Below are 56701 nucleotides of genomic sequence, written 5' to 3'. Positions count from 1 at the left end.
TGCCGGCCCACCGGGTGAACGCCGCCGCCCATCCGGCCCGGCACGGGCCGGGCACCGCCCGCCCACGGTCGTGACCACGAGTCACGATCGCTCGTCCGGTGGCGACCTCCGGGTGCGCCTTCGAGAGTGGGACGACAGCCGCGACGCCTCGCCCTCCGGCACCGAAAACGGAGTGCGTCCCGGCCCGCTGGTGGGGGAGATTCGTCGCCGTGCGACCCACCACCGAACCGGCCGCCACACCTGCGGCGCCGGCACTCACCCCCGCCCAGCGCGCCGCCCTCGCGCACGTACGCGAGGCGGCGCTGCGCGAGCGCCCCGCCGCCCTGGCCGCCATCGCCCGGGCGCTCGCCGGCTCGGGCGTCGCCCACGGACCGGAGCACCTGATCGCGGCGGTCGGCGCGAACGGGCGGCTCACCCTGAACTTCCACCCGGACCGGCTGCTCGCCGACGGGCGTACGGTCGTCGACGCCCTCACCGCCGAGGGCGTCTACCGCAGCCAGTTCGAGACCGGCATCTCCAACGGCGGCCTGACGGCCTTCCCCGGCGGCGACCGGGACCGCTGGGAGGAGTCGCTCTTCGGCGGCGCCTACCAGACGGCCGGCGTACGCCCCGCCGACCGGCCGAAGTACGGCGGCCTGAACCTGCTCGACCACCCGGACGGCGCGTGCCCCCGGTTCGGCTCCTGCCACCTGCGGCTGCGCCCGCAGGTGCTGGCGCGGGCCACGTTCTGCTTCGGCGACAGCCACCTCGGACCCCGCGACCTGGGCACCGTGGACGTCTTCGAACCGGTGCTGGCGGCCCTGCTGGCCGCGACCGACGGCACGGGAATCAGCCTCGGCGTGCCGGGCGACGTGGTGACCCTGACCCGGGCGCTGCTGCGCCGACGCGAGGACGCCGCGTGGGCCCCCGGCGCGGCGGGTCGCGCGCTCGACGACTACATCGAGGCGCAGGTCCACGGCGAGCTGAGCCTCGCCCGGGACGTGGAGGCGATGGTCGTCGACCCGTCCTTCCGGGGCACCGGGACCGGGGCGACCCTCGCCGTGCTCGCCCGGCGGCACGGCTTCGCCCTGCGCTGGCACGCCGGGTTCGCGCTGCCCGTCGACCGGATCGACGCGGAGTTCCGGGGGCCGGCCATCCCGCCGCTGGCCGCCCGGGTGCACGCCGAGTTCGCCCGGCCGGGCGAACTGGTCGACGCCGCCCTGATCGGCCGCGCGGCGGTCTCGGTGGTCACGGAGCCGGCCCGCTGGGCCGACCGTGGGCCGACGGAGGTCACCCTCCAACACCTCAAGCAGCTCTGGCACGTCCTCGTGCGCTTCGGCGCCCCCGCGCCGCCTAGGACGACCGACCCCCCAGATCCTGCGGGCCCGTTGCCGGGGCGCGGACGGGCCGGTCGGCCAGCCGCTCGTCGGTCCCTGCCGTCGGGTGAGCCGCCGCCTCGACCGGGTGGATCGTCCCCGGCCGTCCGGTTGCGCCGCCAACCTCCCGGGCGCCACTGTCCGTGACTGCCCGTCACGAGTGTCGAGTGACCCGGGTCGCAGCCGACCGGCACCCGCTCATATCCGGAATGACCGACAGGGCGGGCTGGTTGTGTCCCCCGTACCGCCGGAACCGAAACCCCGTCCGGCGCGGAAGTTTCCCCCGAAGGAGTGCTCATCCAGGGAGCGCTTCGCCTGACCGAAAGGGCAACCATCGTGAAGTACGACTTCACTCGATGGCTCCCGGCCATCGCGAAGGACTCGAAGGACTCGAACCGCAGGATCGCGCTGAGCGTGGTGGGTGTCGCCGCCCTCGGCGGCCTGGCCCTCGGGCCGACGGCCGTGGCTGCCCCGGTCACCACCGCACCCCACGAGGGCGCCGTGGCGGCGATCGAACAGGCCACCGGCAAGGGCAGGCCGGGCGCGGCCGACGAGTCGGCCCTGACCACGGGCGGTACCACCACCAAGCCGTCCGCCGACAAGCCCAGCCGCGAGGAGCTGGTCCCGCACGGCGTGCAGGGCGCCCAGTCGCGCATCCCGCTCGACGACGCGCAGCTCGCCAACGCCAAGGCCATCATCGAGGAGGCCAAGGAGACCGGCGTGGGGGAGCGGGGCGCCGTCATCGGGATCGCCACCTCGTTGCAGGAGTCGAAGCTCTACAACCTCGGCCACCTGGGCGCGTACAACGACCACGACTCGCAGGGCCTGTTCCAGCAGCGTCCGTCGTCGGGTTGGGGCTCGCCCGACCAGATCACCGACCCCGAGTACGCCTCGCAGGCGTTCTTCAGCGCGCTCAAGAACGTGGGCGGCTGGCAGGACCTGCCGCTGACCTCCGCCGCGCAGACGGTGCAGGTCTCGGCCTACCCCTTCGCGTACGCGCAGTGGGAGGAGCAGGCGGCGGACATCGTCTCCCAGCTCTGGTGACATCCGCGTGACACCGGCCGGCCCCCGCCTCGGGGGCCGGCCGGTCGCGTCCCCGCCGACAACGCCCCGTATCTGGACCGCTGTCCGGTCGCAGGCGGCGCGGCGTCTCGTCGTGGTGGATCAGCTGTCGAGCTGCCCCGTTCACGAGACCACCTCCCAGCCCGGGCTCGCGCCGCCGTCCCGGGGTCACCGGTGGAACACCACGGGTGTCACCGGCGGCGGGAGACACCCATGGTGTTCCACCGGTGACCGTCGCGGGCGTCCCTGCTCTCGAATACGTCCGCTGCGCCCCCAGCCGGCCACTCGCCGATCTTGGAAGGAATGGGCCTCGCCAGGGGCCCGCATCTGCCAAGGTCGCCCACATCGCTACGCAGTGTCCGACCCGTCCGAGGGAGCCGCCGATGAGGGGGCCGCGCGCGGCGTCCGGTTCAAGCCCCGGCGTTCGGATGGGGCTCCGTTGCCGGGTGCGTGCCCGTCGGCACGTTCGCTGCGGCCCCGGTCCGCGGTCGTCGGGGTCGCCCGGGTGCTGAGGTGTCCGGTTTGGGGGTGTGACCGGGGGCATCGTGGGGGCGGAATCGTGGCGGGGGCGGGGTCGTTACACCCTGCGTACGACCGAGCAAGGCCACGCTGCCGAGGTCACGTCGCCCCGATGGGTTGGCGGGTCCGGGGCCCCCGGAATGATGGCGGGCCGGCGGTGGTTACACATGGTCCGGCCGACGCGAGGGCGCCCCCCGGCCCCGCGCACGCAAGGGCAACCCCCGCCCAGCGCGCAACAGCCCGGCCCCCTTGCCGGCCCGCACGGGTCAGGCATCCGGCCGGCACGGCCGATCTTCCTCTGATCTTTGCTCCGGCTTGATCGTCGGAGATCCTCTCCAGGTTTCGCTGGAGACCCCGCTTGAGTTCGCATGAGTTCCCGTGAGTTCGTTTGAGCGCCTGACGGTGCTTGCATCCGCGTGTAGCCGATCCCCCTTCGGCGTGGGTGCCAACCCCCGAATGGAGCGTTTCTGATGAACACGATCATTCGTAAGAGCGTTCTCGGTGTTGCTGGTCTCGCGTTCGCCGGTGGCGTGTTCGCCGGTCCCGCGACCGCGCACGCGGCCCCGTCGGTGCAGTCGACGCCGGTGGCAGTGGCCGTGCAGGCCGACAAGCCCGACACGGGCAAGCTGATCCCGCAGGGCGTGCAGGGCGCCCAGTCGCGTATCGACCTGTCGGATGAGCAGGTCGCCAACGTCAAGGCCATCATCGCGGCGACGAAGAAGGCCGGCATGGACGAGCGCGCCGCCGTCGTGTCGATCGCCACCGCGTTGCAGGAGTCGAAGCTGGAGAACCTGGGTCATCTGGGTGACCGCAACGACCACGACTCGCAGGGCCTGTTCCAGCAGCGCCCCTCCAGTGGTTGGGGCACGGTGGAGCAGATCACCGACCCGGAGTACTCCACCACCGCGTTCCTGAAGGGCCTCAAGCAGGTCGACGGGTGGCAGGACATGCCCCTGACGAAGGCCGCGCAGACGGTGCAGGTGTCGGCGTACCCCGACCACTACGCCCAGTGGGAGCAGCAGGCCGCCGACCTCGTCACCGCGCACTGGAACAGCTGACAGCAGTAGCCGAAATCGCCGCTGGCCGGCACCCCCGCCCGGGGTGCCGGCCAGACGCATGTCGGGCCACGATGACGGGTGGCAGAGCAAGGCGAGCGCGGCGACCTGGCGTCCCACCGGCGGGTGCTGGCCGGGGGGCGTCGGCCGTCGTGGCAGCTGGCCCAGGCCTGGCCCGACGCCCGGCTGGAACTGCTGGAGACCGTCGTCACCGGCGGTGGCCGAAGGCGACGTCGACCAGGGCTGCGACCAGCGCGAGTGCGATCACCCCGGCGGCCAGCAGCAGCGAGTGCCGGAACGCGAGTGAGAAGTCCCCGCCGCTGGCGGCCAGCGAGGAGAAGAAGACCGAGCCGACGGCGGCGATCCCGGCGGCGGAACCGATCCGCTGGCCGGTCTGGAGCATGCCTGCCCCGCTGCCCGCCTGCCGTACCGGCACCTGGGACAGGGTCAGCGTCTGGTTGGGCGCGATCACCAGACCGCTCCCCAGCCCGGCCACCAGCAGGGGGGCCGCCGTCAGCCACGGCACGGCGGCGCCCTTCGGGGCCAGGTTCAGCACGACGACCACCGCGACGAGTCCCACCACCACGGTGAGCAGCCCGACCGCGACCAGGGGACGCCCGAAGCGGTCGACGATCCGGCCGCCGAGCGCGGACGCCGCGGCCGAGCCCAGCGCGAACGGGGTGATGGCCAGGCCGGCGACCAGCGCGCTGTAGCCGAGGCCGTTCTGCAGGTAGAGCGTGAAGATGAAGAAGATCGCCGTGAACCCGCCGAAGTAGGCAAGCGCGATGAGCGATCCCAGGGCGTACGACCGGAAGCCGAACAGCCCCAGGTCGAACAGCGGTTCCTGGCGGCGGCCGTACCACCGTTCCCACGCCCCGAAGCCGGCCAGGGCGAGCAGCCCTGCCGGAACGAGCAGCCACTTCGCCGGGCTCCGCCATTCCTGCTGCACCAGCGGCAACAGCACGGCCAGCACCCCCACGCCGAGCAGCAGCACCCCGACGGGGTCCAGCCGCCGGTGGTCCCGTGGGCCGGCGGGTCGGCCGGGGAGCAGCCGCCAGCCGAGGACCACCGCGAGGACGCCTACCGGCACGTTGACGAAGAACACCCACCGCCAGCCGTGCGCCTCGCCACCGACGGCGATCAGCAGGCCGCCGAGCAGCGGGCCGACGGCCGTGGAGATGCCGATGGTGGCACCGAGCAGCCCGAACGGGCGACCCCGCTCCGGCCCCTGGAAGAGCTCCTGGATGAGCCCGGTGACCTGCGGGTTCACCACCCCGGCGGCGGCACCCTGGATCAGCCGGGCCGCGATCAGCCACCCGGGCGAGGCAGCCAGCCCGGCCAGCGCGCTGGCCAGGGTGAACAGGGCGATCCCGAAGACGAACGCGCTTCGCCGGCCGCGTGCGTCGCCGAAGCGGCCGGCGGAGACCAGCACCAGCCCGAACGTCAGGGCGTACCCGGAGAGCACCCACTGCAGGTCGCTGGGGGAGGCCCCGAGGGCGCGGTCGATGGACGGGACGGCGACGTTGACGATGCTCACGTCGAGCAGCGTCATGAAGGCGGCGACCAGCCCGACCCCGAGGGCCTGCCAGCGGCGCCGGTCGTCCGGCGGTGCGGTCGTGTCGGTCGGACTCACCGTGCCTCCCGTGGACCGGTCTTCGGGCATCGTCGAGCGCTACCCCGGTCCCCGGGAGGCGAACCATCGCGAGGCGCTCGGCGGCTCACGCCATCTGGCGGGCGCAGAACCGGGGACCGAAGTCCAGCCCGGCCATCGGCGAGTCCTCCCGGTGCAACAGGTTCTTTTCGGTGAGCTGGTGCAGCGGCGCCCGCAACTGCTCCTCGGTGAGACCGGCCTCCTCGGCGATCAGGTCCGGGTACGGCACCTGCCCCCGGGCCTCCAGCGCGGCGACCGCGTCGTACACCCGCTCCTCGACATCCGACAGCTGCACCTGCCGCATCGCCTTCCTCCTTCGCCTGTCCCGCCCCTGCGCGGGCGGTCACGCCGCGCGATTACCCGGTGGACGGGCGAAGATGCCCACCCGATCGGGCGGTGCCGGTGGCCGCGCTCTGGCCGAAGGCACCCCGGGGCAGGCGCTGGCCAGGCTGCACGTGCTCGCCGCGCCGTCGGCGCCGCGGGCCGTGGCTTGCCCTAGGCTGCACCAGTGATCGTCTGGGATCTCGCCGTCGTCGGCGCCGGCCCCGCCGGGCTCTCCGCCGCCCACGCCGCCGCCCGAGCGGGCGTGCGCACACTGGTGGTGGAGCGCGCCGCGCACCCGCGCTACAAGACCTGCGGGGGCGGGCTGATCGGCACCTCGCTCGCGGCGGTTGCCGACCGGATCGAGGTGCCCGCGCACGACCGGGTCGACCGGGTGACGTTCACCCGGGACGGGCGTCGTGGGTTCACCCGCCGCCATCCCGGCGGTCCGCTGGTGAGCATGGTGCGCCGGGAGGAGTTCGACGACCGGCTGCGGGCCGCCGCGGTCGCCGCCGGTGCCGAGGTGCGCGAGCGCGTCGCGGTCCGCGCGGTCGAGCAGGACCCCGACGTCGTACGCCTGAGGCTGGCAGACGGGGACACGGTCCACGCGCGGGCGGTGGTCGGGGCGGACGGCTCCTCGGGGGTGACCGCCCGGCACGTGGGGGTCCGCCACCGGCAGGTGGACCTGGGGCTGGAGCTGGAGTTGCCCGTGCCGCCGGAGGAGCAGGCCCGCTGGCGGGGCCGTCTCCTGCTGGACTGGGGGCCGCTGCCCGGCTCGTACGCCTGGGTCTTCCCGAAGGGCGACCGGCTGACGGTCGGGGTGATCGCCGCCCGGGGCGAGGGGGAGCGGACCAGGGCCTACCTGCGCGGCTTCGTGGACCGGCTGGGCCTGTCCGGGGTGGAGCCGGCGCACGACTCCGGCCACCTGACCCGCTGCCGGGCCGAGGACTCGCCGCTGCGTCGGGGCCGGGTGCTGGTCGCGGGCGACGCTGCGGGGCTGCTGGAGCCGTGGAGCCGGGAGGGGATCAGCTACGCGCTGCGTTCCGGCGAACTGGCCGGCGCGGCGGTCGCCGCCGGTGACCTGGCGGGCTACGACCGCGCGGTCACCCGGGACCTGGTGCCGTCGATGCGCGCCGGACACCGGCTGCTCGACGTGTTCGCCCGGCGGCCGGGGGTCTTCCACGCGTTGCTGGCCACGCCGCCGGGCTGGCGGATGTTCGTGCGGTTCTGCCAGGGCCGGGCGAGCTTTGACGAGACGTTGCGTCGTGCCCCGGTCCGGGCGGCGCTGGCGCTACTGGACCGGCCGCAGGCCGGCTGAACCCGGCCACGGAGGCGCACGTCCTGGCCGCACTTTTCTGGCGCGCACGCCTGGTCTGCACGCCGTGGCGCGCGCCTGATCGCACGCCGCCGGTGTGGCGCGCCGACTACACGGGACACCGGCCCCCGCTTTCGCCCAGGATCCTAGGACGCCTTAGCGGTAATGTCCGACGTCACCACCGCACACAATGATGACGTCGAGGGAGAGAAGTCATGGCAGGAGACCACTCAGGACCGGCGTTCACCGACGAGGAGTACAGCTTCCTGCGGCACGTGCGTTTCGGCGAGCTGCCGCCCGCGGTCCGCCCGACGGGGTGAAATCCGGACGAGCGGGCGCGCCCGCGCTGCTAGCCTGGCCGTCATGGCACGAGGTATCTGGTCGCAGAAGGTCCGCTCCGCCCGCTGACGGCGGCGCCTGCTCTCTGCTGAATCCGCGCTCGCCGTCCCGGTTCCCGCCGGGCGGCCGCTTGCTGCTGCCCGGCTCCACCATGAGCTGCGGAGCACCCTTGAACCTCGCCCCGACCCCCGAACCCCTGTCCCTGCCCGTCACGGCGGGCGGCGTCGCGCACGTCCGCGCCAACGGCGTCGCCGTCGTCCGCGGCTCCCGACGGGTCCTCGACGACGTGTCGGTTACTGTCTCCGCCCGGTCCCGGATCGCCGTCGTCGGCGAGAACGGCCGCGGCAAGACGACGCTGCTGCACGTTCTCGCCGGCCTCATCCCGCCCGACGAGGGCACCGTGCACCGGGCGGGCACGATCGGCCTGGCCCGGCAGGAGCTGTCCGCGCGTGACGGCGAGACCGTCGGCACCCTGACGTCCGAGGCGCTGGCCGCGTCGTTGGCGGCCCTCGCCGCGCTGGACGAGGCGTCGCTCGCCGTGGCGGCGGGCGATCCCGGCGCCGGGGACCGCTACGCCGTCGCGCTGGAGGCCGCCACGGGGCTCGACGCGTGGGACGCCGAGCGCCGCATCGATGTGGCCCTGGAGGCCCTGGGCGCGTGCACGGACCGCGACCGGGCGTTGTCGGAGCTCTCCGTCGGGCAGCGCTACCGGGTACGGCTGGCGTGCCTGCTCGGCGCGCGGCACGACGTGCTGCTGCTCGACGAGCCGACCAACCACCTCGACGCGGACGGGCTGGACTTCCTGACCCGCAGGCTGCGCGAGCACGACGGCGGCCTCGCCGTCGTCAGCCACGACCGGGCGCTGCTGCGCGACGTCGCGGACCGGTTCCTCGACCTCGACCCGACGCGCGACGGGACGCCGCGCCTGTACGCCGGCGGCTACGACGCCTGGCAGGACGCCCGGCGCCGCGAACGTGAGTCCTGGGAGCAGGACCACGAGGAGCAGCAGGCCGAGCACCAGCGGCTGCAGAACGCGGTGTCCAGGGCCCGCGACCGGCTCTCCACCGGCTGGCGGCCGGACAAGGGGACCGGTAAGCACCAGCGCCAGTCCCGCGCGCCGGGCGTCGTGCAGGCGCTGCACCGCCAGCAGGATGCCCTCCAGGCGCACCGGATCGACGTGCCGGAGCCGCCGCCGACCCTGCGGTGGCCCGACCTGAGCGTCCGGCGGGGTGCGCCACAGTTGCGGGCGTACGGCCTCGCCGTCGACGGGCGCCTGGCCGGTCCGGTCGACCTCACCCTCGACGGCGGCGACCGGCTGCTGGTCACCGGGGCGAACGGTGCCGGGAAGTCCACGCTGCTCGCGGTGCTGGCCGGCGCGCTCCGGCCCACGGACGGCCGCGTCTGGACGGCGAAGGAGGCACGGATCGCCCTGATCGACCAGGAGACCGCCGCGCACGATCCCGGCCTCACCGCCCGCGAGGTCCACGCCCGCCACGTGGGGCGGCTGGTGGCCCGCGGGGCGCTCCGCGACGCCGAGGCCGTCCCGCTCGGGGCGCTCGGGCTGCTGGACTCCGATGCGTTGCGCACCCCGGTCGGGCGGATGTCGCAGGGGCAGCAGCGGCGCCTCGACTTGGCGTTGGCGCTGGCCGGGCGGCCCGGGCTGATCCTGCTCGACGAACCGACCAACCACCTGTCGTCGGCGCTTGTCGACGAGTTGACCGAGGCGATCCGCGACACGAGCGCCGCCGTCGTGGTCGCCACGCACGACCGGCAGTTGCTGCGGGACCTCGCCGACTGGCCGCGCCTGGAGATCGGCGGTCGGGTCACCGGCCGCGATCGACGCTGACCCGGCCCGGTGTCACGTCGCTTACGTGGCACCGGGCCGGTCGTGCCGCCGGACGCCGGACGGGCCGCAGGCGATCAGCCCACGGCCCGTCCGGTGGTGCGGGGATCAGAAGACCGGCACGCCCTCGCGCACCAGCCGCCAGTTCGGCTGGTAGAAGTCCGCCGGGTCGATGGTGCCCTTGGCCTGCGCCCAGTCGATCAGCAGCTGCCGAATCTCCTGCTGCTCGTTGTAGACCTGGGTCTTCACGATGCCGGGGAAGTTGCCGCCGCCGCTGCGCCGGTAGTTGTTGACCGCCACCACGAACTGCGCGTTGTCCGCCACCGGCGTGTCGGTGCCGGGCAGCACCAGGCGGGTGACGCGCTGCCCCACCGGCCTGGAGATGTCGATGTCGTAGTCCAGGCCGGAGAAGACGTCGTAGTTGTAGTCCGGCACGGCCGGGTCGCTGATCGTCGCCGGGTCGACCGGGGCGCCGGGGGCGAGGGTCCGGAAGTACTTGGCCGAGTACTCCAGGTAGGCGCGCACCTCGGCGCCGCTGAGCACGACCGCCTCGAGGGTGTTGTCGAAGACGTACAGCCCGGCCACGTCGCGGATCTTCACGTCGCCGGCGGGGAAGACCGCGGTCCGGCTGAACGGTGCCGCGATCGACAGCACCGGCAGGTCCGCGTACGCCGTGCCGGCCAGCGCCTGACCGACGACCTCGGTCTGCACGTGGTTGATGAAGTCCAGGATGGGGGTGTCCTTGTAGCGGCTCTCCGCCGCCGACAGCTCCACGGTGGAGCGGGCCACGACCTGGTTGACGTACGCGACGGTCTTCTGGTGCTGCGCCCGTACGGCGGCGAGGACCTTCGGGTCCTCGACCACCGTGTTGGTGTTCAGCAGGGCGGCGGCCTTCTTGGTGATCGTCCAGCGGCCCCGCTCGCGGGTCAGGGTGAAGTCCATCCGGCTCAGCCGCTGGCCCCACTTCGACGGCTCGGTGAGCAGCACCTGCTCGCCTGTCTGCTCGTTGGCCACGAACTTCTCGGCGACCTCGGCGTGGGCGTGGCCGAACAGGATCGCGTCGATGCCGGGGACCTGCTGGGCGATCAGCGCCGTCGGGTTCTCGATCGGCAGCTCCGGACCGTAGCTGGAGGTGCCGCTGTCGCCGCCGTGGGCGGAGATCAGCACGATGTCGGCGCCGCGCGCCCGCATGATCGGCACGTACTTCGCGGCGGTGGCGATCATGTCGTCGAACCGCAGCTTGCCCTCGACGTTGGCCCGGTCCCAGATCGCGCTGCCCGGATTGGTCAGGCCGAGGATGCCGACGCGCAGCGGCGGTGCGGCGAAGCCGACGGAGACCTTCTTGATGACGTACGGCAGGAAGGCCGGCTTGCCGGTGGCGACGTTGACGGCGTTGGCGGCCAGCGCCGGGAAGCCCAGCTGCGAGATCCACTTCGCCAGCAGCGGCAGGCCGTAGTTGAACTCGTGGTTGCCCAGCGTCACGGCGTCGTAGCCGAGCACGTTCATGGCGTTGGCCATCGGGTGCGTCGCACCGGTGGTGGTGATCGGCTCCTGCTTGGCGTAGAAGGTGGCCAGCGGGGTGCCCTGGATGGTGTCTCCGGCGTCGAGCACCAGCGTCGCCTTGCCGCGCCGCTCGGCGCGGATCTGCTTGACGAGAGCGGCCAGCTTGGCGACGCCCACGTCGTTGTGCTTGCTGTCGTCGTACTCGGCGTCGGAGTAGTAGTCCCAGTTGTAGACGTTGCCGTGGGTGTCCGAGGTGCCGAGGATCGTCAGGTCCCAGGTCCGCGACCGGGCCGGACCGGCCGCCTGGGCGGGGGTGGCGGCGATCAGCGGGACGCTCGCCGCCGCGGCCGCGGCGGCGAGCACCGTACGACGCGACGGGCCGGAGGGAGAGGTCATGAGGTGCCCTTCCATGGGGGTTCGGGACGCCCGGTGAGCGCCGAGCGCACCATAAACGAGCGGCGGTCACTCCTGCCACAGCGGCCCGAGGTGTTTCATCACACCGGCGCGCAGGGGCCTGGTCATGTAACACGGCGACTGCCGTTTCCGCTTGCCGCCGCAGGGTAGGGCGTGGGAGACCCCCAGACCCGACCGGTGCGCGAGGAGACGTCGGTGAGCGAGGACCAGCACACCCAGCAGGACCCCACCAGCCAGTACGGCCAGCAGGAGGGACAACCGAAGCAGCAGCAGACGCCGCCCGGTTCGACGGAGGAGATGACCCCGAAGCCGGACCACGGCGAGGAGTCGTACCGCGGCAGCGGCAAGCTCGACGGCCGGCGGGCGTTGATCACCGGTGGCGACTCCGGCATCGGCCGCGCGATCGCCATCGCGTACGCCCGGGAGGGTGCCGACGTGCTCATCTCCTACCTCAGCGAGGAGGAGGACGCCGACGCCCGGGAGACCGTCCGGCTGGTCGAGGAGGCCGGCCGCAAGGGCATCGCGGTGCGCGGCGACATCACCGACGAGGGGCACTGCCAGGAGCTGGTCGAGCGGGCCCTGCGCGACCTCGGCGGGATCGACATCCTGGTCAACAACGCGGCCTACCAGATGGCACAGGACAAGGGCATCCTCGGCATCAGCGGCGAGCAGTTCGACCGGGTGCTGAAGACCAACCTGTACGCCATGTTCTGGCTCTGCCGGGCTGCCGTGCCGCACATGTCCGAGGGCTCGGCGATCATCAACACCTCGTCGATCCAGGCGTTCGACCCCTCGCCGCAGCTGCTGGACTACGCCACCACCAAGGCGGGGATCGCCAACTTCACCAAGGCGCTCGCCGCGGACCTGGCCGAGCGGGGGATCCGGGTGAACGCGGTGGCGCCGGGCCCGATCTGGACGCCACTGATCCCGGCGACGATGCCGAACGAGAAGGTCGAGAAGTTCGGCCAGGACACCCCGGAGGGACGCCCCGGCCAGCCGGCCGAGCTGGCCCCCGCGTACGTCTTCTTCGCCTCCCAGGAATCCAGCTACGTCACGGGCGAGATCCTCGGCGTAACGGGCGGCCGCCCCACGAAGTGACCCGCCCTGCCCCTGCTGCCCCGCCCGCGTGCCCGCTGTCCCGCCCTCGCTGCCCGCGCCCGCCGGCCCGCGCCCCCTGACCCGCGTCGATCATGCATTTGTGGTGCCCCGCAAAAGGGAAGGATCAGCACTCTCTGCCCGCCAGAAGTGCATGATCGACGGCGAGAGGTGCGGGGCGCGGGGCGCGCGGAGGGGCGGGGGGCGCGGGTGGGTGGTCAGCGGGGCCAGGGGGCCAGGCGGGTACGGACCTGGGCGACGGCGGCGGGGTCCAGGCCGTAGCGGGCGAACCGGCGGTCGGGCAGGCGGTCCAGGTAGCGGCCGGCGGCCCGGACGTCGTCCTCGTCGAGGGCCGGGTCGAGCTGGCGGGCCAGGTCCAGCAGCTCCGCCACGTCGTGGTGCTCCAGGGCTGCCGCGACGTCGATGTAGTCCCGGACCTCCCGCCGGTTGACCAGGGCGGCGGTCTTGTTCGCCATCAGGTCCCGTACGTCCATCACCGGGCCGAGGTCCATCACCACCGGGCTACGGTGCCGGTCGAGGCGGGCCAGGCTGAGCCGGATGAGCCGCCCGTCCCGGCTCACCACGAAGTCCCTCAGGTCCCGGTCGAAGCCGTCGAACAACTCGGCCAGCTCGCTGTCGGGGTCCGCGTCGGTCACCTCGAACCCCGCCTGCTCCAGTGCCGTCCGCACCCCGTCCGCCGCCGCCGCGGCGGCCCCCTCCACGTCCGCGAACAGGTCCACGTCCTCCGTCGGGCGGGTCACCAGCCCGTGCGCGGCCCAGGCCACCCCGCCGCCGAGCACGAACCGGTACGGCCCGGCAGCGGACAGGGCCACCCGGGCCACCTCGCGGTAGAACTCGTGCGGGTGGGCGGTGTTCACGCCGTCCGCAGCCCCCGGTGGTGGCTCTCCCACGCCTGGCGTACGCCCCGGGGCAGGTTGAGCAGCCGCCACACCCGGCGCAGCGTGCGCCCGTTGATGAGCAGCCGGAGATCCTCCGCGCGGGTGGTCTCGCGCAGCACGTTCTCGTACATCCAGAGCAGTTCGTCCGGATCGCCCAGGTCGAAGGTGCGGTCGGAGTTCCACATCAGCCGCACCGGCAGCTCCACCACGCCACGGGTGGGGCCGGCCAGCTCGGTGAGGGTGCGGGCCACCACGGCGGGCCGGCCCGGACGGGCCAGATGGGCCGCGCGGGTCGGAGCGGGGGAGAGGGCCTGCATGCTGTCAGGGTAACCCCAGGTCGGGCCGCTGGGGATCGTGGTTTCGCCGGTGTCGTGGCTGGCGGGGCGTGGTCGGGATGGTTTTCGTGCTCCTGGCCGGGGTGAGCGCGGGTCGCCGGGGCTGGGTTCTGCCGTTCTCGGCGTGGTGGTTACTGCCAGCGTCGGATGGTTCCGTGGCGTGCGGTGCGTCGTGGTGGGGGTGTGGCCCGCCGTGCCCGGCTCCGGGCGGTCAGGCTTGATCCCTGCGCCGGGCACGGCGGGCCACACCCCGTCGGTGCCTACTCTCGCGTCCGCCCGCCGGGCTTCCGCCGGAGATCTTGGCGAGAAACCGCCCCTCCAGGGGCCCTCTCGTACCAAGATCTCCAGCGGCGCCCGAGCCCTTGGCGAGCCGGGTGAGCTAGGTGAGGCAGGAGTCGGTAATCCGTGGACCCGGGTGTGACCGGTGTCCGGTTACGTGGTGGCTGTCCAGAGGGCTTGAGCCGGTGATTTCGTCAGCGGGTTGCCTGACGGTGCCGGGTGTGCGGTTTGAGGGTGTGACCGGGGGCATCGTGGGGGCGGAATCGTGGCGGGGGCGGGGTCGTTACACCCTGCGTACGGCCGAGCAAGGCCACGCTGCCGAGGTCACGTCGCCCCGATGGGTTGGCGGGTCCGGGGCCCCCGGAATGATGGCGGGCCGGCGGTGGTTACACATGGTCCGGGCCGACGCGAGGGCAACCCCCGCCCAGCGCAACGGCCCGGCCCCTTGCCGGCCTACACGGGTCAGGCATCCGGCCGGCACGGCCGATCTGATCTTGCCTCTGATCTTTGCTCCGGCTTGATCGTCGGAGATCCTCTCCGCGTTTCGCTGGAGATCCCCCGTGAGTTCGCATGAGCGCCGGACGGTGCTTGCACCCGCGTGAAGCCGATCCCCCTCGGTGTGGGTGCCGACCCCCGAATGGAGCGTTTCTGATGAACACGATCATTCGTAAGAGCGTTCTGGGTGTTGCTGGTCTCGCGTTCGCCGGTGGTGTGTTCGCCGGTCCCGCGACCGCGCACGCGGCCCCGTCGGTGCAGTCGACGCCGGTGGCAGTGGCCGTGCAGGCCGACAAGCCCGACACGGGCAAGCTGATCCCGCAGGGCGTGCAGGGCGCCCAGTCGCACATCGACCTGTCCGACGAGCAGGTCGCCAACGTCAAGGCCATCATCGCCGCGACGAAGAAGGCCGGCATGGACGAGCGCGCCGCCGTCGTGTCCATCGCCACCGCGTTGCAGGAGTCGAAGCTGGAGAACCTGGGTCACCTGGGTGACCGCAACGACCACGACTCGCAGGGCCTGTTCCAGCAGCGTCCGTCCAGTGGTTGGGGCACGGTGGAGCAGATCACCGACCCGGAGTACTCGACGACGGCGTTCCTGAAGGGTCTGAAGCAGGTCGACGGGTGGCAGGACATGCCCCTGACGAAGGCCGCGCAGACGGTGCAGGTGTCGGCGTACCCCGACCACTACGCCCAGTGGGAGCAGCAGGCCGCCGACCTCGTGACCGCGCACTGGAACAGCTGACACAGACTTTCCACCACAAGGGGGATCGCTGGCCGGCACCCGAACACGGGGTGCCGGCCAGCGGCACATCCACCGCAGGTGGAACATCGCAGGCCGTCGGCTGGTTGAATGAGGTGTCGGTGTGTCCAGTGTCCCCGGGCCTCACCTAAATTGCCTTCGCGGAATACCGTCCGGCTGGAGCCGCGTCGCGCCACTCGCCGAGAGGCGACCTGCACACCGACACCGGCGCCGCCCCCGAGCCTCCGGGCCCGGGGCGGCGCTGTCTTCGCCGCCCCGCAGCCGGCATCGAGCGGACCACCGCGCCGGGACACCGGAGCAGCCGACACCGCGCCGAGCGCCGCCCGGACACAGGTGCAGCCGGCATCGAGCGGGCCACCGCGCCGGGACACACGTGCAGCCGACATCGCGCCGAGCGCCGCCGGGACACCGCTCGCGAGCGGCCATGCCTCCAAGCCAGCATCCCGCCGCCCGCGCCGCCCGCCGCCCGCGCCGCCCGGGTGCCGCGTGCGACGTCCCGCCCGCCGTCCGCGTACCGCAAGCGACGTCCCGGTCGGCGAGCCCGCAGGCAGGGTCAGTCCCGAGCCGGTCGCGTACGGCCAGGGGCGACGCCGTGGGAAGCGGGCGGTGACCGTCGGGGTGGTGATCCGGCGGCACGGGTCGCGGTCCCGGGCGGCCTGGCCTATGTTCATGTTGGCTGTGACGGACAGGTCGGGAGAGGGGGTGTCGCGCGTGGGCCTGCGGACCTTCATCCAGGGCTGGCCGGTATACCGGCAGCTCACCGGCACCGACCCGCTGGGCCGGGGCGCCGCGGCGCAGTCGGGCCGCTCGGCGGAGCTGACCGCCCGCACCGAGACCGCCGACAGCGTGGCGCGGTCGGTCTGTCCCTACTGCGCGGTCGGCTGCGGCCAGCGCGTCTTCGTCACCGATGGCGCGGTCACCCAGATCGAGGGCGACCCGGACAGCCCGATCTCGCGGGGCAGGCTGTGCCCGAAGGGGTCGGCCAGCAAGAGCCTCGTGACCAGTCCCCTGCGGCAGACGAAGGTCCGCTACCGGCGGCCCTACGCCACCGAGTGGGAGGATCTGGAGCTCGACGTCGCGCTCGACATGATCGCCGACCGGATCCTCGCCGCGCGGGCGGAGACCTGGGAGGACGTCGACTCGCAGGGCCGGCCGCTCAACCGCACGCTGGGCATCTCCAGCCTGGGTGGGGCGACGCTGGACAACGAGGAAAATTACCTCATCAAGAAGCTTTTCACGGCGATGGGGGCGCTCCAGATCGAGAACCAGGCGCGCATTTGACACTCCGCCACCGTCCCCGGTCTGGGGGCCAGCTTCGGTCGCGGTGGCGCGACGGACTTCCAGCAGGACGTCGCCAACGCTGACGTCATCGTCATCCAGGGCTCGAACATGGCCGAGGCCCATCCGGTGGGCTTCCAGTGGGTGATGGAGGCCAAGCGGCGCGGCGCAAAGGTGTTCCACGTCGATCCGCGGTTCACCCGCACCAGCGCGGTGGCCGACACGTACCTGCCGATCCGCGCGGGCTCCGACATCGCGCTGCTCGGTGGCGTGGTGCGCCACATCCTGGAGAACGAGCTGGACTTCCGGGAGTACGTGCTGGCGTACACCAACGCCGCGACGATCGTCAGCGAGCGCTTCGTCGACACCGAGGACGGCGACGGTTTCTTCTCCGGCTTCGACCCGGAGACGGGCAGCTACGTCCAGGACTCCTGGCAGTACGCGGGCCACGAGTCCGACTCCGGCAGCGGGCACACCGCGAAGGAGCGGGACACCGCCGCCGGGCTGCGCCACGAGTCGCACGGCGCCGAGGTGGGCGGTCAGGTGGAGCGGGACGAGACGTTGCAGCATCCGCGCTGCGTCTACCAGATCCTCAGGCGGCACTTCGCCCGCTACACCCCGGAGATGGTGGAGCGGGTCTGCGGCATCCCCCGGGAGAAGTTCCTGGAGTTGGCGCAGGCGTGGACGGCCAACTCGGGCCGGGAGCGTACCGGCGTGCTGATCTACTCGGTGGGGTGGACGCAGCACAGCGTCGGCGTGCAGTACATCCGTACCGGCGCGATCATCCAGCTGTTGCTGGGCAACATGGGCCGCCCCGGCGGGGGCATCCTGGCCCTGCGCGGGCACGCCAGCATCCAGGGCTCCACGGACATCCCGACGCTGTTCAACCTGCTTCCCGGCTACCTGCCGATGCCGCACCACGCCGACCACCCCACCTTCGACGAGTGGGTGGACAGCATCCGCCACCCGGGCCAGAAGGGCTTCTGGGGCAACGCCCGCGCCTACGCGGCGAGCCTGCTCAAGGCGTACTGGGGGGACGCGGCGACGCCGGAGAACGACTTCTGCTACGGGTACATGCCCCGGATGACCGGCGACCACGGGACGTACCAGCAGGTGCTGAACATGATCGACGGGAAGGTGCGGGGCTACTTCCTGCTCGGCCAGAACCCGGCGGTCGGCTCGGCGCACGGCCGGGCGCAGCGCCTCGGCATGGCGAACCTGGACTGGCTGGTCGTCCGCGACCTCTTCATGATCGAGAGCGCGACGTTCTGGCGCAACAGCCCCGAGGTCGCCACCGGCGAGATCGTGCCGGAGCAGTGCAGGACGGAGGTGTTCTTCCTGCCAGCCGCCTCGCACGTGGAGAAGGAGGGCACCTTCACCCAGACCCAGCGGCTGCTCCAGTGGCGGGAGAAGGCCGTCGAACCGCCGGGCGACGCCCGCTCCGAGCTGTGGTTCTTCTACCACCTCGGGCTCCGGCTGCGGGAGAAGCTGGCCGGCTCCGACCTGCCGCGCGACCGGGCGCTGCTCGACCTGGCCTGGGACTATCCCACGCCCGGTCCGCACGCCGAGCCGAGCGCCGAGGCGGTGCTGCGCGAGATCAACGGGTACGAGGTGGCGACCGGCCGCCCGCTGTCCACGTTCGCCGAGGCCCGCGACGACGGTTCCACCGCGGTGGGCTGCTGGATCTACTCCGGGGTGTACGCCGACGGCGTCAACCAGGCGGCGCGGCGCAGGTCGCGCCACGAGCAGGACTGGGTGGCCGCCGAGTGGGGCTGGGCGTGGCCGGCGAACCGGCGCACCCTCTACAACCGGGCCTCGGCGGACCCGCAGGGCCGGCCGTGGAGCGAACGCAAGCGCTACGTCTGGTGGGACCCGGACGCCGGGGAGTGGACCGGCTACGACGTGCCGGACTTCGAGCGGACCAAGCCGCCGACGTACCGGCCGCCGGAGGGCGCGTCCGGCCCGGAGGGGATCGCCGGCGACGACCCGTTCGTCATGCAGGGCGACGGCAAGGGCTGGCTGTACGCGCCCAGCGGCGTGCTGGACGGCCCGCTGCCGACGCACTACGAGCCGGCCGAGTCGCCGGTGCGCAACCCGTTCTACCGGCAGCAGGCCAACCCCACCCGCAAGGTGTACGCGCACCCGGTGAACTCGGTGAATCCGAGCCCGCCGCAGGAGCACAGTCAGGTCTTCCCGTACGTGTTCACGGTCAGCCGGCTCACCGAGCACCACACGGCGGGCGGGATGAGCCGTACGGTGCGGCCCCTGGCGGAGCTGCAACCGGAGATGTTCGTCGAGGTGTCCCCGGAGTTGGCCGCGGAGGTGGGCCTGGCGCACCTGGACTGGGCGCACCTGGTCAGCGGGCGGGCGGTCATCGAGGCGAAGGTGCTGGTCACCGACCGGCTCAGCCCCCTGCGCGTGGACGGCCGGGTGATCCACCAGGTGTGGCTGCCGTACCACTTCGGGTTCGAGGGCCTGGTGACGGGCGACTCGGCCAACGACCTGTTCGGGATCACCCTGGACCCGAACGTGCTGATCCAGGAGAGCAAGATCGGTACCTGTGACGTGCGGCCCGGTCGGCGGCCCACCGGCCCGGCCCTGCTGGACCTGGTGGCCGAATACCAGCGGCGGGCGGGCATCGTCCCCGGCCAGCCGGCCCCGACGCTCACCCCGGGGGCGCTCGCCCCGCCGGAGCCCGCCGACGGCGCCGGGGAGGGCCGCGATGCTTCCTGACCCGCACAGCCTGTCCGGGCCGCTGGATCCCGCCCCGGAGGCCGGCTGGACCGACGCCCCGCCCCGGATGGGCTTCTTCACCGACACCAGCGTCTGCATCGGCTGCAAGGCGTGCGAGGTGGCGTGCAAGGAGTGGAACGACGTCCCCGGCTCGGGGCTGGACCTGCTCGGCATGTCGTACGACAACACCGGCGCGCTGACCGCGAACTCGTGGCGGCACGTCGCGTTCGTCGAGCAGCCCCGCCCGGCGGGGCACCGCAGCCCGCCGTTCGCCGGCACGCCGACGGGCGGCTCGGTCAGCGCCTCGTCGGCGGCCGTGGCGGCCGGCGTCGGCAACCCGACCGGCACGGAGCCGGGGGTGCCGCCGGGCGCGGCGGACGCGGCCGCGCGGATGGCCGCCGGCACCGGCACGAGCACGGGCCCCGCCGGCACGAGCACGGCCGGCCGGACCGACGGGCCGGAGTTCCTGGGGATGCCCGGGGCGCAGCCGCCGGGGCGCGCCGGGGGCGCGGAGGGGCGCACCGACTTCCGCTGGCTGATGATGTCCGACGTCTGCAAGCACTGCACCCACGCGGCCTGCCTCGACGTCTGCCCCACCGGCTCGCTGTTCCGCACCGAGTTCGGCACGGTGGTGGTGCAGGAGGACATCTGCAACGGCTGCGGCTACTGCATCTCCGCCTGCCCCTACGGCGTCATCGACCAGCGCAAGGGCGACGGCCGGGCGTGGAAGTGCACGCTGTGCTACGACCGGATCGGCGCGGGCAACACTCCGGCCTGCGCGCAGGCGTGCCCGACCGAGTCCATCCAGTACGGCCCCCTCGACGAGCTGCGGGAGCGGGCCGCGGCCCGGGTGGCGACGCTGCACGAGCGGGGCGTGCCCGAGGCGCGGCTCTACGGGCACGACCCGGGCGACGGGGTCGGCGGCGACGGCGCGTTCTTCCTGCTGCTCGACGAGCCCGAGGTGTACGGGCTGCCGCCGGACCCGGTGGTCACCACCCGGGACCTGCCGAAGATGTGGAAGCGGGCCGGCCTGGCCGCGCTGGCGATGGCGGCGGCGGCCGTGGCCGCGTTCGTGGGAGGTTCCTCATGAGTGCGGAGCGCGGTGGGCGCAGGCGGCGCGGCGGCGAGGAGCTGAGGGTCCCGGAGGCCGAGTTCACCTCCTACTACGGCCGGCCGATCCTCAAGGCGCCGGTCTGGAAGTGGGACATCGCCGCGTACCTGTTCACCGGCGGGCTGGCGGCCGGCTCGTCGCTGCTCGCGGCGGGCGGGCAGCTCACCGGGCGTCCCGCGCTGCGCCGCGCCGGCCGGGTCGCCTCGCTGGCGGCGGTCACCGCCAGCACCGTCTTCCTGATCAAGGACCTGGGGCGGCCCGCCCGGTTCCACCACATGCTGCGGGTGGCCAAGCCCACCTCGCCCATGTCCGTGGGCACCTGGATCCTCGGCGCGTTCGGCCCGGCCGCCGGGCTCGCGGCGGTCGCCGAGGGCGCGGCGTGGCTGCCGGAGCGGGGGCTGTCCGGCCTCGCCCGCCGGGTGCTGCCGCCGGTGGGGCACGCCGCCGGGCTGGCCGCCGCGGCGACCGCGCCGGCGCTGGCGACGTACACGGGGGTGCTGCTGGCCGACACGGCCGTGCCGTCGTGGCACGAGGCGTACCCGGAACTGCCGATCATCTTCGCGGGCAGCGCCCTGGCCAGCGGCGCCGGCGTCGGGCTGATCGCCGCGCCCTGCGCGCAGGCCGGGCCCGCCCGGCGGATGGCGGTGGCGGGCGCGGCCCTGGAGCTGTACGGCGCGCACCGGGTGGAGACCCGGCTCGGGCTGCTCAGCGAGCCCTACCGCACCGGCCGACCCGGCCGCCTGCTGCGCGCGGGGCGGCTCCTGACCGCCGCGGGGGTGGCCGGCGCCCTGCTGGGTCGGCGCAGCCGCACGCTCTCCGCGCTGTCCGGGGCGGCGCTGCTGGGCGCCTCGGTGGCGACCCGGTTCGGCATCTTCCAGGGCGGCGTGGCCTCGGCGAAGGATCCGAAGTACACGGTGGTGCCGCAGCGGGAGCGCCTCGCGCGGCGGCGCGCCGCCGAAGGCTGACGCCTCCCCGCGCCCGCTCGCCGGGCCTGTGGTTCACTGCTGCGTGGAGGCGTTCAGGCGGCTGGTGCCCCTCCCGGTCTTCAAAACCGGTGTGGTCCGGGATCCGGGCCAGGCGGGTTCGATTCCCGTCCGTCTCCGCCATGCTGCGGAAGTGGGGATCATGGGGGACGTCGCGGCCGATCCGCGCCGGCGGGTGCCGCGCACCGACGCGCTGCTCGCCGACCCCCGGCTGACCGCCGCGGCGGCCACCCTGGGCCGGGAGCGGGTCAAGGCCGCCGTCCACCGCGCCCAGGAGCGCGCCCGCCGGGGCGAGATCACCCCCGAGGCGGTACGCGACGCCGCGCTGGCCGCCCTGCCGGCGCCGGCGCCCCGGGCGGTGCTCAACGCCACAGGCGTGGTGCTGCACACCAACCTGGGTCGCGCCGCGCTCTCGCCCGCCGCCGTGGCGGCGGTCGCCGCCGCCAGCGGGCACACCGACGTCGAGTTGGACCTGCGCACCGGGCGGCGGGCCCGGCGCGGACGCGACGCCCTCGACGCCCTCGCGGCGGCGGTGCCCGACGCGGGCGCGGTGCACGTGGTGAACAACGGCGCCGCCGCGCTGGTGCTCGCCGCGACCGCGCTGGCCGCCGACGCCGAGATCGTCGTCAGCCGGGGCGAGCTGGTGGAGATCGGCGACGGGTTCCGCCTGCCCGACCTGCTGGAGAGCACCGGCGCACGGCTGCGCGAGGTCGGCACCACCAACCGCAGCACGCTCGACGACTACGCCGCCGCCATCGGTCCCCGTACCGGCTTCGTGCTCAAGGTGCACCCGTCGAACTTCCAGGTCACCGGCTTCACCTCCGCCGTGCCGGTGCGGCGGCTGGCGACCCTCGGCGTGCCCGTGGTCGCCGACATCGGCTCCGGGCTGCTCGCGCCCGACCCCCTGCTGCCCGCCGAGCCGGACGCCGCCAGCACCCTGCGGGCCGGGGCGGCGCTGGTCACCGCCAGCGGCGACAAGCTGCTCGGCGGTCCGCAGGCCGGGCTGCTGCTCGGTGCCGCCGACCTCGTCGAGCGGCTGCGCCGGCACCCTCTCGCCCGGGCGCTGCGGGTGGACAAGCTGACCCTCGCCGCGCTCGCCGCCACCCTCGCCGATCCGGCGACCCCCACCCGGTCCGCGCTGCACGCCGACCCGGACGCCCTGCGCGGGCGCACCGAGCGGCTGTGCGAGGCGCTCGCCGCCGACGGGTGCGAGGTGCAGGTGGTGCCCGCCGGGGCGGTCGTCGGCGGCGGTGGCGCCCCCGGCGTCGAGCTGCCCTCGTGGGCGCTCGCCCTGCCCGAGCGGTACGCGTCTCCGCTGCGCCTCGGCGACCCGCCGGTGCTGGGCCGGGTGGTACGCGGGCGGCTGCTGCTGGACCTGCGCTGCGTGCCCGCCGACGCCGACGCGGCGCTGCGCGCCGCCGTGCTGCGCGTGCCCGGGGAGGGCTGAGGCGTGTTCGTGGTGGCCACCGCCGGGCACGTCGACCACGGCAAGTCGACACTGGTGCGGGCGCTGACCGGGATGGAACCCGACCGGTGGGCCGAGGAACGCCGCCGGGGCATGACCATCGACCTCGGCTTCGCCTGGAGCACGCTGCCCTCGGGCGCGACGGTGGCGTTCGTCGACGTGCCGGGACACGAGCGGTTCGTGCCGAACATGCTCGCCGGCGTCGGCCCGGTGCCCGCCGCGCTGGTCGTCGTCGCCGCCGACGAGGGCTGGATGCCGCAGTCGGCCGAGCACCTGGCGGCACTGGACGCGCTCGGCGTGGCGTACGGCCTGCTGGTGGTGACCCGCGCGGACCTGGCGGATCCGGGGCCGGCGACGGCCCGCGCCCGGGCGGAGCTGGCCGCCACCTCCCTCGGCGCGGTGGACGCGGTGGCGGTGAGCGCGGTGACCGGCGCCGGCCTGCCGCAGCTGCGCGCGGCGCTGGACCGGCTCGCCGCCCGGCTGCCCGCCCCGCGGGCCGACGCCCCGGTGCGGCTGTGGGTGGACCGCGCCTTCACCGTCCGCGGCGCCGGCACGGTGGTGACCGGCACGCTCGGCGCCGGTCGGCTGCGGGTGAGCGACGAGCTGGAGCTGGCCGGCAGCGCGGAGCCGGTGCGGGTACGCGGCCTGCACTCCCTCGGCGTGGCCCGGCCCGAGGTCGGCCCGGTCGCCCGGGTGGCGGTGAACCTGCGCGGCACGCCCCGGGACAGGCTGGGGCGCGGCGACGCGCTGCTCACCCCCGGCCGGTTCCACCGCACGGACCTGCTGGACGTGCGGCTGGCCGGCGACCCGAGCGGGGAGCTGCCGGCCACCCTGACCCTGCACATCGGCGCGGCGGCGGTGCCGGCCCGGGTCCGGCCGCTCGGCCCGGACACGGCCCGGCTGCGGTTGGCCCGGCCGATGCCGCTGCTGGTCGGGGACCGGGCGCTGCTGCGCGACCCGGGCCGGCACCACGTCGCGGGCGGGGTGACCGTGCTGGACGTGGCTCCGCCGCCGCTGACCCGTCGGGGCGCGGCGGTCGCCCGCGCGGCGGTGCTGGCGACGGTGGACGGCCGCCCCGAGCTGACCGGCGAGCTGCGCCGGCGGCGGCTGGCCCGGGCCGCCGACCTGATCCGCATGGGCGTCGAGGTCACCGGGCGGCCGGTCGCCGGCGACTGGCTGGCCGACCCGGAGCACTGGCGGGGCCTCGGCGCCCGGCTGGTCGAGGAGGTCGCCCGGCACTCGCGGGAGCACCCGCTGGAGGCGGGCGCGCCGGTCGAGCTGCTGCGCCAGCGCCTGGACCTGCCCGAGCGGGCGCTGGTCGAGGCGCTGGTCCGGCCGCCGCTGCGGCTGCGCGCCGGCCGGGTCACCGCGTCGGCGGTCGACGCGCTGCCGGAACCGGTGGCCCGGGCCGTGGCCCGGGTCCGCGCCGAGTACGCCGACCGCCCGTTCCGCGCCCCCGAGGCCGAGCACCTCGCCGACCTGGGGCTGGGGCCCCGGGAGATCGGCGCGGCCGTCCGTGCGGGGGCGCTGCTGCGCCTCGCGGAGAACGTGGTGCTGCTGCCCGGCGCGGCCGACGACGCCGTGCGGGTGCTGGCCGGGCTGCCCCAGCCGTTCACGCTCAGCGCCGCGCGGCGGGCGCTGGACACCACCCGCCGGGTCGCGGTGCCGCTGCTGGAGCTGCTGGACCGTCGCGGCGCCACCCGCCGGCTGCCCGACGACGCGCGGGTCGTGGTGACGGCCCGCTCCTGAAGCCGCCCCGGCGGGGCCGGTGGTCGCCTAGCGTGGCGCCATGGACCCTTCCGCGGTCTGGCGGGACCGGCAGCACAAGTGGCGGATCGAGGCGTACCGGGCGCCGGACCTGCGTTTCGCGATCTTCGCCACCAACGGCACCACCGAGTCCGCGCCGCTGTGGCTGTTCGGGATGTCGGCGCTGGCCCGGTGGCTGATGACGCACAAGATCTCCCTCGACGACCTGGAGGTCGACTGACATGGGGGCGCAGTTCGGTCAGCTCGCGCTGGTGGCGGTGCTGGTGCTGGTCAACGCGGCCCTGTCGGGCAGCGAGATGGCGCTGGTGACGCTGCGCGAGGGGCAGGTGCGGCAGTTGGGCCGGCGCAGCCGGTCCGGTGAGCGGCTGGCCCGGCTGGTCCGCGACCCCAACCGGTACCTGGCGACCATCCAGCTGGGCATCACCCTGGCCGGGTTCCTCGCCTCCGCCGCCGCCGCGATCTCCCTGTCCGAGCCCCTGGTGGGGCCGCTGGGCTTCCTGGGCGGGGCCGCGCGCGGCGTGGCGGTCGTCCTGGTCACCGTGCTGCTGACGTTCGTCACCCTGGTCGTCGGCGAACTGGCCCCCAAGCGGCTGGCGATGCAGCGCGCGGAACGCTGGGGGCTGGTCAGCGCCGGTCCGCTGGACCTGCTGGCCCGGCTGTCGCGGCCGGCGGTCTGGCTGCTCAGCAAGGCCACCGACGTGGTGGTGCGGCTCGCCGGCGGGGACCCGCGCGCCAGCCGTACGGAGATGACCGAGGACGAGCTGCGGGAGATCCTGGTCAGCCAGCGGGGCCTGTCCGCACAGCAGCGGGAGATCCTCACCGGCGCGTTCGACATCGCCGGCCGGACGCTGCGGGACATCCTGGTGCCCCGGCTGGCCGTCACGGTGCTCCCCGCGACGATGCCCGCGGCCGACGGGCTGCGCCGGCTCGCCGCCGCCGGCCGCTCCCGCGCCCCGGTCGTGGGGCCGGGTGGGCTCGACGCGGTGCGGGGCGTGGTGCACATCCGCGAACTCGTCGGGGCGGACGCGGCGACGGTCGCCGACCGGGCCCGTCCGCCGCTGCTGCTGCCCGGCACCCTGCCCGTCTCCGACGCGCTGCGCGAGCTGCGGCTCTGCCATCAGCAGCTCGCCCTCGTCGTCGACGAGCACGGCGGGGTCGACGGCCTGATCACCATGGAGGACCTGCTGGCGGAGGTCGTCGGGGAGCTGTACGACGAGACCGACCGGGACGTGACCGGGGTGACCCGGGAACCGGACGGCTCGCTGCTGATGCCCGGCGACTTCCCGCTGCACGACCTGGCCGACGTCGGCGTGCGCCTGCACTTCCGGCCGTCGCGGGAGTACACGACGGTGGCCGGGCTGGTGCTGGCCGGGCTGGGGCACCTGCCGACCGGACCGGGGGAGACGGTGCACCTACCGGGGCTGACCGTCGAGGTGGTGGAGGTGGCCGGCCGCACCATCCGCCGGGTCCGGCTGCGCGGCTTCTCCACCGGCCCCGACCCGGTCGGGTGACGGCGGCGGAAACGCCACGAACGGCGTGGATCAGGACGTACCGTCCGGTACGTGAAGGACCGAGGGATGCGGACGTTCGTCACCGTGCTGGCCGGGCTCGCGGTGATCTACTTCGGCACCACCGGCCGCAGCGAGGAGGACGGCCGGGGCGTCTCCGGCGGCCTCGTCGTGCTCGCGCTGCTGGCGGCGCTGCTGGTGTGGCACCTGACGAAACCGGGCGACAAGACGGCGAAGTAGCCCGCTCACGCGGCGGCGGCGCGGGTGACCTCACCGGCGGACTCCTCGCCGAGGGCCACCCGGACCAGCGCCGAGGCGAGCCGGCCGAAGTCGCCCGGGGCGACCAGCCCGGCCAGCCGGTCCGCCGAGCCGGGCAGGCCGAGGCGTTTCGCGCCGGCCAGGGCCCGCCGGTCGGCGTACGGGCGCAGGTCGGCCCAGGCCACCTGCGCCTCGCGCAGGAAGATGTCGGCGCCGGTGGGGCCGATGCCGGGGAACTCGGTCAGCAGGCGGCGCAGCCCGGCCGGTTCACCGCCGCCGTCGCGGTGCAGCCGGCGCAGGTCGCCCCGCCAGCGGTCCAGGCAGAGCCGGGCGCCGGTGCCGAGCATCGTCGAGGTCCGCTCGTCGTAGCGGCGGTAGTGGCCCCGGCCCAGCGCGTCGACCCGGTCCTGCCAGCTCGCCGCCTCCATCGCCTGCGGGGTCCGGTAGCCGGCGGCGAAGAGTTCCCGGGCGGCCGCCACGGCCACCCGGGCCCGGATCCGGGTGCTCAGCAGCGTGGCGAGCACCAGCAGCTGGTAGAGCGGGGCGGGCCGGTCGGCGAGCGTGATGCCCGCCTCCTCGGCGTACGTGCGGCCGCGCCGCTCCAGCAGGACCCGCGCCACCTTCCGGTCGTCGCCCATCCTCGGGGTGTACCCGCCCTGCGCCCGGCCACCCCTGCGACCGTCCGCCCCGGCGGGTATGCGGCCGGGGCGGACGGGTAACCGACGTCGGACACGGCCGGACCCCGGAAGGAGAAACCCGTGGTGAACCCGCAGCAGGAGGAGTTCCGCCGCAACAACAAGGGCGCCACCAGCCAGGACAGCAAGGGCCCCAACCCCGCGGGGCACCCGCGCAACCGCGGCTCGTCGCACGGCGACGAGGGGCGCCCGGTGCCCCGGGGGCAGGTGTCGCCGTACGGCCCGGCCACGGAGCCGGTCGCCGACGACGAGAGCGCCCGGGGCTAGCAGCTCCGGCCCGCGACGGGCGGCCGCAGCCGGTTCCAGGTGGCTGCGGCCGCCACGCCGTACGCGAGGTGCGGCACGATGTCGGCCAGCCAGTCCGACCGGCGCCACGTGCGCGGATCGGTCACGCCCAGCACGGTCATCGACCCGTCGGACATCGTCATGACGGTGCCGCCGAGCACCCCGGCGGCCAGCGGCAGCGGCATCCGGTGGCCCCGGGCGAGCAGGGCGTACCCGACGCCCGCCGCCACGCCGATGCCGTAGCCGAGCAGGGGCCCGAGGCCCGAGCGGCGGTTGGCCGCCCGGTCCTCGGGTCCCAGGCCGACGTGTGCCACCTGGGCCACCCGCCCGGCGGTCTCCTCCGGGGTGCTGCTCGCCGGCCGCGCCCTCAGCACCATGTCGAGGTAGCTGACCATGTTCAGGGCGGCGCTGCCGACCGCGCCGGCGATCGCCCCGTCGGCCAGGTTCGTCGCCCTCACCTCGGGTCGCCCGGTTCGCGCTCGCCCTTGGGGCCGTAGACCCGCTCGCCGCGCACGACCCCCCGCTGTCCCCGGTCGGACTGCAGGATCCGGTTGGCCACGTCGTTGGCCTTGTCGTCCGGCACCCGTCGTCCCGAATCGTCGATCGCGTTCCGGATGCGCGCCCGCTGCTTGTCGTACGCGTTGCTGCCCGGCCGTGGTCCTGGCATCACTGCCTCCTCCGGTCGTCGTCGCCGTTGGCGTACCGCGCTCGTCTACCCGCCTGCGCGGGGGCCAACCCCGCGACCGGTCCGGCGCGGTGCCCGCTCAGCGCGGCGCGCGGACCACCGCGACCGGGCAGTCGGCGTGGTGCAGCAGCGACTGGCTCACCGAGCCCAGCAGCAGCCCCGTCAGCTCGCCGCGTCCCTGCCGGCCGACCACCAGCAGCTGGGCCCGCCGGGACGCCTCGGCGAGCACGGTGGTGGGGCGGCCCCGCGTCGTCTCCCGGGTGACGGGCACGTCCGGCCACCGTTCGGTGAGCCCCGCCAGCGACTCGGCGACCACCCGCTCCTCCTCGGAACGCAGCTCGGCGTCGTCGTACACCAGTGGTCGCATGTCCCCGGGGCCGGTGGAGGTCGGATGCCGGTAGGCGTGCAACGCGACGACCGCCGCGCCGCGTACCGACGCCTCCTCCATGGCGAACTCCGCGGCGAGCCGGGCCGTCTCGGAGCCGTCCACGCCGACGACGACGGCCCCGTCGGGGTGGTCGGTGCCCCGGGCGACCAGCACGGGACAGTCGGCGTACGCGGCGACCTGCACCGCGACGGACCCCACGACCAGGGCGGAGAAGCCGCCGAGCCCCCGGTCGCCGAGCACGATCATCGCGGCGGCCGGCGACTCCCCGAGCAGCACCGCGGCGGCCTCGCCGTCGATGATCTCGCCGGAGATCCGCAAGCCGGGCACCGTCGCCTCGGCCTCGTCGGTGGCGGCGGCGACGACCTGCTCCGCCTGGTGCCGCAGGCCGGCGCCGGGCGGGCCGGCGGCGGGGGCGTCGACCGGCACGCGCAGCAGGGGCCAGATGAAGGCGTGCACGATCCGCAGTGGCCGGTGCCGGCGGGCCGCCTCGACGGCGGCGAGCCGCACGGCGCGCAGCGACGAGTCCGAGCCGTCCGCGCCGACGACCACCGCCGCGCCGTTCGCCGAGTTCACCGCCCACCTCCCGCCGCTTTCCGGCCAGTATCGCGGCCGGGAACCCGTCGGCGGGCCGATACCGCGCAGGCCGACCGGTGGGTACGCTGTCCACGCCCACCGGGGAGGGAGCGTCGTCGATGGTTGAGCCGGACCAGCCGAGCACCGCGCGGATGATCGACTTCTGGCTCGGCGGGGAGCACCACTTCCCGGTCGACGTGGCGGCCGCCCGCGACTTCGAGCAGGCGTACGGGCCGTGCGAGCCGGTTTTCCGCGAGCTGCGCGCGTTTCTCGGCCGGGCGGTCCGGGCGATGGCCGCGCGGGGGGTCGACAGCTTCCTCGTCTTCGGCGCCGGGGTGCCCACCATGGGCAACGTGCACGAGGTCGCCCCGGACGCCACCGTCCTCTACACCGACGTCGACCCGGTCACCATCCGCCTCGGCCAGCGCCTGCTGGCCGGCAGCGACCGGGCCGGCTACGGCTACGGCGACGCCACCGACATCGGCACGGTCGACCGCGCCCAGCTGCACCGGTTCGTGCCGGGGTGGGGGAGGAGACCGGTCGGCGTGGTCTTCCTCGGTCTGGCCGCGTTCCTCGACGACGAGACGCTGGCCCGCACCCTCGACGAGCTCTACGAGGCCAATGCGCCGGGCAGCCTGCTCGCCGTCGACTTCGACACGGAGGAACTGGCCGGCTACCCGGCGGCCCTCGCGATGATGGGTCCGGCGTTCCGGATGCGCCCGCCGGCCGCGTTCGTGCCGCTGCTGGGCCGCTGGACGCCCACCGAGGACGGCATCGTCCCGATCACCCGGTGGCGGCCGGACGGCCCGCCCGCGCAGGTGCCCGACGCCTTCCACGGTGGGATCGCCGTCCACTCCCCGGCGTGCTGACGCCTTCGGACGGCGAGGTACGCGTGTGCGGTCTCCCGTCCTGACCGGCCGTCATCGCGGCACCCGGGTGGCCGCCTGGACACCGGTCGCCTGAACACGGGTCGCCGCCCGCCGCCTGAGAGCCACAGCAACCTGGCCGTCGTCAGTGCGTGCGGCTGCCCCCGCAGCACCCGGCTGCCGTCGGCGCCGCCTGAGGCGACGTGGGCTCCGGGCTCCGTGCCCCGAGCCGGGTGCGGGGGCACGGCGGCTGGCACCCGCCCGCCCGGAGGGCGGGGGAGAGGGCTCCGTATGATGCTTGCCCTACGGCAAGCTTCCGGAGGATGATCATGTTGGAGGCACCGGGCCAGGTCTCGCGTGCGCTTCGTGCGGCCCCGCCCGACCAGGTGGTGGAGGCGGCGGACCAGGTTATCCGGTCCGCCCTGGGCGCCTCGCGAACGGACGTGTTCATCGCCGACTACCGGATCACCGGGCTCTGGCCGGTGCTCGACGTGGACCTCTCCGGCGGCGGCTTCCTCGCCTGCCACGACGTGGCGCAGCGCTGCTTCAGCAGCCAGCAGCCGGTCACCGACACCGACGAGGGCCGGTGCCGTCTCTACCTGCCGCTGTCGGTGTGGGGGGAGCGGCTGGGTGTGCTCCTGGTCGAGCTGCCCGGCCCGCCCGACCCGGACGTCGTCGAGCGGGCCGCGGACATCGCCGGCGAGCTGGCCGTCGTGCTGCGCGCGGCGGACCGGGAGACCGACCGGTACCGTCGGGTCCGCCGGCGGGAGCGACTCAGCATGGCCGCCGAGATGCAGTGGGAGCTGCTGCCGGGGCGCGGCGTGAGCCACGCGGCGTTCGAACTCGCCGGCCAGTTGGAACCGGCGTACACGGTCGGCGGGGACCACTTCGACTGGTCCGTGGACGACGACCGGCTCACCGTGACGGTGCTCAACGGCGCCGGCATCGGGCTGTCGGCGTCGCTGCTGACCGCCGTCACCGTGAACGCGCTGCGCAACGCCCGGCGCTCCGGAGGCAGCCTCGTCGAGCAGGCCGAGTTGGCCTCCGACACGGTCTTCTACCAGCACCGTGGTCGCCGGTACGTGGCCACGCTGCTCCTCGAACTGGACACCGTCACCGGCCGGGTGCGGGCGGTGGACGCCGGCTCCCCGCACCTGCTGCGGGTGCGCGGCGGCACGGTGACGCCCATCGACCTGGAGCAGCAGCTGCCGCTGGGCATGTTCGCCGAGGCCCGCTACGACGTCCAGGAGTTCGCGTTGGAACCGGGGGACCGGCTGTTCGTGGTCAGCGACGGGGTGTGGGCCGCCGACCCCGGTGACCGCGGGGCGTACGGCGAGCGGACGATGGCGCGGGCGATGCGGTCCACGCGGCTGCAACCGCCGGCGGAGGCAGTTGGTACGGTGATGCGCGAACTGCACGCCTGGCACGCGGACGCCGACTTGCGCGACGACGCCGTCGTCGTCTGCCTGGACTGGCGTGGTTCCGCCGGGCGGGGCGACGGGTGAGAGCCGTCGTCGCACCGGCAGGGCACGAGCGGGACGATCGCAGGGGACACCGGGTGGAGCGACCTCCGAATCTCGCCGCGGCGATCGACGCCGCCGCCGAGGCGCTCGTCGGTGTGCTCGACTCGGCGGTGCCCCGGCACCAGATGGCCGTCTCCCCGACGCAGCTGCGCGTGCTGTCGCTGATCAGCGGCCGGCCGGAGACCAACGTCAACGGCCTGGCCGAGTTGCTGGACGTGGTGCCGTCCTCGGCGAGCCGGCTCTGTGACCGGTTGGAGGCCACCGGGCTGCTGCGCCGGGTGCCCGATCCCCGGGACCGGCGGGAGGTGCGGCTGATGCCGACGGCCGCCGCCGAGGCGCTGCTGCGCGAGCTGCAGGAGCGCCGGCACCGGGCGGTGCAGGCCGTGCTGGACCGGATGCCCGGTCGCGCGCAGCACGAGCTGCTGCTGGCGTTGACGGCGTTCGAGCGCGCGGCCACCGCCGCCCCGACCGAGTCGCCGGCGAACTCCCAGGCCCGCACCGCCTGACGGGTCGCCTCCCTGGGCACACGCCGTCCCACCTGCTCCACTAGTGTCCTAGGATGCCTTACGGGTGGTGACGCACCACACCCGACGACACCGCCGTCGAGGAACCCGGACGCCTGAGGCCGGAGGAGGCGCCGAGGGCCCGATATAGTGGCAGCGCAGCCGGCCCGTGATCGTCACGATCGCGGGCCGATGTCAGGCGAAGGTCCCGTACACGGGGGACCGCAGGGGACGCCGGCGGCAGCCGGCCCGACAGCGCCCACGTTCTCCGCGCCGCCGGTCCTCGGCCGGGCGGCGGAGCGTGTCGCGGAGGAGGTTCGGTGTCGCGTCCGCCGGCTCGGGAAGAGCACCCGGGGGCTACCGCCGGCACGAGCGGATCGGCCGGCGACCGGATCCTCACGTTGCCGAACGTCATCAGCTTCGTCCGGTTGCTCGGCGTGCCGCTCTTCCTCTACCTGCTGCTCGTCGCGCACGCCGACGTGGCCGCGCTCGTGGTGCTGGCCATCGGCGGCACCACGGACTGGGTGGACGGCTGGGTCGCGCGCCGGATGCGCCAGGTCAGCCGGCTGGGGGAGCTGCTCGACCCGCTCGCCGACCGGCTCTACATCCTCGCCACCCTGCTCGGGTTCACGGCCCGCGACGTGGTGCCCTGGCAGTTCACCGCGGCGCTGCTGGCCCGGGAGTTGCTCCTGCTCGGTTCGCTGGCGGTGCTGCGCCGGCACGGGTACGGCCCGCCGCCGGTGCACTACGTGGGCAAGACCGCGACCTTCCTGTTGCTGGCCGCCTTCCCGGTCCTGCTGCTCGCCGCGGCGGTGCCTGGTGCGGCGACCGTCGCCGGGGCGATCGGCTGGGGCCTGGCCTGGTGGGGCCTGGTGCTCTACTGGGTGGCCGGTGCGCTCTACGTCGTGCAGGCCGGCCGGCTGGTCAGGGCGGTCCGGGCCGGGGGAGCGCCGGCATGACGGGCACGCCGGGCGACGGCCGGGGCCGCGGCGACCGGGTGTACGCCCCGGACTTCCTCACCGAGCTGTTCCGTAATCCGCTGGACCCCGGCTACGCTGACGCGGCGGCCCGGCGCCGGGAGCGGCAGACGCCGTCGCCGAGGTGGCGGCGGTGGTCGGCGCGTTCCGTCACCGTGCTGGTGGCGCTGCTGCTGGGTTTCCTGTTCGCGGTGGCGTACCGGCAGACGCTGGAGGCCGAGCCGGGGCGCAGCCAGGCCCGGTCCGGCCTGGTCGAGCAGATCAAGCAGCGGGAGACCGAGACGGACCGGTTGTCGGTGCGGGCCGACGAACTGCGGGCGGAGGTGGCACGGCAGCGGGCGGCGGCGCTGGGTGGCTCCGAGGCGGCGCGGTTGCGCAACCTGGAGGCGGGCACCGGCCTGGGGCGGGTGCGCGGTGACGGCGTGGTGGTGCGCCTGGCGGACGCGCCGCAGAACCAGGACGTGGTGACGGGCGCGGACGTGGGGCCGTCGCGGGTGATCTACAGCGATCTGCAGGGTGTGGCAAACGACCTGTGGGCGGCGGGGGCTGAGGCGATCGCGATCAACGGTCAGCGGTTGACGGCGATGTCGACGATCCGTTCGGCGGGGCAGGCGATCCTGGTGGACTTCCGGCCGGTGACGGGCCCGTACGAGGTGTCGGCGATCGGTCCGGGGTCGATGCGGGACCGGTACGAGGACAGCCGCAGCGCGTTGACGATGCGGAAGGTGGCGGAGGACACCGGGTTGTCGTTCGGGGTGCGGGAGGCGGAGGACCTCACCCTGCCGGCCGCTCCGGACCCGCGGCTACGCTACGCGCAGCCCTCGGTGAGTCCGACGCCGTCGCCGTCGGGGGCCGACCGTTCCGTCAGTCCTGGGCCGACCGGTTCGAGGACGTCTCCCAGCCCCTCCGGAGGTGGTCGATGATCGCGGTGCTGGCGTTGCTCGCCGGTGTGGTCCTCGGGGTGTGGCTCGACCCCACGGTTCCCACGGCGTTGCAGCCGTACCTGCCGATCGCGGTGGTGGCCGCGTTGGACGCGGTGTTCGGCGGGGTGCGGGCGAAGCTCGACCGGATCTTCGACGACAAGCAGTTCGTGGTGTCGTTCATTTCGAACGTGCTGGTGGCGGGTCTGATCGTGTATCTGGGTGACCAGCTGGGGGTGGGCGGTCAGCTCTCCACCGGCGTGGTGGTCGTGCTCGGGGTGCGCATCTTCGGGAATGTGGCGGCGATCCGTCGGCACCTGTTCCGGGCGTAGGTTGGTGGCGATGAGCAGCGACGAGCACACCGAGACGGGCACGGGTTGGCCGCAGCCGGCGGGTCCGGGGCGGCCGTCGGGTCCGGCGGGGGAGCCCGATCCGCGGCCGGACGCGCCGGATCCGGACGAGTTGAGCCCGTTGGCGCCGGAGCGGTCCGCGCCGCCGGTGGAGCCGCCCGTGCAGGAGCCGGCGGTGGTGGAGCCTGACGACGGCGCGACGGTGGAGTTGAGCCGGGCCGCCGCCGGCGCCACCCCGTCCGCGCCGGCGGCGGCGGTCGGGGATGGTGGGACGCCGCGGCGGCGGGTGAGTTCGGCCGGGGTGATGATCGCGGCGCTGTTGGCGTTGCTGGGGTTCACCCTGGTGGTGCAGTTCAAGTCGACGTCGACGGATCCGACGGTGGCGGCGACGCGGCAGGAGGATCTGGTGCGGATCCTGTACGACCTGAACTCGCGGGAGGTCCGGCTGCGGCAGGACATCGCGACGCTGGAGGAGAGCCAGCGGCAGTTGCGTTCGGGTCAGCAGGGGCGGCAGGCGGCGTTGGAGGAGGCGACGCGGCGGGCCGACGAGTTGGGGATCCTGGCGGGGACGTTGCCGGCGACGGGGCCGGGGTTGTCGGTGCGGTTCGAGGCGGGTGAGAAGCCGATCTCGGCGTCGCGGGTGTTGGACGCGGTGCAGGAGTTGCGGGGCGCGGGCGCGGAGGCGATGCAGATCTCCGGTGGTGACCGGGCGACGGTGCGGATCATCGCGTCGACGTTCTTCCTGGACGGGGAGGGCGGGTCGTTGGTGGTGGACGGGCGTCGGTTGACGGGTCCGTTCACGATCACGGTGATCGGTGATCCGGCGACGATGCGTACGGCCTTGAACATTCCTGGCGGGGTGGTGGCGTCGGTGACGGGTGACGGCGGTAAGTTGATCGTCGAGGATCGTGAGGCTGCCGAGGTTTCGGCGCTGCACGCGCCGATCAAGCTGGAACACGCCCGTCCGGTCTCCTGACCGGCGCGGCCCGCACCGGGTTTCCGGTGCGCCGATGGATGAAGGACGCGTCTGGTGATTCCTGAGGATCTGCGGTATACCGCCGAGCACGAGTGGGTGGCGGGTGACGGCGGCGGCACTGTCCGGGTCGGCATCACGCACTTCGCGCAGGACGCCCTGGGTGACATCGTGTATGTCCAGCTGCCCGATGCGGGTGTGGTGGTGGCGGCCGGTGAGTCGTTGGGTGAGATCGAGTCGACGAAGAGCGTGTCGGAGATCTACGCCCCGCTCAGCGGTACGGTGGCGGCGCGCAACGAGGCGCTCGGCGACACCCCTGAGGTGATCAACACTGATCCGTACGGTGCGGGTTGGTTGCTGGAGATCACCCCGGACGATCCGGCGGCGGTCGATGGTCTGCTGTCCGCGGACGCGTATCGTGAGCTCACCGAGAGCTGAGTGCGTCCCCTTCGGGCGTGGCGGGTGTTCCGCGCGTCCGGTTGCCCTGCATTTCGGCGCTGGCTAGGCTCGCCCAGTCGACCGAGAACCAATAGTTCAGCGTTGCGGAATTGCCTTTCCGGGCACGGGGAGCCAGCCGCCGGGTGTGCACTGCCCGGCGGCCAGACCCGCCATTACCCGACGCCGACCGAACAGATCCGTGAGGTGGTCCCATGACGCGCCCAGACGACGAGTTCCCCCCACTCGACGTCACTTCGACGCTCAATCTCGGTTCGCTCGACGAAGTGCTGGAGGGGCCGGACACCGATGTGGTGCCGAGCCGGATGTCCGGTTCGTTGCCGCCGGGTATGGCGCTGCTGGTGGTTCGCCGGGGTCCGAATGCGGGTGCCCGGTTCCTGTTGGATCACGATGTGACGACCAGTGGCCGTCACCCGGACAGTGACATCTTCCTCGACGACGTGACGGTGTCGCGGCGGCACGCCGAGTTCCACCGTGACGGTGGGACGTTCACGGTGCGGGACGTGGGGAGCCTGAACGGCACGTACGTGAACCGGGAGCGGGTCGAGGCGGCCACGTTGAGCAATGGTGACGAGGTGCAGATCGGCAAGTTCCGGGTGGTGTTCATCGCCGGTCCGCGTCCCGAGGAGGGGGCCGGCCGGGGGTGAACGAGCCTGCGGCCTCCACGCCGCCCGAGGCGGCCCGTGCGCGCCCGCTGATGAGTATCGGTGAGGTGCTGGGTCAGCTGCGTGTCGATTTCCCGGACGTGACCATCTCGAAGTTGCGGTTCCTCGAGGCCGAGGGCCTGGTGGAGCCGCAGCGGACGGCGGCGGGTTACCGGAAGTACAGCTGGGACGATGTGGCGCGGTTGCGGTTCGTGCTGACCGCGCAGCGGGACCAGTATCTGCCGTTGCGGGTGATCCGTGATCAGTTGGCGCAGTGGGACGCGTCCGGGGAGTCGCCGGGTCGGCAGCGGCCGACGTTGGTGGCGGTGGGTCCGGACGGTGAGGTTCCGGGGCGGGTGCCGGAGGAGCCGGTCGGGTCGCCGCAGGTGCGGCTCGGCCGGTTGGACCTGGTGGCGCGCAGCGGGATCGACGAGTCGACGCTGGGCGAGTTGGAGCGCCTCGGTGTGGTGGTGTCGGATCCGCCGGGTTGGTACGACGACGATGCGTTGATCATCGCGAGTGCGGTGGCGGGTCTGGCGGCGTACGGGTTGGAGCCGCGGCATCTGCGGGCGTTCCGTACGGCGGCGGATCGGGAGGCTGGTCTGTTCGCGCAGTTGTTGACGCCGTTGGCGCGGCAGAGTGATCCGGCGGCGCGGGCGCGGGCGGCGGAGACGGCGCGGGAGTTGGTGGCGCTGTCGCAGCAGTTGCATGCGGCGTTGGTGCGGGTGGGGTTGCGGTCGACGTTGGGTCGGTGATCCGGCGGGGGCCGTGTGGAAAGATCTTCCCCGGGAAGCGTGTCGTAGGCTTGCCGGGGTAACCCCTTTCTGGCGCGGGCGTGTGCGGGTAGCGCATGGGACGGCCGTGTCGCGGTCCGTGTACCGTGCAGGGAAGGGCGCGGTGCGGCGTAGGTGACAACGACACGGAGGCGGCGGTGCGCGAGCTGAGCGTGGTCGGAGTTCGGGTGGAGCTGCCCAGCAACCAGCCGATCGTCCTGCTCAGGGAGGTCGAGGGGGACCGCTATCTGCCGATCTGGATCGGTGCGGTCGAGGCGACGGCGATCGCCTACGAGCAGCAGGGGGTCAAGCCGGCCCGGCCGCTGACCCACGATCTTCTGCGGGACGTGTTGGCGGCGTTGAAGGCGCCGTTGCAGGCGGTGGAGATCACCGAGTTGAAGGAGAACGTCTTCTACGCCGATCTGTTGCTCGGGGACGGGGTGCGGGTGTCGGCCCGGCCGAGTGATTCCATCGCCCTGGCGTTGCGGGTCGGTGCGCCGATTCGTTGTGCGGAGGAGGTCCTCAGCGAGGCGGGGATCGTGATCCCGGACGAGCAGGAGGACGAGGTGGAGAAGTTCCGCGAGTTCCTGGACCAGGTGCGTCCGGAGGACTTCGCCGGCTGAGTTCCGGCCTTCTTCGGGATGTCACGTTCGGTGACGTTCCGGTGCTGTGAGTGATCTTCGTTGTCGTGTCGCGGCGTGTCGCGGCGGCTTCTGCGGGGCAATTCCTGAAGGCGGCTATAGGGTTGCCGTGTCGAGGGGTGCACGTCCCGGAAACGACGTGTCACCGCACTGGCGGGGAGGTTGTCCGGATGCACGAGCCGCGAGATCCCGATCCGGGTACGGAGCTGGACGAGCCGGGTGTGGCGCCGCCGGGGTGGGCGACCGAGGGTGACGGTGCCGTGGGCTACCGGGGTGTGACGGCCTGCCATGCGGTGGGGATCAGCTACCGGCAGTTGGACTACTGGGCCCGTACCGGGTTGGTGGTGCCGAGTGTGCGCGACGCTTCGGGTTCGGGCACGCAGCGGTTGTATTCGTTCCGGGACCTGGTGGTCCTGAAGGTGGTGAAGCGGCTGCTGGACGCCGGGGTGTCGTTGCAGAACATCCGGAAGGCGATCGAGGCGCTGCGTTCCCGTGGGGTGGCGGACCTGGCGGGCATCACGTTGATCTCCGACGGCACGACCGTGTATGAGTGCCGGTCGCCGGAGGAGGTGGTCGACCTGTTGCAGGGGGGCCAGGGCGTGTTCGGTATCGCGATCGGTGGGGCGTTCAAGGAGATCCAGGGGTCGCTGTCGCACCTGCCGTCTGAGCCTGCGACGTCGGTGGAGCCGCAGGTGGCGGCGGAGCCGGTGGGTGACGAGTTGGCGGCGCGTCGGGCGCGGCGCCGGGCCGGCTGAGGGGGCGCTCGGCCTGATCCGCCCGTCGCCCGACGTGGCTGGTCGTGCCCGCGCCACCAGCGGCGTTGCGCATCCAGTCGTCCACGACCGGGCCGTCCGGTCGGTTGTCGGGTGGGGGCCTGCGGCGGTGTGGCGTGCGCCACGTCCTGACCTGTCGGCTTGTTGACACTTCAGACGATCATGGCAATCCTGTCTGCGTCGTTGCGCCTGTTTCGCACGTGGGTCGCTGTCCGTCGGGTGTGGGCAGTTGCGGGCCCGGTGTGCGCGACGACACAGGCAGCGGGCGGCGACGCTTGCCCGACGATCGGATTGAGTGCGAAGTGCAGACCGACGTGGATGCCGGCGCGATGGCGGCGGGCGCCGACGTGCGGGCCGGGGACGCGGAGCGCTGTCCCGTGTCGCACGCGTCCGACTCGCCGGCGGACGTGACGGCGGAGGCGGTGGAGTTCCTGCACCTGTACCACGAGGAGCGTCGGCTGCCGGGGGTGGCGGACCGGATCGCGCGGGTGCGGGAGGAGATCGCGGTGACCGGCACGTACCGGCACACCGGCGACGAGTTGGCGCACGGCGCGAAGGTGGCGTGGCGGCAGTCGGCGCGCTGCGTGGGGCGGGTCCGGTGGGCGGGGTTGCGGGTCCGTGACCGCCGTGGGGTGACGACGGTGGCGGGCATCGCGGAGGAGCTGGCGCGGCATCTGGCGGTGGCGGACAACGGCGGGCGGATCCAGTCGGTGATGACGGTGTTCGCGCCGGACCGGCCGGGGGTGGGTCCGCGGGCGCGGCTCTGGAACGACCAGCTGATCCGCTACTGCGGGCACCAGATGGACGACGGGTCGATCCTGGGTGATCCGGCGCAGGTGGCGATGACGGACGCGGTGCGGGCGTTGGGGTGGCATCCTCCGCCGGTGCCGGGCCGGTTCGATCTGCTGCCGTGGGTGCTCGAGACGGCGTACGAGGATCCGACGTTGGTGGAGGCGCCGCGGGAGCTCGTGCGCGAGGTCGCCCTGACACATCCGGCGTATTCGTGGTTCGAGGAGTTGAGGTTGCGCTGGCACGCGTTGCCGGTGATCAGCAACATGCGGTTGCGGGTGGGTGGGGTGGACTACAGCTGCGCCCCGTTCAACGGGCACTACCTGGGCGACGAGGTCGGCACCCGGAACATGGGTGACGGGGACCGGTACGACCAGTTGCTGCCGGTGGCGCGGGGGTTGGGGTTGGACACCTCGCGGGAGGACACCCTGTGGCGGGAGCACGCGGCTCTGGTGATCAACCAGGCGGTGCTGCACTCGTTCCGTGCGGCGGGGGTGCGGGTGTCGGATCCGCACACGGAGTCGGAGCTGTTCATGCGGTTCTGCGCGCAGGAGGAGCGGGCGGGTCGGCCGGTGCACGGCGACTGGTCGTGGCTCAACGGCAGTGTGGGGTGGGCGGCGTTGCACGCGGTGCACCACCGCTACTACGACACCCGGGTGCCGAATCCGAACCTGTGGCAGACCGACCGTGCGTACGGTTCGGCGGGCGTCGGGGCGCTGTCGCTGCGGCAGCGGCACGACGTGGCCCGTCGGCGGGAGGGCTGAGGCATGGACGTGGTGGCGCTGCGTCAGAGTTGGGCCCAGCTCTCGGTGGCCGGGCCGGAGGCGGCGAAGTACTTCTACGCGACGTTGTTCCTGATCGCGCCGGAGACGCGTGCGATGTTCCCGACGAACATGCAGTACCAGCAGGACAAGTTGCTGGCGGCGTTGGGGCACATCGTCACCCACGTCGACGACGAGCGGGAGGTGACGGCGTTCGCGCAGCGGTTGGGTGCCGATCACCGGCGGTTCCAGGGCGAGGACGGGCAGGGCCGGCCGGTGCCGTTGGCGGAGTGGCACTACATCCGGGTCGGGCAGGCGTTGCTGGCGACGTTGGAGCGGTTCCTGGGTCCACGGTGGACTCCGCAGCTGCAGGCCGAGTGGGCTGCGGCGTACGAGTTGGTGGCGCGGTTGATGCTGGCCGGGGCGGTGGAGGCGGAGCGGACGTCGCCGCCGTACTGGGAGGCGGAGGTCCTGGCGGTGCAGCGGCGGCGGGCCGACGTGTGTGTGTTCACGGTGCGTCCGAACTACCTGTGTGAGTACCTGCCGGGGCAGTCACTGCCGGTGCAGGTGCCGCAGTTGCGGACGTGGCGGTATCTGTCGCCGGCGAACGCGCCGCGTCCGGACGGGACGATCGAGTTCCATGTGCGGGCGGCGGGCCGGTTCTCCACGCATCTGGTGCGCAGGCTGCGGGAGGGGGACCGGGTGCTGTTGGGCTCGCCGGTGGGGACGGCCTTGTCGTCGTACGACCGGTCGCCGGGCCTGCCGTTGCTGCTGGTGGCGGGGGGCACGGGGGTGGCGCCGCTGCGGGCGGTGGTGGAGGCGTTGCGGCTGGGGCCGGGGCGCTCGACGACGCTGGTGGTGGGGGGACGGGCCCCCGACGACCTGTACGACGACGTGGCGTTGCGGGAGTTGGCGGCGGGCGCGTCGGGGCAGTCGTGGCAGTCCGGGTGGCTGCGGTACGTGCCGACGGTGGAGTCCGGTTGGCAGTGGCAGGGGGCGGTGGGCACGGCCGGTGAGACCGCGGTGCGGTTGGGTCCGTGGCACGACACCGAGGTGCTGGTGTGTGGCAGTCCGGAGATGACCGGGGCGACGGTCGCCGCGTTGACGGCGTCGGGGGTGCCGCGGGAGCGGATCCTGGTGGAGAGTTACGACCATTGCCTGTATCCGCCGCTGGCGGGCGCTGCCGCCGCCGCGCCGGACGACTTCAGTTGGACGGGTGTGCGATGAGCGTCGACCACGGTGACCGGGTGGTCGCCGATGCGCACGGTGAGCTGACCCGGGCCGTTAGCGCGTTGGAGGCGCGCCGGTTCCGGGGTGGCCGGTGGCTGTCCGCCGACGAGGTGGCGGGCCTGGCCCGGTCGGCCGACGAGCGGGTGGCGTTGCTGGGTGGTGAGGTGGACCGGTTGCGGCGGGAGAACGAGGGCCTGGCGCGGCAGGTGGAGATGTTGCGGCACGGCGCGTTGCCCAGCACCGGCGCGCAGGGCCCGGATCCGATGGTGATCGAGTTGGCGGTGCGGGCGCAGGACGAGGCGAACCGGACGATCGGTGAGGCCAGCGCGGAGGGCGCGGAGATCATCGCGGAGGCGCGGCGGCAGGCCGACGAGATCATCGCCGAGGCGCACGTGCTGGCCGGAGGTGTCGCCGGGCCGTCGGGGGGCGAGGAGTTGCGGCGGCAGGTGCGGGAGCTGGAGGGCCGGCAGGCGGCGTTGGTGGCGGCGGTGGCGACGGCGCAGCAGCACCTGGGCCGGTGGCAGGCGTACCTGTCGGAGCAGTCGGAGCAGTTGCGCTCCGACGCGCAGGCGGCCGGGGCGCTCGGCGCGCAGCTGCGTGCCGTGCTCGGCGAGTAGCGGCGTCGGCTGCCCGCCGGGAGGCGGGTCAGTGCTGGTCGGCGGCGGCGACGGCGTCGGCGATGGGGGTGTTGCCGCCGACGAGTTCCAGGATCGCGCCGGCGCTGTGCGGGTGGTGGAGCAGGGCGACGAGGACGCGGGCGACGTCGGTGCGGGTCACGGCGCCCGCGGGGGCGTGTCGGGTGAGGGTGATCCGCCCGGTGGGCGCGTCGTCGGTGAGCCGGCCGGGTCGCAGGATCGTCCAGTCGAGGTCGCGGCCGGTCAGGTCGTCCTCGGCGGCCTTCTTGGCGCGCAGGTATGCCGCGAACACCTCGTCGGTGCCGGCGGGTGGTTCGCCTTCCACTCCCATCGAGGACAGCAGCAGGTAGCGGCGGACGTCGGCGCGTTGCGCGGCGTCGGCGAGCAGGACGGCGCCGGCCCGGTCGACGGTGTCCTTGCGGGCGGCGCCGCTGCCGGGGCCGGCGCCGGCGGCGAAGAGGACGGCGTCGGCGCCGGCGAGGTGGGCGGCGAGTTCGTCGACGCCGACGTGTTCGAGGTCGGCCACGACGGGCTGGGCGCCGGCGGCACGTAGGGCGGCGGCGTGGTCGGGGTTGCGGATCAGCCCGACGGCGGTGTCGCCGCGTCCGGCGAGTTCGCGGTGGGTCAGCTGGGCGATCTTGCCGTGTCCTCCGGCGATGACGACGCGCATACCGCCAACCTAGCCGCCGTCCCGCCACGACGTGGCCGGTCGCCGCAGGGTGGTTGCCTGAGGCAGCATGGACGGGTGACGGAGACGGTCGACGCGCTGGCCGGCCTGGTGGCCGGCGGTGGTGTGGTGGTGTTGAGCGGGGCGGGCCTGTCCACCGAGTCGGGCATCCCGGACTACCGGGGGCCCAGCGGGGCGGCGCGGCGGCACACCCCGATGACGTATCAGGCGTTCACGCGCGACGCGCAGGCGCGGCGGCGCTACTGGGCGCGCAGCCACCTGGGGTGGCGGGTGATCGCGCGGGCGGCCCCGAACGAGGGGCACCGGGCGGTGGCGCGGCTGCAGGCCGGTGGGCTGGTCGAGGGGATCATCACGCAGAACGTGGACGGGCTGCACACCGCCGCGGGCAGTCCGCGGGTGGTGGAGTTGCACGGCCGCCTCGACGAGGTGGTGTGCCTGGGCTGCGGTAACCGGACGTCGCGGGAGGAGTTGGACCGGCGGCTGCGGGAGGCGAACCCGGGCTTCGACGCGCGGGCCGCGGCGGTCAACCCGGACGGTGACGTGGATCTCGCCGAGGACGAGGTGGCCCGGTTCCGTACGGTCGACTGCACGTTCTGCCGGGGCGGCATGCTGAAGCCGGACGTGGTGTTCTTCGGGGAGACGGTGCCGGCGGCCCGGGTGTCGCGTTGTTTCGAGCTGGTGGCGCGGGCGCGGCTGCTGCTGGTGCTGGGTTCGTCGTTGACGGTGATGTCGGGTCGCCGGTTCGTGGTGCGCGCGGCGAAGCTGGGCGTTCCGGTGGTGATCGTCAACCAGGGCCCGACCCGGGGCGACGGGTATGCGGCGTTGACCGTCGACGCGCCGCTGGGGCGGCTGCTGCCGGCGCTGGCGGACCGGACGGCCGGCGACGCCGCCGCGGGGCTGGCGGGCGTCGGCCGGTAGCGGCCCGCCCGGGGGTGCGGGGCCGGGCCGCTCATCGACGGTCGTCGCCGGCGGGGGTACGACCTCCGGTGGGCGGTGCGGCGCTGGTAGCGTTGACCATGCCGGCAGCACCCACGTGGGAGAGACCGCCCAGCAGCATCCCGGGCGGCGCCGAAGGGGCAAATCCTCCCCGGAACCTCTCAGGCAAAAGGACCTCGTGGGCAGGCACTGTGGAGCGCCTCGCGGGCGCGACAGAGGGGGAGGCCGACCTGTCGACCTCGCCCCCGGGAGCGCCGCCCATGACCGCAGAGCAGTTCGCCGCCCGCCACATCGGCCCTGATCCGGACGACGAGCGCCGGATGTTGGAGGCCGTCGGCTACGGCTCGGTCGAAGAGCTGATGGACGCGGCGATTCCCGAGGTGATCCGCTGGCACGGCACCCTGGACCTGCCGGAGCCGGCCAGCGAGCACGACGCCCTCGCGGAGTTGCGGGCCTTGGCGGCCCGCAACACGGTGGCCGTGTCCATGATCGGTCTGGGCTACCACGGCACGCACACCCCGGCGGTGATCCGCCGCAACGTGCTGGAGGACCCGGCCTGGTACACGGCGTACACGCCGTACCAGCCGGAGATCAGCCAGGGGCGGCTGGAGGCGCTGCTGAACTTCCAGACCATGGTCACGGACCTGACGGGGCTGGCCACCGCGAACGCGTCGATGCTCGACGAGGGCACCGCCGCGGCGGAGGCGATGACGCTCGCGCGCCGCGCGTCGAAGAGCAAGAGCCCGGTGTACGTGGTCGACGCCGACACCCTGCCGCAGACCATCGCGGTGATCACCAGCCGGGCCGAGCCTCTCGGCATCGACGTGCGGATCGTCGACACCGGGCGCGACGAGTTGCCGGCGGAGTTCTTCGGGCTGCACCTGCAGTACCCGGGGGCGTCGGGGGCGGTGCGTGACCAGGCGGCTCTGGTCGAGGCGGCGCACGCGGTCGGGGCGTTGGTGACCGTGGCGGCGGACCTGCTGGCGCTGACGCTGCTGCGCGCGCCGGGGGAGATCGGCGCCGACATCGCGGCCGGCACCACCCAGCGTTTCGGCGTGCCGATGGGCTTCGGCGGGCCGCACGCCGGCTACCTGGCGGTGCGGGCGGGGCTGGAGCGGATGCTGCCGGGCCGGCTGGTGGGGGTGTCGCGTGACGCGGACGGCAACCCGGCGTACCGGCTGGCGTTGCAGACCCGGGAGCAGCACATCCGGCGGGAGAAGGCGACCAGCAACATCTGCACCGCGCAGGTGCTGCTGGCGGTGATGGCCGGCATGTACGCCGTCTACCACGGCCCGGACGGGCTGCGGGGCATCGCCCGCCGTACCCATGACATGGCGGTGCGGTTGGCGGCGTCGCTGCGGGGTGTCGACGGCGTCGAGGTGGTGCACGAGACGTTCTTCGACACCGTCCTGGTGCGGGTGCCCGGCGGCGCCGAGGCGGTGGTCGCCGACGCCGCGGCCCGGGGGGTGAACCTGCGGCTGGTCGACGCCGGGCACGTGGGGGTGTCCTGCGACGAGACGACCACCCCCGCGCACCTGCGGAAGGTGTGCGACGCGTTCGGAGCCACCGTGGCCGGGCGGCCGGTGGCGGTGGCGGACGCGCCGGTCACCGGCGCGTTGCCGGCGGCGCTGGCCCGTACGTCGGACTTCCTCACCCACCCGGTGTTCCGCAGTCACCACTCGGAGACGGCGATGCTGCGCTACCTGCGGCGGCTGTCGGACTTCGACTACGCCCTGGACCGGGGGATGATCCCGCTCGGGTCGTGCACGATGAAGCTCAACGCCACCACCGAGATGGAGCCGGTGAGCTGGCCGGAGTTCGCGCACGTGCACCCGTTGGCGCCGGACGCGCAGACCACCGGCTACCGGGAGATGATCTCCCAGTTGGAGGGGTGGCTGGCGGAGGTGACCGGCTACGACGCGGTCAGCGTGCAGCCCAACGCCGGCTCGCAGGGTGAGCTGGCGGGTCTGCTGGCGATCCGGGCCTACCACCGGGACCGGGGCGAGGCGCACCGGGACGTGTGTCTGATCCCGTCGTCGGCGCACGGCACCAACGCCGCCAGCGCGGTGATGGCGGGCATGCGGGTCGTCGTGGTGGGCTGCGACGACGGCGGCAACATCGACCTGGTGGACCTCGACGCGAAGATCGACAAGCATCGGGACGCCCTCGCGGCGATCATGGTGACGTATCCGTCGACGCACGGGGTGTACGAGACGGGCATCGCGTCGCTGTGCGCGAAGGTCCACGACGCCGGTGGTCAGGTGTACGTCGACGGGGCGAACCTCAACGCGCTGGTCGGGTTCGCCAAGCCGGGGAAGTTCGGGGCGGACGTGTCGCACCTGAACCTGCACAAGACGTTCTGCATCCCGCACGGCGGCGGGGGTCCCGGGGTGGGTCCGGTGGCGGTGCGGGCGCACCTGGCGCCGTTCCTGCCGGGTGATCCGCTGGGCGTGCACGTCGACGGCCGGCCGGCGATCTCGGCGGCGCGGTACGGGTCGGCGGGGATCCTGCCGATCCCGTGGGCGTACCTGCGGATGATGGGCGCGGCGGGGCTGGTGCGGGCCACCGGCGTGGCGGTGCTGGCGGCGAACTACGTAGCGGCGCGGCTGCGCGGGCACTTCCCGGTGCTGTACGCGGGCAACAAGGGCCTGGTGGCGCACGAGTGCATCCTGGACCTGCGGCCGTTGACGAAGGCGACCGGGGTGAGCGTGGACGACGTGGCGAAGCGGCTGATCGACTACGGGTTCCACGCGCCGACGATGTCGTTCCCGGTGGCGGGGACGCTGATGGTGGAGCCCACCGAGAGTGAGGACCTGGCCGAGCTGGACCGGTTCTGCGACGCGATGATCGCCATCCGGGCGGAGATAGACCGGGTGGCCTCGGGGGAGTGGCCGGCCGGCGACAACCCTCTCGCCAATGCCCCGCACACCGCGGCGATGGTGTCGGGCGACGGGTGGCCGCACCCGTACGCGCGGTCGGTGGGCGCGTACCCGTCCGGGGTGGACCGGGCCGGGAAGTACTGGCCGCCGGTGCGGCGCATCGACGGCGCGTACGGCGACCGGAACCTGGTGTGTTCCTGCCCGGCGCCGGAGGCGTTCGAGGACTGACGTCGCGTGACGCCGGGGCGGTCGTGGTGCCGCCCCGGCGGGTGCGTCGACCTGGGCGGGGGGTGTCCCGACCGGGGAACCGGCTCAGATCGACGGGTGTAAAAGGCGTGACGCAGCGTGACAGGGGTCAGGCGACGAGGGCGTGTCGGGCGGGGCCGCGGTGGGGGGCGATGCTGCTGCCGTCGGGGAGGAGCTCGCCGGTGTCCTCGAAGACGATGACACCGTTGCAGAGCAGGCTCCAGCCCTGCTCAGGGAAGCAGGCGAGGACCCGGGCGGCGTCCCGGTCGGTCGCTTCGGCGGAGGGGCAGGTGGGTTGGTGCTGGCACATCGGGATCTCCGGACTGTGGGGGCACTGTGTCATGGTTCACATGACCAGTGACGCACAGTACCAAGCGAAAGTGGCCGGCATCGAGCAGGTATGCGCGTCGTTTTTCCGAAATCCACTGAACGGATGAGGCAGGATGGGCCGGACGGCGTGGACACGCTCCCAGGGCTGACGGTCGGCGCGCCGGGAGCGCCGGCCGGCTGCCGCCGTACGCTCGTCGAGTGGGCCCGCTGGCAGTGGCGGCCCGCCGACGGCGGCGACCCGGCGGCGCGGGCCGAGGAGTTCCTCGCCGCGCACGGCCTGCCGCTGCACGACCTGGCCCGCCCCGCCGGCCGCCACGACGCGGCCGGGGTGTGCGGGGCCGCTCTCTACGTCTCCGCGGCCGCCGGTGCCGCCCTGGTCGGCGCGCCGGCCGGCGCCGCCAACCCGGTGACCGGGCTGCCCGAGGTCGTCGTGGTCGTCTACGGTCACGGCCCGGGCACGCCGCCCGGCGCAGTCGCCGCCAGACCCGCCACCCCCTGGTGGCGCGGCACCTTCGCGGAGAGCTGGACGCCCCGCCAGCACGCCGACGCCGTGAGCGCGGTCCGCGCGGCGATCGGCCGCGGCGACGTCTACCAGGTCAACGTCGTCGGCCACGCCGCCGCCCGCTACACCGGCGACCCCCTGCCGGCCCTGAGCCGGCTGGCCGCGCTGCCCGGCGCCCGCTACGGCGGCACCCTCGCCGGGGCGGGCTGGGCGATCGGCTGCGCCAGCCCCGAGACCCTGGTGGAGCTGACCGACGGACGCCTGATCACCAGGCCGATCAAGGGCACCCGGCCGGCCACCGCCGCCGGTCGCGCCGAGCTGCTCGCCTCCGCCAAGGAACGCGCCGAGCACGTGATGATCGTCGACCTGGAGCGCAACGACCTGGCCCGCGTCGCCCGCACCGGCAGCGTGCGCGTCGACGAACTGTTCGCCGTACGCCGGTGGTGCGACCTGTGGCAGGCGGAGTCGACGGTCTCCGCGGCGGTCGCCGACGGGCTCGGCCTGGCGAACCTGCTGCGCGCCGTCTGCCCCGGCGGCTCCGTCACCGGCGCTCCGAAGCTCGCCGCCCTCGACCGCATCGCCGCGCTGGAGCCGGTCGGCCGGGGCGCCAGCATGGGCGCGCTCGGCTGGGTCGCCTCGGGCCGCATCGACCTGGGCCTGACCATCCGCACCGCCGCCGTGGACGCCGAGCGGGTGCACGTGTGGGCGGGCGGGGGCATCACGTGGGGCAGCGATCCCGACGCCGAGGTCGCCGAGGCCGCCGCGAAGGCCGCCCCGGTGCGCGCCGCGCTCGCCGGCGGCTGAACGGCGCGGGTCGCGCCGGCCGGTCGGCAAATCCGCCGGGCTGCGCACGTTGGAAGAGGCGCCGCGCCGGCCGCGTCCGGTGAGATGGGCCGTACTCCACGCCACCCGGGCCGGGGGCGTGCGCTGCCGAGGCGGTCCCGATGTACCAGCAACCCCTGCAACCCGTCGGTGGGTCGCTCGCGCTGAGTGCCGCCTGTGCCGCGCTGCCCCTGCTCACCCTGTTCGTGCTGCTCGGAGTCGTGCGTACGCGGGCGTGGGTGGCGGCGTTCGGCGCGCTGGGCGTGGCGGTCGTGCTGGCCTGGTGGCTGTGGCGGATGCCGCTGCCGCAGACGCTGCTGGCCGCCGGCCAGGGTGCCACCTTCGCTCTCTTCCCGCTCGTCTGGACGTTCGCGACGGCGATCTGGATCCACCGCCTGACCGTGCGCACGGGGCACTTCGACACGCTGCGGCAGGGCTTCGCCCGGATCAGCGACGACCGCCGCGTGCAGGCCCTGGTGATCGCGTTCTGCTTCGGGTCGCTGCTCGAGGCCCTGGCCGGGCAGGGCACGCCGGTCGCCGTGACCACGGTCATGCTGCTGGCCCTCGGCTTCACCCCGCTGCGGGCGGCCGCCGTGGCGCTGGTCGGCAACACGGTGCCGGCCGCCTTTGGACCCCTCGGCCTGCCGATCACCACCCTCGCCGGCGTGACCGGGCTGCCCGCCACGGAACTGGGCATGATGGCCGGCCGGCAGGTCCCGGTGGTCGCGGTCGTCGTGCCGCTGGTCCTGCTCGTCGTCGCCGACGGCCGCCGGGGCGTACGCGAGCTGTGGCGTCCGGCGCTGGCGTGCGGCGGCGCGTTCGCGGTGGCGCAGTTCGTCACGGCGAACTGGCTGACGGCCGCCCTCGCCGACATCACCGCCGCGTTCGCGGGGGCGGGCGTCCTGCTGCTCGTCGTCCGCCGTGGCGCGGTGCGGCGGACGGTTGCCGTGCCGGTCGGCGTCGGGCCGTGGGAGCGCGACGCCGACCGGCCGCCGGAGCACGCCGCCGGTGGGCTGCCTGAGCCCGACGCGTCGGCGCCGGCAGGCTCGCGCTGGCGGGCGTACGCGCCGTACGCGACGATCGTGGCGGTCTTCGCCGTCTCCCAGGTGCCGGCCGTCAAGCGGCTGCTCGACGCCGGCACGCTCGCGTTCTCCTGGCCCGGACTGCACGTCGTCACCGCCTCCGGTGCCCCGTCACCGCTGACGACGTTCCGTTTCGCCTGGCTCGCGGCCCCCGGATCGCTGCTGCTGGTGGCCGGCCTGATCACGGTGGCGCTGCTGCGGGTGCCGCCGCGCGAGGCCGTCGGGCTCTACGGGCGCACCCTGTTCGCGCTGCGGTGGGCCGTGCTGACGGTGGTCGGGCTGCTGGCGCTGTCGTTCACCATGAACGCCTCCGGTCAGGTCGCCACGCTGGGCGTCTGGATGGCCGGCGCGGGCGGCCTCTTCGCCGTGCTGGCACCGGTGCTCGGCTGGCTCGGCGTCGCCCTGACCGGCTCGGACACGTCGTCCAACTCGCTGTTCGGCGCGCTCCAGGTGGCCGCGGCGCAGCGGGCCGGCCTCGATCCGGTCCTGCTGGCCGCGGCCAACGCCTCCGGCGGCACCCTCGGCAAGATGATCAGCTTGCAGAACCTCACGATCGCCGCCGCGGCGGTCGGACTCACCGGCCGCGAGGGTGACCTGTTCCGGCGGATGTTCGGCCCGAGCGTGCTGCTGCTCGCCCTGATGTGTGTGCTGGTCGGGCTGCAGGCGACGCCCCTGCTGTCCTGGATGGTGCCGTAGCCGGCACCCTTGGGTGCCTAGCGGCGCTCGGCGAAGTCGTCCAGCGCCGCCACGACCCGCTCCGCCATACCGTTGGCGGATCCGTGCCCGGCTGTCTCCAGCAGTTCCAGCCGGGCGTCGGGCCACGCCTGGGCCAGCTGCCACGCCACCTCCGGCGGGCTGCTGATGTCGAGCCTGCCGTGCAGCAGCACGCCGGGGATGCCGGCCAGCCGCCCCGCCTCGCGCAGCAGTTGCCCCTCCGGCAGGAAACATCCGTTACGCCAGTAGTGGGTGACCAGCCGGGCCAGCAGCATCCGGAACACCGGGTCGTCGTAGCGGGGGTCGGGCCGGTGACCGGGGGCGGTGGCGACGTGGGTGTCCTCCCAGTCGCACCACTGCCGCGCCGCCCGTTCGCGCACCGCCGGGTCCGGGTCGGCCAGCAGCCGGGCGTACGCGTCGGCCAGGTCGCCGTCGCGCTCGGCCGGCGGCACGCCGTCGCGGAAACGCGCCCACTCGGCGGGGAAGACCCGCCCCATCTCCCGGGTGAGCCACTCGATCTCCCGTCGGGTGCCGGCGGTGACGCTGAACAGCACCATCTCGCTGACCTGTCGCGGGTGCCGCTGCGCGTACGCCAGGGCGAGGGAGGCGCCCCAGGAGGAGCCGAGCACCAGCCAGCGGTCCACGCCGAGGTGTCCACGCAGCAGCTCGATGTCGGCGATCAGGTGGTCGGTGGTGTTGGTGGACAGGTCCACGTCCGGGTCGGCGGCGTGCGGGGTGCTGCGGCCGCAGCCGCGCTGGTCGAACAGGACCACCCGGTAGCGGGCCGGGTCGAACAGGGTCCGCCAGCCGGGCGTGCAGCCGGAGCCGGGCCCGCCGTGCAGCACCACGGCGGGCTTGCCGTCCGGGTTGCCGCAGGTCTCCCAGTGCACGAGCTGCCCGTCGCCGACGTCGAGCATCCCGTGCGCGTGCGGCTCGATCGGGGGGTAGCGCTGCGCCATCGTCGTCCCCTTCGTGATCATCGATACAACAGCGCTGTTACATTAGCGGAGTGACAGCCGTACCTGAACGTGAGGCCCTGGGCACGCTGCTTCGGCACGTGCTCGACATGCTCGACGGCGACGTCGCCACGGTCTACACCGAACGGGGCCTGCCCGACTACCGGCCCCGGTTCTCGCCACCGCTGCGGGTGCTGGTCGCCGACGGGCCACTGCCCATCCGCGACCTGGCCCGCCGGGTCGGGGTCACCCACTCGGCGGCCAGCCAGACCGTCGCGCAGATGGCCCGCGCCGGCCTGGTCGAGCTGACCGCGGGGGCCGACGCCCGCCAGCGCATCGTGCACCTCAGCGACCGGGCCCGCGAGCTGCTCCCACTGATCGAGGCGGAGTGGGCGGCGACGACCGCCGCGATACGCGAACTGGACACGGAACTGACGGTGCCGCTGGCCGACGTGCTGCACGAGGTCCTCGCCGCGATGCGCCGACGGCCGCTGCGCCAACGCATCGCCGACGCGGGCCTGCCGCCCTCCCCGGACCCCGGCCCGCCGCCGGCCGCACCACACCGACGGCGGCCGACCCACCCGTAGGCCCCGCGTGCCGGCTCCGCACCCGATGTCGGCAATTTGTCCTGACGTGCACCGGCCGACGGTTGCAGACTGTGCCGGTGGCCATCACCCTCACCGTCCGCGTGCTCGACGCCAACCTCGGCGCGGTGCCCGGCGCGCTCGTCGTGCTCGACGGGGGACAGGGGACCACGGACGGGGCCGGGCGCTGGAGCACCGTCGTGTCCCACCAGCCGACGGTGCCGCAGATCCGGGTCAGCCATCCGGCGTACGTCGCCGAGCGGGTGACCTTCACCGGAGACATGCGCTCCGCCACATGGGACAACTCCCTCGCCCGCCGCGCGGTCTCCGGCGACGACGTGACGATGACCGTGACACTCGGGCGGATGGATCCGTCGCCGGTCGTCACGCTCTCCGACGCCGACGTCACGCGGATCATGGCCAGCCGGGGGCGCGACCCGAGGGCCGCGCGGGTCGTGGGCTGGCCCAACAACCCGAGGATCCACACCTACGCGGGGCACTACAACAACACGCTGACGTTCCGCCAGGCCAACCGGGAGCTGTTGAAGCCCGCAGCCGCGGTCGAGACCGACGCGGGCTGGGACCGGTTCGGCGAGAAACGTGAGGTCACGGTCAATATCGCGGCGTTGAGCCGGTTCCACTTCCTGGAGTACGCCGCGACGCAGTCCGAACCGAAGTTCGTCGTCGCCGTGGTGTCGCCGAACCTGCCGGACCCCAAGCCCGTGACGAGTCTGGACTTCGTCGTCTACTGCAGCCCCAGCACCGGCGACTACACCGCCCGGTACCCGTACGGGCTGGTCAACGCGGCGGCGCCACTGCAGGAGTACCTGAACCTGGCCCGGAAGTACCTTCTCGACGAGGCCTTCTTCGCCTTCCAGTCGCTGGGCTGGGGCAACCGCTCGGTGCTGGTGATGCCGCTGTTCCCGCAGGGGCAGTGGGGCCCGTTCGCGACCGGCGAGGGGCTGCTGCGGTTGTTGCGTGAGGTCGCGGTGTTCCTGCACCGGCAGTGCCGCACCAGCAGCCTCGGGCTGCGCAAGCCCGACGCCACCGCGCACGAGTTGGCCGGGCCCAACCTGCGGACCATCTTCCCGCCGCTCTACTCCGCTGACTTCGGCGCGGTGCCCGGCGTCGGGCAGGTGGCGGTCGCCGGCTTCAGCCAGGGCATGGGCGCGGTCAAGGCCCTCATGTCCGACCTCACCTTTCCCGTGGGGCTCAACTCCACTCTCTGGGGCGTGCCGATGGGCGGCGGCACCGACGGCCGGCGGGAGTGGGCCCGCGCGTTTCGCGAGGTGTGGGACCTCGACGGCCACCACAGCGGCACCGGCGGTTGGCGCGCCTACCTCGACCTGCTGCGGGTGTGGTTCAACCACAACCCGGGCCGGGTCGTACGCAGCTACCACTCGGGCGACACCGGCCCGCCCGACCCGCTGACGGACCCCCATCCGGTGTGGAGGGACCTGCGCGGCGCCGGCCTCGACCTCGACCGCCCGACGCCACCGGCACGGGGCACGTTCTGGGCGCGGCTGCTGCAGAACGCGCGCTGGACGGACCTGCGGGTGTCGAACCCGTACGTGGACGGTAGTTCGGGACCGCAGCTGCCGGTGTTCCTCGACCCGCACCACACCATCCCCCGGATCGGGTTCTCGCACGCCCTGTCGATGACCACCCTCGGCCGGGCGCCGGCGACGCGTCCCTAGGTCGCCTGCGACAGGGACAGGACAGACGGACATCCGATTACGGCAGGATGCGGGCCCGTCACCGATCGTACGATCCGGGCGTCACCCCCCGCGCATCGGCCGAAGGGGCATCATGGCGATCACCGTCACGTTCAGCGGCAAGGCTCCCGTCGCCGGGGCCGACCCCGGCTACCGGATCTGGTCCTACACGATCGAGCCCAACCCGCCCGGGGAGATCCCGGCCAACCAGCGGCTCGCCCTCGGTCTGCCGCGCGACATGGACGTCCGGGACCCCAGCGAGTTCCCGAACACCCCCGCGCTGGCCAACATGTTCCTCATCCGCGAGGCCGGCTCGTCGCGGCAGTACGCCGGCCGGGTCACCGGCTCGGCGGGCACGCAGACCATCTCGTTCGTCGCGCCGGCCGCCGAGGCCACCGCCGAGACGCTGCTGGTCAAGCTGGTGACGGGCCAGTCGCCGGCGCCGCTGCCCTTCGCCACCGTCCCCGGCGGCCCGTCGGCTCCGGCGCAGGTGCTGACCGCGCCCGTCAACGGCCCGCCGGTGCACACCGGCCGGCCCCTGACCGCGTTCGCCGGTACCCTGCCGTACGCCAGCGAACTGTTCGGCATCTACCAGCCGCTGGCGGGCTGGTTCGGCATGCAGAACGCGCTGCGCGTCGCCCACGGCGCCACCGACCGCGCCCTGCTGGACCTCGGCCACGAGTCGTTCTCCAGGGCCGAGGCCGCGAGCACCCTCGACGACGCGGCGCTCACCGCCCTGGCGGAGCACTTCGACGCCCCGATCCGTGGGGTGCTCTCGCCGGTCGGGCTGGTGAATCTCTTCCGGCAGTACTTCTTCGAGTTCGACACGTTCCTCGGTCCGCCCGCCGGGCACCTGTGGCTCAGCCCCGGCGGCACCGTGGAACTCGTCGAGACCAGCACGCGGCGCACCCTGGTCGAGAGGACCGCCGAGCAGTTCGAGGAGACCACCCGCAAGGTCGAGGAGAGCCTGACGGAGCAGGAGGACATCGCCAACGCGGTCAAGGAGGACAACGCCAACGACACCAAGCTCGGCATCAGCGCCTCCGGTGGCGCCAACGTCGGTGTCTATCACGCGGACGCCAGCGCCAGCTTCAGCCTGAACGCCACGGTGAAGCGGTCCTCGGAGGAGACCCACAAGCACTCCCGTACGCAGAGCGCGAAGGTCACCAGCGAGATCAAGAGGAACTACAAGACGACGTTCAAGACGGTGACCGAGAGCACCGACCTGTCCAGCCGCCGCTACCTCGTGCAGAACACCACGGGCAAGCTGGTGAACTACGAGCTGCGGCGCAAGATGCGCAAGGTCGGTGTGCAGGTGCAGCACATCGGCGGGCGGCTGTGCTGGCAGGTGTACCTCCCCGCGCCGGGCCGCAACCTGGGCCTGGGGGATCTGGTGCACCTCGTCGCGGCGCCGGACCTCACCGCCCTGCGGAAGCCGGAGCCGCCACCGCCGCTCGTGGCCAGGACGACCCCGTTCACCGGGACGTTCCCCATCCGGAAGGTGCGGGCCACCCAGGACCCGCCGGAAGCGAACATGGAATTCGTGCACCACACCGCCCCGGACGCCGGGGGGATCACCGACCACGACAACGCCATCCACGCGGTGGCCCGCATCGACTTCACTCCGTCGCCGCCCGAGCGGGGCTACAAGCTGAAGGACGCGCGACTCGTCTCCGTCGCACCGGGTCGCGCGTTCGTGCCCGACCTGATCCGCACCAACCAGGAGCAGACCGGCTTCGCGGTCTTCGCGAAGTTCTTCCACTCGGGCGACCTCAGCCCGATCAGCCTGACCTTCGACGTCACGTGGGACCCGCCGCAGACCAACGACGCCCACGACCGCTACAACGAGGAGCTGAAGGCCTACCAGGCGCAGGTGGCGGAGCTGCAACGCACGGCGTACGCCTCCGCCGTGCGGGACCGGCTCGGTCTGCTCAGCGCCATGCGCCCACGGCCGTCACAGGACCTGCGCACCGAGGAACGCCAGGCGATCTACGGGAGCCTGATCCAGAAGCTGAAGCCGTTCGACCTGTTCGCGGACCTGTATCTGGGCTCGGAGCTGCTCCGGCAGATCTTCGACGTCGACGAGATGCTGTACTTCGTGGCACCGGACTACTGGCGGCCCCGCGAGGTCACCCCGCCGCCCACCGCCCCGCCGGCGCCGGCCCCGCCCACCCAGAGCAGCCTCGGCAAGTACCCGGTGCGGGACCCGAGCGTCCTCGCGGACCGCACCGTCGTCACCTGGTACTCCCACACCGACAAGACGAACGCGATGAATCCGGACGGCACGGTCTCCGACGAGTGGCGGGTGAACTACCTCATCACCGAGCAGACCCAGCCGGCCCCCTCGGGCAGCTCGCTGGGCTGGTTGATCCAGGCCGACGGCGACGCGCGCCGCAACGAGTTCCTCAACGCCGCCTGGGCCAAGGCGGTCCTGCCGGTACGACCCGGGCGCGAACAGGCGGCGCTGGAGTGGCTGAAGCAGGCCAACGTGGAGGGACAGGCGGCGCTGGGGCTGGCCTATCCGTTCCAGGAGGGCGACCCGGAGGAGTACCGGAACAAGACGGTCGGGCAGGTCCTGGACATCCTCGCGCTCAAGTTGCAGAAGGACAACACGCAGATCGCCAACACCCTCGTGGCCGAGAAGGTCTTCGAGACCGGGTTCGACCCGCTCGACGGCGGCTTCCGCCCGGCGGCCCCGTACGAGGTCTTCGACCAGTGGATCGAGGTGCTGCCCACCGACCAGGTGGTGGCGGTGGAGGTGAGCTACGACCCAAGGACCGGCCAGCAGCTGTGACTCCTTCACCGGCTCGGGTGTCCGTCACCGGCCGAGCCCGCGGTACCGGCGTACCGCCAGGGGCCCGAACACGGCGGTCAGCAGCAGCGGCCAGGCCACGGCGAGCGCGACGGCGTGTTGCGCGGCGAACGACTCGCCGCCCCAGCCGGGGTTGCCGAACAGCTCCCGGCAGGCCGCGACGGTCGCCGACAGCGGGTTGTACCCGGCGACGGCGGCGAGCCAGCCGGGCATGGTGTCGGGGGAGACGAACGCGTTGGAGGTGAACCCGACGGGCCAGACCAGGATCTGCAGCACCACCACCGACCCGGGTGCGCGCAGCACCAGCGCCAGGTGGATGCCGACCCAGATCAGGGCGAAGCGCAGCAGCAGGAGCAGCCCGACGGCGGCCAGCGCCGCCGGTGCCCCCGCCCGCCACTGCCAGCCGACGGCGACCCCGCAGGCGAGCATGACGGCCAGGCCGGCGGCGCAGTGCAGCAGGTCCGCGGCGGCCCGGCCGGTGAGCACCGCCGAGGGCGTCATCGGCAGGGACCGCAACCGGTCGGTGACGCCGCGCGCGGTGTCGGTGGCCACGGCCGCGTACGTGGACTCGATGCCGAAGAGCACCGTCATGGCGAACATGCCGGGCAGCAGGAACTCCCGGTAGTCGCCGCCGCCGGGCACGCTCATCG

The 56701-nt window shown here is 73.7% G+C and carries 50 protein-coding genes, 1 tRNA gene, 1 pseudogene and 1 riboswitch (1 of these 53 only partly in view); of the genes and pseudogenes, 39 read left to right on the top strand and 13 right to left on the bottom strand.

Going from position 1 to position 56701, the window contains the following annotated elements; all coding sequences use genetic code 11:
• Positions 1 to 209 precede the first annotated feature (209 nt).
• The 3 genes from AC0OO9_RS30330 (at position 210) to AC0OO9_RS30320 (ending at position 3994) form a co-directional block, all read left to right on the top strand.
• On the top strand, positions 210 to 1502 hold the full coding sequence (locus AC0OO9_RS30330; protein ID WP_484514185.1) for a DUF3626 domain-containing protein: 1293 nt from the start codon (positions 210 to 212) through the stop codon (positions 1500 to 1502).
• Positions 1503 to 1691: 189 nt separating this feature from the next.
• Positions 1692 to 2399 carry a hypothetical protein gene (locus AC0OO9_RS30325; protein WP_421449919.1) on the top strand — a complete coding sequence of 236 codons (708 nt, stop codon included), beginning with the start codon at positions 1692 to 1694 and terminating at the stop codon, positions 2397 to 2399.
• A gap of 1007 nt (positions 2400 to 3406) precedes the next feature.
• A complete protein-coding gene (locus tag AC0OO9_RS30320) occupies positions 3407 to 3994 on the top strand; it encodes a hypothetical protein (protein ID WP_484514183.1) in 588 nt (195 codons plus the stop codon).
• Positions 3995 to 4199: 205 nt separating this feature from the next.
• Here AC0OO9_RS30320 and AC0OO9_RS30315 read toward each other — a convergent pair whose 3' ends face one another.
• Positions 4200 to 5654: an MFS transporter gene (locus tag AC0OO9_RS30315; protein WP_484514182.1), complete on the bottom strand. Its 1455-nt coding sequence runs from the start codon at positions 5652 to 5654 to the stop codon at positions 4200 to 4202.
• A gap of 55 nt (positions 5655 to 5709) precedes the next feature.
• Positions 5710 to 5946: a hypothetical protein gene (locus AC0OO9_RS30310; protein ID WP_132239717.1), complete on the bottom strand. Its 237-nt coding sequence runs from the start codon at positions 5944 to 5946 to the stop codon at positions 5710 to 5712.
• A 204-nt stretch (positions 5947 to 6150) separates the two neighbouring features.
• Between AC0OO9_RS30310 and AC0OO9_RS30305 the strand changes: the two genes are divergently transcribed.
• Together AC0OO9_RS30305 and AC0OO9_RS30300 are read left to right on the top strand one after the other, a co-directional pair.
• Positions 6151 to 7281, top strand: coding sequence for a geranylgeranyl reductase family protein (locus AC0OO9_RS30305; RefSeq protein WP_484514180.1), 1131 nt, complete (start codon positions 6151 to 6153; stop codon positions 7279 to 7281).
• Positions 7282 to 7786: 505 nt separating this feature from the next.
• Positions 7787 to 9463, top strand: coding sequence for an ABC-F family ATP-binding cassette domain-containing protein (locus AC0OO9_RS30300; protein ID WP_484514178.1), 1677 nt, complete (start codon positions 7787 to 7789; stop codon positions 9461 to 9463).
• A 105-nt stretch (positions 9464 to 9568) separates the two neighbouring features.
• On the opposite strand, the gene AC0OO9_RS30295 is transcribed toward AC0OO9_RS30300, so the two are convergent.
• On the bottom strand, positions 9569 to 11359 hold the full coding sequence (locus AC0OO9_RS30295; RefSeq protein WP_484514176.1) for a bifunctional metallophosphatase/5'-nucleotidase: 1791 nt from the start codon (positions 11357 to 11359) through the stop codon (positions 9569 to 9571).
• Positions 11360 to 11572: 213 nt separating this feature from the next.
• Between AC0OO9_RS30295 and AC0OO9_RS30290 the strand changes: the two genes are divergently transcribed.
• Positions 11573 to 12475 (top strand): SDR family oxidoreductase, encoded by a 903-nt coding sequence (locus tag AC0OO9_RS30290; RefSeq protein WP_421449910.1) that lies wholly within the window; start codon positions 11573 to 11575, stop codon positions 12473 to 12475.
• Between the two features lie 215 nt (positions 12476 to 12690).
• Here AC0OO9_RS30290 and AC0OO9_RS30285 read toward each other — a convergent pair whose 3' ends face one another.
• Together AC0OO9_RS30285 and AC0OO9_RS30280 are read right to left on the bottom strand one after the other, a co-directional pair.
• A complete protein-coding gene (locus AC0OO9_RS30285; RefSeq protein WP_484514174.1) occupies positions 12691 to 13350 on the bottom strand; it encodes a nucleotidyl transferase AbiEii/AbiGii toxin family protein in 660 nt (219 codons plus the stop codon).
• The gene (locus AC0OO9_RS30280; RefSeq protein WP_393170783.1) at positions 13347 to 13688 is read right to left on the bottom strand and encodes a hypothetical protein; all 342 of its coding nucleotides are present in this window, start codon (positions 13686 to 13688) and stop codon (positions 13347 to 13349) included. Before AC0OO9_RS30280 ends, AC0OO9_RS30285 begins: the two co-directional genes overlap by 4 nt.
• Positions 13689 to 14636: 948 nt before the next feature.
• On the opposite strand from AC0OO9_RS30280, the gene AC0OO9_RS30275 reads away from it, so the two are divergent.
• The 10 genes and pseudogenes from AC0OO9_RS30275 (at position 14637) to AC0OO9_RS30230 (ending at position 26327) form a co-directional block, all read left to right on the top strand.
• On the top strand, positions 14637 to 15224 hold the full coding sequence (locus AC0OO9_RS30275) for a hypothetical protein (protein WP_484514172.1): 588 nt from the start codon (positions 14637 to 14639) through the stop codon (positions 15222 to 15224).
• Positions 15225 to 15953: 729 nt separating this feature from the next.
• Positions 15954 to 19167: pseudogene (gene fdh, locus AC0OO9_RS30270) on the top strand (formate dehydrogenase); the annotation flags it as partial.
• A 75-nt stretch (positions 19168 to 19242) separates the two neighbouring features.
• On the top strand, positions 19243 to 20343 hold the full coding sequence (locus AC0OO9_RS30265) for a 4Fe-4S dicluster domain-containing protein (RefSeq protein WP_484514171.1): 1101 nt from the start codon (positions 19243 to 19245) through the stop codon (positions 20341 to 20343).
• Positions 20340 to 21329, top strand: a complete 990-nt coding sequence (nrfD, locus tag AC0OO9_RS30260; protein ID WP_484514170.1) for an NrfD/PsrC family molybdoenzyme membrane anchor subunit — start codon at positions 20340 to 20342, stop codon at positions 21327 to 21329. The genes AC0OO9_RS30265 and nrfD overlap by 4 nt, the downstream gene beginning before the upstream one ends.
• A 45-nt stretch (positions 21330 to 21374) precedes the next feature.
• Positions 21375 to 21470 (top strand) — tRNA-Sec (locus AC0OO9_RS30255).
• Between the two features lie 19 nt (positions 21471 to 21489).
• Positions 21490 to 22794: an L-seryl-tRNA(Sec) selenium transferase gene (selA, locus tag AC0OO9_RS30250; protein WP_484518092.1), complete on the top strand. Its 1305-nt coding sequence runs from the start codon at positions 21490 to 21492 to the stop codon at positions 22792 to 22794.
• Positions 22795 to 22797: 3 nt separating this feature from the next.
• The gene (gene selB / locus AC0OO9_RS30245; protein WP_484514169.1) at positions 22798 to 24561 is read left to right on the top strand and encodes a selenocysteine-specific translation elongation factor; all 1764 of its coding nucleotides are present in this window, start codon (positions 22798 to 22800) and stop codon (positions 24559 to 24561) included.
• A 40-nt stretch (positions 24562 to 24601) separates the two neighbouring features.
• Positions 24602 to 24799 (top strand): hypothetical protein, encoded by a 198-nt coding sequence (locus AC0OO9_RS30240; RefSeq protein ID WP_089000292.1) that lies wholly within the window; start codon positions 24602 to 24604, stop codon positions 24797 to 24799.
• Between the two features lies 1 nt (position 24800).
• Entirely contained in the window at positions 24801 to 26090 is a 1290-nt protein-coding gene (locus AC0OO9_RS30235) for a hemolysin family protein (protein WP_484514168.1), read from the top strand.
• Positions 26091 to 26141: 51 nt separating this feature from the next.
• A complete protein-coding gene (locus tag AC0OO9_RS30230) occupies positions 26142 to 26327 on the top strand; it encodes a hypothetical protein (RefSeq protein ID WP_148710079.1) in 186 nt (61 codons plus the stop codon).
• A 5-nt stretch (positions 26328 to 26332) separates the two neighbouring features.
• Here AC0OO9_RS30230 and AC0OO9_RS30225 read toward each other — a convergent pair whose 3' ends face one another.
• Positions 26333 to 26983, bottom strand: coding sequence for a hypothetical protein (locus tag AC0OO9_RS30225; RefSeq protein ID WP_484514166.1), 651 nt, complete (start codon positions 26981 to 26983; stop codon positions 26333 to 26335).
• Between the two features lie 120 nt (positions 26984 to 27103).
• Between AC0OO9_RS30225 and AC0OO9_RS30220 the strand changes: the two genes are divergently transcribed.
• Entirely contained in the window at positions 27104 to 27307 is a 204-nt protein-coding gene (locus AC0OO9_RS30220; RefSeq protein WP_132237737.1) for a hypothetical protein, read from the top strand.
• Here the strand turns inward: AC0OO9_RS30220 and AC0OO9_RS30215 are convergent.
• The 3 genes from AC0OO9_RS30215 to AC0OO9_RS30205 all read right to left on the bottom strand — a co-directional run bounded on the left by AC0OO9_RS30215 (position 27304) and on the right by AC0OO9_RS30205 (position 28971).
• Positions 27304 to 27783: a hypothetical protein gene (locus tag AC0OO9_RS30215; protein WP_484514164.1), complete on the bottom strand. Its 480-nt coding sequence runs from the start codon at positions 27781 to 27783 to the stop codon at positions 27304 to 27306. The two genes, AC0OO9_RS30220 and AC0OO9_RS30215, sit on opposite strands and share 4 nt — an antisense overlap.
• Positions 27780 to 27992 carry a phosphatidylethanolamine-binding protein gene (locus AC0OO9_RS30210; RefSeq protein ID WP_132237733.1) on the bottom strand — a complete coding sequence of 71 codons (213 nt, stop codon included), beginning with the start codon at positions 27990 to 27992 and terminating at the stop codon, positions 27780 to 27782. The genes AC0OO9_RS30215 and AC0OO9_RS30210 overlap by 4 nt, the downstream gene beginning before the upstream one ends.
• Before the next feature lie 97 nt (positions 27993 to 28089).
• Positions 28090 to 28971, bottom strand: a complete 882-nt coding sequence (locus AC0OO9_RS30205; protein WP_484514162.1) for a universal stress protein — start codon at positions 28969 to 28971, stop codon at positions 28090 to 28092.
• A 119-nt stretch (positions 28972 to 29090) separates the two neighbouring features.
• Between AC0OO9_RS30205 and AC0OO9_RS30200 the strand changes: the two genes are divergently transcribed.
• The 15 genes from AC0OO9_RS30200 to AC0OO9_RS30130 all read left to right on the top strand — a co-directional run bounded on the left by AC0OO9_RS30200 (position 29091) and on the right by AC0OO9_RS30130 (position 41767).
• Positions 29091 to 29840 (top strand): SAM-dependent methyltransferase, encoded by a 750-nt coding sequence (locus tag AC0OO9_RS30200; RefSeq protein WP_484514160.1) that lies wholly within the window; start codon positions 29091 to 29093, stop codon positions 29838 to 29840.
• Between the two features lie 326 nt (positions 29841 to 30166).
• Entirely contained in the window at positions 30167 to 31342 is a 1176-nt protein-coding gene (locus AC0OO9_RS30195; protein WP_484514158.1) for a PP2C family protein-serine/threonine phosphatase, read from the top strand.
• Positions 31343 to 31395: 53 nt separating this feature from the next.
• Positions 31396 to 31866 carry a MarR family transcriptional regulator gene (locus AC0OO9_RS30190; protein WP_484514156.1) on the top strand — a complete coding sequence of 157 codons (471 nt, stop codon included), beginning with the start codon at positions 31396 to 31398 and terminating at the stop codon, positions 31864 to 31866.
• 317 nt (positions 31867 to 32183) lie between these two features.
• The gene (clsA, locus tag AC0OO9_RS30185; protein WP_484514154.1) at positions 32184 to 32822 is read left to right on the top strand and encodes a cardiolipin synthase ClsA; all 639 of its coding nucleotides are present in this window, start codon (positions 32184 to 32186) and stop codon (positions 32820 to 32822) included.
• Positions 32819 to 33763 (top strand): DUF881 domain-containing protein, encoded by a 945-nt coding sequence (locus AC0OO9_RS30180; protein WP_484514152.1) that lies wholly within the window; start codon positions 32819 to 32821, stop codon positions 33761 to 33763. The genes clsA and AC0OO9_RS30180 overlap by 4 nt, the downstream gene beginning before the upstream one ends.
• Positions 33760 to 34092 (top strand): small basic family protein, encoded by a 333-nt coding sequence (locus AC0OO9_RS30175; RefSeq protein WP_089000302.1) that lies wholly within the window; start codon positions 33760 to 33762, stop codon positions 34090 to 34092. The genes AC0OO9_RS30180 and AC0OO9_RS30175 overlap by 4 nt, the downstream gene beginning before the upstream one ends.
• Before the next feature lie 10 nt (positions 34093 to 34102).
• On the top strand, positions 34103 to 35086 hold the full coding sequence (locus tag AC0OO9_RS30170; protein ID WP_484514150.1) for a DUF881 domain-containing protein: 984 nt from the start codon (positions 34103 to 34105) through the stop codon (positions 35084 to 35086).
• A gap of 54 nt (positions 35087 to 35140) precedes the next feature.
• Entirely contained in the window at positions 35141 to 35521 is a 381-nt protein-coding gene (gene gcvH / locus AC0OO9_RS30165; protein ID WP_151454622.1) for a glycine cleavage system protein GcvH, read from the top strand.
• Positions 35522 to 35733: 212 nt separating this feature from the next.
• Positions 35734 to 36186, top strand: coding sequence for an oxoglutarate dehydrogenase inhibitor Odhl (gene odhI, locus AC0OO9_RS30160; RefSeq protein WP_089000305.1), 453 nt, complete (start codon positions 35734 to 35736; stop codon positions 36184 to 36186).
• A 50-nt stretch (positions 36187 to 36236) separates the two neighbouring features.
• On the top strand, positions 36237 to 36938 hold the full coding sequence (ftsR, locus tag AC0OO9_RS30155) for a transcriptional regulator FtsR (RefSeq protein WP_357578891.1): 702 nt from the start codon (positions 36237 to 36239) through the stop codon (positions 36936 to 36938).
• A gap of 176 nt (positions 36939 to 37114) precedes the next feature.
• On the top strand, positions 37115 to 37579 hold the full coding sequence (locus tag AC0OO9_RS30150; protein ID WP_132237713.1) for a bifunctional nuclease family protein: 465 nt from the start codon (positions 37115 to 37117) through the stop codon (positions 37577 to 37579).
• Positions 37580 to 37767: 188 nt separating this feature from the next.
• Positions 37768 to 38352: a MerR family transcriptional regulator gene (locus AC0OO9_RS30145; protein ID WP_151454620.1), complete on the top strand. Its 585-nt coding sequence runs from the start codon at positions 37768 to 37770 to the stop codon at positions 38350 to 38352.
• Positions 38353 to 38699: 347 nt separating this feature from the next.
• Complete coding sequence (locus AC0OO9_RS30140; RefSeq protein ID WP_484518091.1) at positions 38700 to 39923, top strand: nitric oxide synthase oxygenase; 1224 nt, start codon at positions 38700 to 38702, stop codon at positions 39921 to 39923.
• A 3-nt stretch (positions 39924 to 39926) separates the two neighbouring features.
• On the top strand, positions 39927 to 41147 hold the full coding sequence (locus AC0OO9_RS30135; protein ID WP_484514146.1) for a globin domain-containing protein: 1221 nt from the start codon (positions 39927 to 39929) through the stop codon (positions 41145 to 41147).
• The gene (locus AC0OO9_RS30130; protein WP_484514145.1) at positions 41144 to 41767 is read left to right on the top strand and encodes a hypothetical protein; all 624 of its coding nucleotides are present in this window, start codon (positions 41144 to 41146) and stop codon (positions 41765 to 41767) included. The genes AC0OO9_RS30135 and AC0OO9_RS30130 overlap by 4 nt, the downstream gene beginning before the upstream one ends.
• A 28-nt stretch (positions 41768 to 41795) precedes the next feature.
• Here AC0OO9_RS30130 and AC0OO9_RS30125 read toward each other — a convergent pair whose 3' ends face one another.
• A complete protein-coding gene (locus AC0OO9_RS30125; protein WP_484514143.1) occupies positions 41796 to 42455 on the bottom strand; it encodes an SDR family oxidoreductase in 660 nt (219 codons plus the stop codon).
• Between the two features lie 75 nt (positions 42456 to 42530).
• Here AC0OO9_RS30125 and AC0OO9_RS30120 point away from each other — a divergent pair, with 75 nt between their 5' ends.
• Together AC0OO9_RS30120 and gcvP are read left to right on the top strand one after the other, a co-directional pair.
• The gene (locus AC0OO9_RS30120) at positions 42531 to 43391 is read left to right on the top strand and encodes an NAD-dependent protein deacetylase (protein ID WP_484514142.1); all 861 of its coding nucleotides are present in this window, start codon (positions 42531 to 42533) and stop codon (positions 43389 to 43391) included.
• 106 nt (positions 43392 to 43497) lie between these two features.
• Positions 43498 to 43596: riboswitch (glycine riboswitch) on the top strand.
• Between the two features lie 73 nt (positions 43597 to 43669).
• Entirely contained in the window at positions 43670 to 46516 is a 2847-nt protein-coding gene (gene gcvP, locus AC0OO9_RS30115) for an aminomethyl-transferring glycine dehydrogenase (RefSeq protein WP_484514140.1), read from the top strand.
• Positions 46517 to 46643: 127 nt separating this feature from the next.
• Here the strand turns inward: gcvP and AC0OO9_RS30110 are convergent, their stop codons facing one another.
• The gene (locus AC0OO9_RS30110; RefSeq protein WP_151456036.1) at positions 46644 to 46844 is read right to left on the bottom strand and encodes a DUF5999 family protein; all 201 of its coding nucleotides are present in this window, start codon (positions 46842 to 46844) and stop codon (positions 46644 to 46646) included.
• A 123-nt stretch (positions 46845 to 46967) separates the two neighbouring features.
• On the opposite strand from AC0OO9_RS30110, the gene AC0OO9_RS30105 reads away from it, so the two are divergent.
• Positions 46968 to 48170, top strand: a complete 1203-nt coding sequence (locus AC0OO9_RS30105; protein ID WP_484514137.1) for a chorismate-binding protein — start codon at positions 46968 to 46970, stop codon at positions 48168 to 48170.
• Between the two features lie 140 nt (positions 48171 to 48310).
• Positions 48311 to 49966: an L-lactate permease gene (locus AC0OO9_RS30100; protein WP_484514135.1), complete on the top strand. Its 1656-nt coding sequence runs from the start codon at positions 48311 to 48313 to the stop codon at positions 49964 to 49966.
• Positions 49967 to 49983: 17 nt separating this feature from the next.
• Here the strand turns inward: AC0OO9_RS30100 and pip are convergent, their stop codons facing one another.
• Entirely contained in the window at positions 49984 to 50943 is a 960-nt protein-coding gene (gene pip / locus AC0OO9_RS30095; protein ID WP_484514133.1) for a prolyl aminopeptidase, read from the bottom strand.
• Between the two features lie 50 nt (positions 50944 to 50993).
• On the opposite strand from pip, the gene AC0OO9_RS30090 reads away from it, so the two are divergent.
• From AC0OO9_RS30090 to AC0OO9_RS30080, 3 genes are all read left to right on the top strand, one after another.
• Positions 50994 to 51527: a MarR family winged helix-turn-helix transcriptional regulator gene (locus AC0OO9_RS30090; RefSeq protein WP_484514131.1), complete on the top strand. Its 534-nt coding sequence runs from the start codon at positions 50994 to 50996 to the stop codon at positions 51525 to 51527.
• 77 nt (positions 51528 to 51604) lie between these two features.
• Positions 51605 to 53221: a hypothetical protein gene (locus tag AC0OO9_RS30085; RefSeq protein WP_484514129.1), complete on the top strand. Its 1617-nt coding sequence runs from the start codon at positions 51605 to 51607 to the stop codon at positions 53219 to 53221.
• A 112-nt stretch (positions 53222 to 53333) separates the two neighbouring features.
• A complete protein-coding gene (locus AC0OO9_RS30080) occupies positions 53334 to 56033 on the top strand; it encodes a hypothetical protein (RefSeq protein ID WP_484514128.1) in 2700 nt (899 codons plus the stop codon).
• Positions 56034 to 56057: 24 nt separating this feature from the next.
• Here AC0OO9_RS30080 and AC0OO9_RS30075 read toward each other — a convergent pair whose 3' ends face one another.
• Positions 56058 to 56701 carry the 3' portion of an ABC transporter permease gene (locus AC0OO9_RS30075; RefSeq protein ID WP_484514126.1) on the bottom strand. Its footprint extends 154 nt past the window's final position, so 644 of the gene's 798 nt are visible here — the last part of the coding sequence; the start codon falls outside the window, past its right edge; its stop codon occupies positions 56058 to 56060.

Source organism: Micromonospora sp. USAFONa4 (assembly GCF_057197825.1).
This window is presented reverse-complemented; position numbering and strand designations above follow the sequence as displayed.

What these genes read in the sequence shown, in the direction of transcription:
- AC0OO9_RS30320 (WP_484514183.1), top strand. Translation starts at nt 3,407, where the DNA reads ATGAACACGATCATTCGTAAGAGCGTTCTCGGTGTTGCTGGTCTCGCG.
- AC0OO9_RS30315 (WP_484514182.1), bottom strand. Translation starts at nt 5,654, where the DNA reads ATGCCCGAAGACCGGTCCACGGGAGGCACGGTGAGTCCGACCGACACG.
- AC0OO9_RS30310 (WP_132239717.1), bottom strand. Translation starts at nt 5,946, where the DNA reads ATGCGGCAGGTGCAGCTGTCGGATGTCGAGGAGCGGGTGTACGACGCG.
- AC0OO9_RS30295 (WP_484514176.1), bottom strand. Translation starts at nt 11,359, where the DNA reads ATGACCTCTCCCTCCGGCCCGTCGCGTCGTACGGTGCTCGCCGCCGCG.
- AC0OO9_RS30280 (WP_393170783.1), bottom strand. Translation starts at nt 13,688, where the DNA reads ATGCAGGCCCTCTCCCCCGCTCCGACCCGCGCGGCCCATCTGGCCCGT.
- AC0OO9_RS30275 (WP_484514172.1), top strand. Translation starts at nt 14,637, where the DNA reads ATGAACACGATCATTCGTAAGAGCGTTCTGGGTGTTGCTGGTCTCGCG.
- AC0OO9_RS30265 (WP_484514171.1), top strand. Translation starts at nt 19,243, where the DNA reads ATGCTTCCTGACCCGCACAGCCTGTCCGGGCCGCTGGATCCCGCCCCG.
- nrfD (WP_484514170.1), top strand. Translation starts at nt 20,340, where the DNA reads ATGAGTGCGGAGCGCGGTGGGCGCAGGCGGCGCGGCGGCGAGGAGCTG.
- selA (WP_484518092.1), top strand. Translation starts at nt 21,490, where the DNA reads ATGGGGGACGTCGCGGCCGATCCGCGCCGGCGGGTGCCGCGCACCGAC.
- AC0OO9_RS30240 (WP_089000292.1), top strand. Translation starts at nt 24,602, where the DNA reads ATGGACCCTTCCGCGGTCTGGCGGGACCGGCAGCACAAGTGGCGGATC.
- AC0OO9_RS30235 (WP_484514168.1), top strand. Translation starts at nt 24,801, where the DNA reads ATGGGGGCGCAGTTCGGTCAGCTCGCGCTGGTGGCGGTGCTGGTGCTG.
- AC0OO9_RS30225 (WP_484514166.1), bottom strand. Translation starts at nt 26,983, where the DNA reads ATGGGCGACGACCGGAAGGTGGCGCGGGTCCTGCTGGAGCGGCGCGGC.
- AC0OO9_RS30210 (WP_132237733.1), bottom strand. Translation starts at nt 27,992, where the DNA reads ATGCCAGGACCACGGCCGGGCAGCAACGCGTACGACAAGCAGCGGGCG.
- AC0OO9_RS30200 (WP_484514160.1), top strand. Translation starts at nt 29,091, where the DNA reads ATGGTTGAGCCGGACCAGCCGAGCACCGCGCGGATGATCGACTTCTGG.
- AC0OO9_RS30195 (WP_484514158.1), top strand. Translation starts at nt 30,167, where the DNA reads ATGTTGGAGGCACCGGGCCAGGTCTCGCGTGCGCTTCGTGCGGCCCCG.
- AC0OO9_RS30180 (WP_484514152.1), top strand. Translation starts at nt 32,819, where the DNA reads ATGACGGGCACGCCGGGCGACGGCCGGGGCCGCGGCGACCGGGTGTAC.
- AC0OO9_RS30175 (WP_089000302.1), top strand. Translation starts at nt 33,760, where the DNA reads ATGATCGCGGTGCTGGCGTTGCTCGCCGGTGTGGTCCTCGGGGTGTGG.
- AC0OO9_RS30170 (WP_484514150.1), top strand. Translation starts at nt 34,103, where the DNA reads ATGAGCAGCGACGAGCACACCGAGACGGGCACGGGTTGGCCGCAGCCG.
- odhI (WP_089000305.1), top strand. Translation starts at nt 35,734, where the DNA reads ATGACGCGCCCAGACGACGAGTTCCCCCCACTCGACGTCACTTCGACG.
- ftsR (WP_357578891.1), top strand. Translation starts at nt 36,237, where the DNA reads ATGAGTATCGGTGAGGTGCTGGGTCAGCTGCGTGTCGATTTCCCGGAC.
- AC0OO9_RS30145 (WP_151454620.1), top strand. Translation starts at nt 37,768, where the DNA reads ATGCACGAGCCGCGAGATCCCGATCCGGGTACGGAGCTGGACGAGCCG.
- AC0OO9_RS30140 (WP_484518091.1), top strand. Translation starts at nt 38,700, where the DNA reads ATGGCGGCGGGCGCCGACGTGCGGGCCGGGGACGCGGAGCGCTGTCCC.
- AC0OO9_RS30135 (WP_484514146.1), top strand. Translation starts at nt 39,927, where the DNA reads ATGGACGTGGTGGCGCTGCGTCAGAGTTGGGCCCAGCTCTCGGTGGCC.
- AC0OO9_RS30130 (WP_484514145.1), top strand. Translation starts at nt 41,144, where the DNA reads ATGAGCGTCGACCACGGTGACCGGGTGGTCGCCGATGCGCACGGTGAG.
- AC0OO9_RS30125 (WP_484514143.1), bottom strand. Translation starts at nt 42,455, where the DNA reads ATGCGCGTCGTCATCGCCGGAGGACACGGCAAGATCGCCCAGCTGACC.
- gcvP (WP_484514140.1), top strand. Translation starts at nt 43,670, where the DNA reads ATGACCGCAGAGCAGTTCGCCGCCCGCCACATCGGCCCTGATCCGGAC.
- AC0OO9_RS30110 (WP_151456036.1), bottom strand. Translation starts at nt 46,844, where the DNA reads ATGTGCCAGCACCAACCCACCTGCCCCTCCGCCGAAGCGACCGACCGG.
- AC0OO9_RS30105 (WP_484514137.1), top strand. Translation starts at nt 46,968, where the DNA reads ATGAGGCAGGATGGGCCGGACGGCGTGGACACGCTCCCAGGGCTGACG.
- AC0OO9_RS30100 (WP_484514135.1), top strand. Translation starts at nt 48,311, where the DNA reads ATGTACCAGCAACCCCTGCAACCCGTCGGTGGGTCGCTCGCGCTGAGT.
- pip (WP_484514133.1), bottom strand. Translation starts at nt 50,943, where the DNA reads ATGGCGCAGCGCTACCCCCCGATCGAGCCGCACGCGCACGGGATGCTC.
- AC0OO9_RS30080 (WP_484514128.1), top strand. Translation starts at nt 53,334, where the DNA reads ATGGCGATCACCGTCACGTTCAGCGGCAAGGCTCCCGTCGCCGGGGCC.